The organism is Natronolimnobius baerhuensis, assembly GCF_002177135.1.
Taxonomy (GTDB): Archaea; Halobacteriota; Halobacteria; order Halobacteriales; family Natrialbaceae; genus Natronolimnobius; species Natronolimnobius baerhuensis.
The window spans coordinates 1-57671 of the sequence record NZ_MWPH01000004.1; the positions used below are offsets into that span (position 1 = coordinate 1).

Annotated in this window: 38 protein-coding genes and 1 rRNA gene (1 of these 39 running past the window's edge); 26 read left to right on the top strand and 13 right to left on the bottom strand. The window is 59.2% G+C overall.

All coding sequences use genetic code 11. The features are described from left to right. Positions 1 to 113: ribosomal RNA gene (gene rrf, locus B2G88_RS16365) — 5S ribosomal RNA — on the top strand; the annotation flags it as partial. A gap of 234 nt (positions 114 to 347) precedes the next feature. Here rrf and B2G88_RS16370 read toward each other — a convergent pair. Beyond that, the gene (locus tag B2G88_RS16370; RefSeq protein ID WP_087715398.1) at positions 348 to 1691 is read right to left on the bottom strand and encodes an RNase J family beta-CASP ribonuclease; all 1344 of its coding nucleotides are present in this window, start codon (positions 1689 to 1691) and stop codon (positions 348 to 350) included. A gap of 1272 nt (positions 1692 to 2963) precedes the next feature. On the opposite strand from B2G88_RS16370, the gene B2G88_RS16375 reads away from it, so the two are divergent. Continuing rightward, on the top strand, positions 2964 to 4457 hold the full coding sequence (locus B2G88_RS16375) for an alpha-N-arabinofuranosidase (RefSeq protein WP_054861913.1): 1494 nt from the start codon (positions 2964 to 2966) through the stop codon (positions 4455 to 4457). A gap of 467 nt (positions 4458 to 4924) precedes the next feature. On the opposite strand, the gene B2G88_RS16385 is transcribed toward B2G88_RS16375, so the two are convergent. After that, positions 4925 to 7099: a PAS domain S-box protein gene (locus tag B2G88_RS16385; protein ID WP_087715400.1), complete on the bottom strand. Its 2175-nt coding sequence runs from the start codon at positions 7097 to 7099 to the stop codon at positions 4925 to 4927. A 645-nt stretch (positions 7100 to 7744) separates the two neighbouring features. Between B2G88_RS16385 and B2G88_RS16390 the strand changes: the two genes are divergently transcribed. Further along, entirely contained in the window at positions 7745 to 8917 is a 1173-nt protein-coding gene (locus B2G88_RS16390; protein WP_087715562.1) for an MFS transporter, read from the top strand. Between the two features lie 51 nt (positions 8918 to 8968). Here B2G88_RS16390 and rbsD read toward each other — a convergent pair whose 3' ends face one another. Further along, entirely contained in the window at positions 8969 to 9457 is a 489-nt protein-coding gene (gene rbsD / locus B2G88_RS16395) for a D-ribose pyranase (RefSeq protein ID WP_054861910.1), read from the bottom strand. A gap of 128 nt (positions 9458 to 9585) precedes the next feature. On the opposite strand from rbsD, the gene deoC reads away from it, so the two are divergent. From deoC to B2G88_RS16425, 6 genes are all read left to right on the top strand, one after another. Next, positions 9586 to 10266, top strand: coding sequence for a deoxyribose-phosphate aldolase (gene deoC, locus B2G88_RS16400; protein WP_054861909.1), 681 nt, complete (start codon positions 9586 to 9588; stop codon positions 10264 to 10266). Continuing rightward, on the top strand, positions 10253 to 11191 hold the full coding sequence (locus tag B2G88_RS16405; protein WP_087715402.1) for a ribokinase: 939 nt from the start codon (positions 10253 to 10255) through the stop codon (positions 11189 to 11191). Before deoC ends, B2G88_RS16405 begins: the two co-directional genes overlap by 14 nt. A gap of 193 nt (positions 11192 to 11384) precedes the next feature. After that, complete coding sequence (locus B2G88_RS16410; protein ID WP_217895829.1) at positions 11385 to 12569, top strand: substrate-binding domain-containing protein; 1185 nt, start codon at positions 11385 to 11387, stop codon at positions 12567 to 12569. A 35-nt stretch (positions 12570 to 12604) separates the two neighbouring features. Then, positions 12605 to 13411, top strand: coding sequence for an ATP-binding cassette domain-containing protein (locus B2G88_RS16415; RefSeq protein WP_087715405.1), 807 nt, complete (start codon positions 12605 to 12607; stop codon positions 13409 to 13411). Further along, positions 13408 to 14442 carry an ABC transporter permease gene (locus tag B2G88_RS16420; protein WP_054861905.1) on the top strand — a complete coding sequence of 345 codons (1035 nt, stop codon included), beginning with the start codon at positions 13408 to 13410 and terminating at the stop codon, positions 14440 to 14442. The genes B2G88_RS16415 and B2G88_RS16420 overlap by 4 nt, the downstream gene beginning before the upstream one ends. Before the next feature lie 36 nt (positions 14443 to 14478). Next, positions 14479 to 15279 (top strand): hypothetical protein, encoded by an 801-nt coding sequence (locus B2G88_RS16425; protein ID WP_054861904.1) that lies wholly within the window; start codon positions 14479 to 14481, stop codon positions 15277 to 15279. Positions 15280 to 15292: 13 nt separating this feature from the next. On the opposite strand, the gene B2G88_RS16430 is transcribed toward B2G88_RS16425, so the two are convergent. Further along, positions 15293 to 16498 (bottom strand): CaiB/BaiF CoA transferase family protein, encoded by a 1206-nt coding sequence (locus tag B2G88_RS16430; protein ID WP_176393273.1) that lies wholly within the window; start codon positions 16496 to 16498, stop codon positions 15293 to 15295. Positions 16499 to 16643: 145 nt separating this feature from the next. Here B2G88_RS16430 and B2G88_RS16435 point away from each other — a divergent pair, with 145 nt between their 5' ends. The 4 genes from B2G88_RS16435 to B2G88_RS16450 all read left to right on the top strand — a co-directional run bounded on the left by B2G88_RS16435 (position 16644) and on the right by B2G88_RS16450 (position 20967). Further along, positions 16644 to 17411 carry an IclR family transcriptional regulator gene (locus tag B2G88_RS16435; protein ID WP_054861901.1) on the top strand — a complete coding sequence of 256 codons (768 nt, stop codon included), beginning with the start codon at positions 16644 to 16646 and terminating at the stop codon, positions 17409 to 17411. A 188-nt stretch (positions 17412 to 17599) separates the two neighbouring features. Beyond that, entirely contained in the window at positions 17600 to 18667 is a 1068-nt protein-coding gene (locus B2G88_RS16440) for a DUF4432 family protein (protein ID WP_087715410.1), read from the top strand. Positions 18668 to 18739: 72 nt separating this feature from the next. Then, positions 18740 to 19858: a Gfo/Idh/MocA family protein gene (locus B2G88_RS16445; protein ID WP_087715411.1), complete on the top strand. Its 1119-nt coding sequence runs from the start codon at positions 18740 to 18742 to the stop codon at positions 19856 to 19858. Beyond that, positions 19855 to 20967 (top strand): Gfo/Idh/MocA family protein, encoded by a 1113-nt coding sequence (locus B2G88_RS16450; protein ID WP_087715413.1) that lies wholly within the window; start codon positions 19855 to 19857, stop codon positions 20965 to 20967. Before B2G88_RS16445 ends, B2G88_RS16450 begins: the two co-directional genes overlap by 4 nt. 4 nt (positions 20968 to 20971) lie before the next feature. Here the strand turns inward: B2G88_RS16450 and B2G88_RS16455 are convergent, their stop codons facing one another. Next, positions 20972 to 22642 (bottom strand): acyl-CoA synthetase, encoded by a 1671-nt coding sequence (locus B2G88_RS16455; RefSeq protein ID WP_087715415.1) that lies wholly within the window; start codon positions 22640 to 22642, stop codon positions 20972 to 20974. A 111-nt stretch (positions 22643 to 22753) separates the two neighbouring features. Between B2G88_RS16455 and B2G88_RS16460 the strand changes: the two genes are divergently transcribed. After that, positions 22754 to 23515 carry an enoyl-CoA hydratase/isomerase family protein gene (locus B2G88_RS16460; RefSeq protein WP_087715417.1) on the top strand — a complete coding sequence of 254 codons (762 nt, stop codon included), beginning with the start codon at positions 22754 to 22756 and terminating at the stop codon, positions 23513 to 23515. 41 nt (positions 23516 to 23556) lie between these two features. On the opposite strand, the gene B2G88_RS16465 is transcribed toward B2G88_RS16460, so the two are convergent. Further along, positions 23557 to 24546, bottom strand: a complete 990-nt coding sequence (locus tag B2G88_RS16465) for an MBL fold metallo-hydrolase (protein ID WP_087715419.1) — start codon at positions 24544 to 24546, stop codon at positions 23557 to 23559. A 163-nt stretch (positions 24547 to 24709) separates the two neighbouring features. Between B2G88_RS16465 and B2G88_RS16470 the strand changes: the two genes are divergently transcribed. Together B2G88_RS16470 and B2G88_RS16475 are read left to right on the top strand one after the other, a co-directional pair. After that, complete coding sequence (locus B2G88_RS16470; protein WP_054861890.1) at positions 24710 to 25504, top strand: SDR family NAD(P)-dependent oxidoreductase; 795 nt, start codon at positions 24710 to 24712, stop codon at positions 25502 to 25504. Between the two features lie 5 nt (positions 25505 to 25509). Further along, the gene (locus B2G88_RS16475) at positions 25510 to 26670 is read left to right on the top strand and encodes a glycoside hydrolase family 88 protein (protein WP_054861889.1); all 1161 of its coding nucleotides are present in this window, start codon (positions 25510 to 25512) and stop codon (positions 26668 to 26670) included. A gap of 416 nt (positions 26671 to 27086) precedes the next feature. On the opposite strand, the gene B2G88_RS16480 is transcribed toward B2G88_RS16475, so the two are convergent. Beyond that, positions 27087 to 29159, bottom strand: a complete 2073-nt coding sequence (locus B2G88_RS16480) for a histidine kinase N-terminal 7TM domain-containing protein (protein ID WP_176393274.1) — start codon at positions 29157 to 29159, stop codon at positions 27087 to 27089. A 266-nt stretch (positions 29160 to 29425) separates the two neighbouring features. Between B2G88_RS16480 and B2G88_RS16485 the strand changes: the two genes are divergently transcribed. From B2G88_RS16485 to B2G88_RS16495, 3 genes are all read left to right on the top strand, one after another. Next, positions 29426 to 30544, top strand: coding sequence for a hybrid sensor histidine kinase/response regulator (locus B2G88_RS16485; RefSeq protein WP_087715423.1), 1119 nt, complete (start codon positions 29426 to 29428; stop codon positions 30542 to 30544). Positions 30545 to 30811: 267 nt separating this feature from the next. Further along, complete coding sequence (locus B2G88_RS16490) at positions 30812 to 31639, top strand: winged helix-turn-helix transcriptional regulator (protein WP_087715424.1); 828 nt, start codon at positions 30812 to 30814, stop codon at positions 31637 to 31639. An 80-nt stretch (positions 31640 to 31719) separates the two neighbouring features. Continuing rightward, entirely contained in the window at positions 31720 to 42183 is a 10464-nt protein-coding gene (locus B2G88_RS16495) for a right-handed parallel beta-helix repeat-containing protein (RefSeq protein WP_176393275.1), read from the top strand. 130 nt (positions 42184 to 42313) lie between these two features. Here the strand turns inward: B2G88_RS16495 and B2G88_RS16500 are convergent, their stop codons facing one another. Both B2G88_RS16500 and B2G88_RS16505 read right to left on the bottom strand, forming a co-directional pair. After that, the gene (locus B2G88_RS16500) at positions 42314 to 44617 is read right to left on the bottom strand and encodes a methyl-accepting chemotaxis protein (protein ID WP_087715428.1); all 2304 of its coding nucleotides are present in this window, start codon (positions 44615 to 44617) and stop codon (positions 42314 to 42316) included. A 95-nt stretch (positions 44618 to 44712) separates the two neighbouring features. Continuing rightward, positions 44713 to 46044, bottom strand: coding sequence for an ABC transporter substrate-binding protein (locus tag B2G88_RS16505; protein WP_087715429.1), 1332 nt, complete (start codon positions 46042 to 46044; stop codon positions 44713 to 44715). Positions 46045 to 46563: 519 nt separating this feature from the next. On the opposite strand from B2G88_RS16505, the gene B2G88_RS16510 reads away from it, so the two are divergent. The 6 genes from B2G88_RS16510 to B2G88_RS16540 all read left to right on the top strand — a co-directional run bounded on the left by B2G88_RS16510 (position 46564) and on the right by B2G88_RS16540 (position 52934). Then, complete coding sequence (locus B2G88_RS16510) at positions 46564 to 46929, top strand: hypothetical protein (RefSeq protein WP_054861879.1); 366 nt, start codon at positions 46564 to 46566, stop codon at positions 46927 to 46929. A 741-nt stretch (positions 46930 to 47670) separates the two neighbouring features. Continuing rightward, the gene (locus B2G88_RS16520) at positions 47671 to 48981 is read left to right on the top strand and encodes an ABC transporter substrate-binding protein (RefSeq protein WP_054861877.1); all 1311 of its coding nucleotides are present in this window, start codon (positions 47671 to 47673) and stop codon (positions 48979 to 48981) included. Between the two features lie 26 nt (positions 48982 to 49007). Beyond that, entirely contained in the window at positions 49008 to 50000 is a 993-nt protein-coding gene (locus B2G88_RS16525) for a carbohydrate ABC transporter permease (protein ID WP_054861920.1), read from the top strand. A gap of 83 nt (positions 50001 to 50083) precedes the next feature. Further along, positions 50084 to 50986, top strand: coding sequence for a carbohydrate ABC transporter permease (locus B2G88_RS16530; protein ID WP_087715433.1), 903 nt, complete (start codon positions 50084 to 50086; stop codon positions 50984 to 50986). 51 nt (positions 50987 to 51037) lie between these two features. After that, entirely contained in the window at positions 51038 to 52201 is a 1164-nt protein-coding gene (locus tag B2G88_RS16535) for an ABC transporter ATP-binding protein (protein WP_054861876.1), read from the top strand. Positions 52202 to 52295: 94 nt separating this feature from the next. Beyond that, positions 52296 to 52934: a DUF4013 domain-containing protein gene (locus B2G88_RS16540; RefSeq protein ID WP_054861875.1), complete on the top strand. Its 639-nt coding sequence runs from the start codon at positions 52296 to 52298 to the stop codon at positions 52932 to 52934. A 24-nt stretch (positions 52935 to 52958) separates the two neighbouring features. Here B2G88_RS16540 and B2G88_RS16545 read toward each other — a convergent pair whose 3' ends face one another. After that, on the bottom strand, positions 52959 to 53396 hold the full coding sequence (locus B2G88_RS16545; protein WP_245835421.1) for a hypothetical protein: 438 nt from the start codon (positions 53394 to 53396) through the stop codon (positions 52959 to 52961). 641 nt (positions 53397 to 54037) lie between these two features. After that, complete coding sequence (locus tag B2G88_RS16550; RefSeq protein ID WP_087715436.1) at positions 54038 to 55396, bottom strand: amidohydrolase family protein; 1359 nt, start codon at positions 55394 to 55396, stop codon at positions 54038 to 54040. A 104-nt stretch (positions 55397 to 55500) separates the two neighbouring features. Here B2G88_RS16550 and B2G88_RS16555 point away from each other — a divergent pair, with 104 nt between their 5' ends. Next, complete coding sequence (locus B2G88_RS16555) at positions 55501 to 56121, top strand: TetR/AcrR family transcriptional regulator (protein ID WP_087715438.1); 621 nt, start codon at positions 55501 to 55503, stop codon at positions 56119 to 56121. A gap of 54 nt (positions 56122 to 56175) precedes the next feature. On the opposite strand, the gene B2G88_RS16560 is transcribed toward B2G88_RS16555, so the two are convergent. Further along, complete coding sequence (locus B2G88_RS16560) at positions 56176 to 56568, bottom strand: DoxX family membrane protein (protein ID WP_054861874.1); 393 nt, start codon at positions 56566 to 56568, stop codon at positions 56176 to 56178. Positions 56569 to 56726: 158 nt separating this feature from the next. Further along, positions 56727 to 57671: the 3' portion of a WD40/YVTN/BNR-like repeat-containing protein gene (locus tag B2G88_RS16565; protein WP_087715439.1), read on the bottom strand. Its footprint extends 99 nt past the window's final position; the window shows 945 of its 1044 coding nt (coding positions 100-1044); its start codon lies beyond the right edge, outside the window; the stop codon is at positions 56727 to 56729.

Genomic DNA, 57671 nt, shown 5'->3' on the forward strand with positions numbered 1-57671 from the left:
CAGAGCGGCGAGGTGCCTCCCGTACCCATCCCGAACACGGAAGATAAGCTCGCCTGCGTATCGGTTAGTACTGGAGTGGGCGACCCTCTGGGAACGCGGATTCGCCGCCCCATTCATACTTTCATATCGCTTCACAGAGCGACGGCAGTGCTCTGTGGAGCTTTTTGTATGCCTTTTGGGCAGTCGTTTTTGGAACGTCGATACCGCGAGATCCCGTTAATTGAGAGAAAAGCGTTGTTCACAGAACTCCGATGAGTTTGGCGAACAGTACTGTTCTCCCAGTTCCTACTGAGTAAAAAACCCGATAGCGTCAATCGGTTTTGGCCTGCAGTTCAGGGTCTGACTGGCTAGACCAGTTGGATAATATTTCCGTTCGTCGTCGTATGGAGGTCTTCTCCAAGTGTGTATCCCTTGTCCGATGCGAGATCGACATAGCCGGAGAACCCGCTGAGGTCCTGATGCGCAGGAATGATGTTCTGTGGCTGGAGTGCCTCGAGCATCGTGTAATGGCCTTCCTGACAAAGGTGGCCGGAGACGTGGATATCGGAGTAGACGCGTGCGCCTTGCATGCCGAGGAGTTTCTCGGCTTGATATCGTTGCCCTTCGTTGGTCGGTTCTGGGATTACGCGTGCGGAGAAGACTACCTTATCGCCCTCATCCAGTTCGTAGGGCGTTTCGCCACGGGCCATCCGGGTCAACATTGCGCGTGGTTCGCCCTGGTGACCGGTGACGACTGGCAAGTAGTTCTCTTTCCCATCGTTCATGATCTGCTCGAGTTTCTGTTCGATGGCGTGTCGATAGCCGACCATCTCGACATCCGATGGGAAATCGACGCCGATTCGTTTCGCCGTCCCGGAGTACGTCTCCATCGACCGCCCGAGCAAGAGCGGTTCACGGCCAATATCTCGCGCAAATTCGATGAGTGATTTTACCCTGGCGATATGGCTCGAGAACGTTGTGGCGACGATGCCGCCATCGTAATCTTCCATACTGTAGAGCGTGTCCCGAAGGTGCTCTCGAGCGACGCTTTCAGAGGGCGTGCGCCCTTTCTTGTTCGCGTTGGTACAGTCTTCGATGTAACAGAGAACACCGTTGTCTTCGCGGCCGAGTTCACGAAATCGCTCCATGTCGATTGGATCGCCGATGACGGGCGTGTGGTCCATCCGCTTGTCCAACCCGTAGACGATTGCGCCCTCGGGCGTGTGGAGTACTGGATTGATCGCCTGGATGATCGAGTGGGTGACGTTGACGAACTCGAGTTCACAGCCCTCGTCACCGATTGTCATCGTTTCGCCGGCTTCCATCTCGATGAGGTCGCTATCGGTGTCGAATTTCTGCTCTTCCTCGAGTTCGCCTTTGACGAGTTCGAGCGTGAACGGAGTTGCGACGATTGGTGCGTCGTACCGATGTGCGAGTTTACTGATTGCGCCGATGTGATCGAGGTGGCCGTGTGTCGGAACGATTGCTTGGACGTCACCCTCGAGGTCGTTCATGATCCGATCATCAGGGATTGCACCCATGTCGATCAGATCGAGGCTGTGCATTCCTTCGGTTCGAAGGTTATCGTGAATAAGGACTTTTGACAGATTAAGCCCCATGTCAAAGATCACGATATCAGAACCTGCACGGACAGCAGTCATTTGCCGGCCGACTTCTTCATACCCGCCGATTGTTGCAATTTCAATTTCCATTGATAGATCCGATCAGAGCTGTCCAGACGACGCAGCCGGTACGGCCACGAAATAGTGGAACGGGAACGTTCGTGAGATGTACACGCCGGGTATGCCCGTCGATGGGACTCACTCTAAAACGTCCGTCCCAACTGCATCGAGGACGGCGCTTCTTTCGGTTATCTGAACAACGGTCCTCCGCACCTAAGTATCCTCAGGTTATAGGCAGGAGAGACAACACCCGCCAGAACTGCGACCCTCGAGCAAACGAAGTTGTGATCCGCTCGAGGCTGACCAGTCAGCCCCTCCTTCTACACCGATGGACTCGAATGGTAGTGCTGCCGAGTCGCCACCGTTGTCAGAGGCACACACCCCGACTCGGCAACCGTTCACTATCGTAGCTATTGAAACTCACTGCACACCTGATCGCAGGATAGCGTTGCGATCTGTGTGTAACTCGTTTCAAAAGCTATGCTCTGCACCCAGATGTTTGCGGACCCATTGTGTGTGTGGTCCGTAAGCATGTGGGTGCGTTCGTCATAGGATCATCGACGAGTTGCTTTTTCGTTATAGTATGATAGTATGGAAAACGGAAATGGGAGGCCTTGTACTAGGTAGCTTATCTATTGTTGCTGGAGGATAACTGCCATGAGTATTCTATCCGGCTATAGCCCGTATTTGGACAAGTTCAGTTACCGACGTTGCGTTGGTTCATCAACCAAGAGAGACAATATAGTAGCCACTGCAAGGCAATGCATACCAGACCGAAGGATACCATGAGATCAGTGTATAACTCGTCTCAAGAGCTACTATCGCTCTCCGTGGACAATAGAGGACTCCGATCTCCTGTACGCCACGAACAACTCGATCTCTTGCAGCCATCGAACGGTTGACGACCCACATTGCTCCCGGACAGTGGTCATGCTCGTCGCTACAGTATCAGTTCTCATAGTAGGGGAATATATATTTTCAATAATACTAATATATAGGACATGTCCGTAGAACTGATGGGGCTGCCGAAACGGATTTCGAGTCGGCTACCCCACACATGCTGTACCACGCTGGACGCCACAGACTGCGCCCCGACAATGAAGTCCACCACGTTTTGCATTGTCTTTCATACTGCCGGACAAAACGAGTGGCAGCTGTTCAACCGAGCGGGGGTCGAAAATCGTCACTGACTGTTATGCAGTCGTATCACCATAGTCATGACTGGAATTAATCACACACCGCTCCGTTTCCGCCCCAGCAATCGCTTCTTTTATCATCTATGTGTGGGAATAGGAGCCATACATGGCTGATGCAACGGTAACCGTACACAGTGAAGCAGTTGTTGGGCACATTAATCCAGAGTTCCACGGACACTTTTCGGAACACCTTGGGCGATGTGTTTACGAGGGACTCTGGCACAGCGACAGCGCTGATGAGGATGGCTACCGTGAGGACGTCCTCGAGTTGATCAAGGATCTCGACATTCCTGTGCTTCGGTGGCCCGGCGGCTGTTTCGCGGATGACTATCACTGGGAAGACGGTGTCGGCCCGCAAGAAGACCGGCCACGGCGACGAAACCTCTTCTGGGCACAGGGTCCGGAGGAAGTTCCCGAAGAGTCCAACGCCTTTGGTACCGACGAGTTCCTGCAGTTCTGTGAAGCTGTTGGCACGGAGCCCTATCTGGCTGCTAACGTTGGCTCTGGCGATCCACAGGAGGCTGCTGACTGGGTCGAATACTGTAACTACGATGGCGACACGGAACTTGCAGACCGTCGACGAGAGAACGGTCACGACGACCCCTACGAGGTGAAATACTGGGGGCTTGGAAACGAAAACTGGGGCTGTGGTGGCCGGATGAGTCCTGAACAGTACGCCCGTGAATACCGGCGCTTTGCCACCTACGTCGGTACCCAGTCGGGACTGATGTTCGAGCACGACCTCGAGCTCATTGCCTGTGGCTTCGAACACCACGAATGGAATCGCCGCTTCCTCGAGGAGATTGCAGATAGTTCGTGGGGACCAGAGTTCCCGCTTGACCATCTTACCCTGCATCACTACTACGGCCAGACAATGACCGTCTCCGAGTCAGACGAGGACGACTACGATACGTTCCTCGCTGACGCACTCGAGACTGACGGTCATATCGAAGCGATTGCCGGCGCGATTGACGCTATCGCGACGACCCGTGACATCGGTGTCATCGTCGACGAGTGGGGTGCCTGGCATCCCGAAGCAGTCTCGGAAAACGGCCTCGAGCAGCCAGGGACGGTTCTCGATGCACTCTCTGCAGCGGCTGTCCTTGACATTTTCAATGACCACAGTGACGTGGTGACGATGTCGAACATCGCGCAGACGATCAACGTCCTCCAGTGTCTCGTCGAGACCGACGAAGACGAGGCGTGGGCGCGCCCAACCTACCACGTCTTCGACTCCTACGCGCCGCACAAAGGCAACGATGCGATTCAGACGTCGGTTAGCACGCCGACCCGCGACGTCGAGGATGATCGCGAACTCCCACTCGTGCAGGGATCGGCCTCAACTGATGGCGACGAGACGTTCATTTCACTGACGAACCTCGATTGCCGTGAGGAGCAGACAGTTGCAGTGACTGTCGAAGGCACAACGCCAGACGCGGTTGAAGCGACCCTGCTGTTTGGTGACCACGAACCGAGCGCAACGGTTACCCCGGACAACGCTGCCGAGTTCGAACCGGAAGCAACCGACGTGGATGTCGATGGGAACACGATTAGCGTCGACCTGCCGCCGGCGACGGTCGCGACGCTTACGCTCTCGTAGCGACGGCAGCGCTCGATTCGAACGCGAGTATAGTACAATTTATTGTCTTTTTCTATCAAATATATCTATTTTATAAAAAGTGTGGCACCTCCAGCATACGTCTCTATTGTGACGCTATTCACCTCACAATCAATTTCTGTGAATGAACAGTCGACTTATGCCGGTCGTCAACCCCTTATATACTACCACAATGTCCCGTCGTATCCTCACTCGAGTCATGAATCAGTTCACTGCCTCGAGAACGGTCGATGAAACGCACCAAGAGCCGGCAGAGTCACAACCAGTAACTGAACTGTACACCTGTACAACCTGTGATGAAACCTATATTAAATCCGACATGGAACAGTGCCCACAGTGCGACGAGGCGGTTGAGAAGACGCCAACGTTCGCTGAGTTGGGGCTTGGACCTGACTCCAGAACGTGATTGATACTGGGAATTTGTACTCGAGAGCGACAACGTCGCGTTCTTAGCATCGGTTTTCTGACTCTGTCTCAGTCGAAATCTCGAACCGAGCGCCACCTGTCGACCCGTCGGTGATCGTTAGTTCCCAGTCGTGTGAGTTGATGACCTCGGCCACGATATGGAGTCCGTAGCCGGTTCCATCGGCTGCCGTCGTATAGCCCGCATCGAAAATGTTGTCTCGAGTCGTCTCGGGAATCCCCGGGCCGTCGTCTTCGACGTAGAACCCCGTCTGCGTGTCGCCGACAGTGATTGTGACGTCCTCACCAACGTGTTCAACCGCGTTTCGGAACAGATTTTCGAAGACCTGCTGGAGTTGTTTCCGGTCGGCCTGAATCGTCTTCCCTGTCTCGGTAGTGAGCGTGGCTGTCTCCGTTGCGTTTGTCGTCCAACAGTCTTCGATGACCGACTCGAGGCTCACGGATTCGATTTCCATTGCTCGATCACCGACCTGAGCGAGTGCAAGTACGTCTTCGATGAGGGCGTCCATTCGCGTGAGTGCGTAGTCGATATCCTCTACATGCTCACTCTCACACTCGTCTTTGAGGAGTTCGAGACGACCCTGTGCGAGTTGGAGTGGATTTTGAAGGTCGTGGCTGACGATGCTCGTAAAGCGGTCCAGCCGTTCATTTCGCTCGAGGAGTTCCTGCCGTTGGGCTTTCTGTTCGGTGATATCGCGATCTATTGCGACGAATCGGTCGTTTCCCTCCAGATCGAGTCGGATAAGATGGATTTCGACGGGCATCGTCGTTCCGTCTGCACGCTCGAGTTCGCCTTCGAAGCGTCGTGGCGAATTCGTCGGGAGGGAGTTCCAGAACGGTTGCCCTCGCTCTGGACTGGCAGTTGGGTCCAACTCCCAGACTGCTTTGCCAATCAGTTCCTCCGCTGTGTAGCCGAGTTCGTTGCACAGTCGCTGGTTGACGTCACGGATGATACCCGCAGCGTCGTGGATCGCAATCATGTCTGGCGAGTGCTCGAGGAGAGCCTCGAGGCGTGCTGTTTGTGCGCGTAATTTTGATTCGTGGGTTTTCTCCCTCGTCACGTCGTTCTGGAAGCCGACGAAGTATTCGATCTCGCCATCGTCATCGAACAACGGAGCGATTCGGACACGATTCCAGAATTCGGTGCCGTCTTTTCGGTAGTTCCGAAGGTCAACAGTAACCGGTTTCTCGGCGTCGATTGCATCTCGGAGTCGACGTCGCGGCTTGTCGGCTGTTCGCTCTCCCTGCAGAAATCGGCAGTTTCGACCGAGGACCTCGTCTTCGTCGTAGCCGGTGAGAGTGGTGAACTCGTTGTTGACGTAAATGAGTGGATTGTCTTCGGCCGTGGGGTCGGTAAGTGAGATACCAATCGGGGCTTTGTCCATTGCACGTGTCTTCACTGTCAGTTCTGTTTCGACGGCTTCGTCCGGCGTTGGATCCGAGAGCGTGCAAATGAGCGACCCATCATCTGTGTACGACAGGGTGTGCTCAACAGTGATTCCGTCTCCATCGCGTCGCCGTAGTCTCGTCTGGCCCTGCCAACGCCCTTCTCGTGCTGCAGGGAGTACCTCGTTGTAAATCTCGTCGGTGTTATCATCGTAATAGAGTATCTCCCAGTGTTCACCGACGAGGTCCTCGCGTTCATATCCAAGCAGGTCTGCATACGTCGAGTTCAGATACTCAATTTGGCCGTCTTCGCTCAAAATTGCGATGCCGTCATGAGCTGTCTCAATTGCCTCAAGTCCACGATTGAGGTGGCGATCAGCCCAGTAGTGTTCGACCGCGTTCTGGATCCGATTGGCAAGAACGGTGTACTGTTCAGACCCACCGCCTTTCTGGAGATACTCCGTGACGCCGGCAGTGATCGCTTCACTTGCAATCTCTTCCGAGCCTTTTCCCGTAAAGAGAATAAACGGCAGTTTCGGATTCTCCTCACGAACATGATGGAGTACCTCGAGTCCGTTCAGTACCGGCATATCGTAGTCACAGACAACGCAATCAAACTCGAGGGCTCCCGAATGAAGTGTTGTGAGCGCCTCCTGTGGGTCCGTTTCAGTGTGGACGGTAAATGCCTCACGTTCGCGCTCGAGGAACGTTGCGACGAGATCCGCAAAGCTTTGATCGTCTTCGATGTGCAGGATGTGGATATCTGCGACGTCAGGGCCGAGAACTGAGGGGGTGGGTGAGAAGTTCGCACACATAGGAACGTGACTGATAGTGTGAATACTTGCAACAGCAATATAAATGCCTTGCCTCACACAGGTTGACTCCGGTTAGAAAACAATCACAAGCGGTAGCTGGCAATTTCATCGGAGTTACAGTGTGGACACGACTCAGTCTCGGCCTCAAGGGTTGTCCCACAGCGTCGAACTCACACAGGCTCGTGGCCTCTCGTGCTCCCGTCAACCGCTGTTTCAGTCGGTGAAACAGATTGGTGTTCAACTCGTGAGCGTCTCGACCGGTCGATATAGTAACAACTGCAACGAGTTACACACTGTTCGAACAACTGTCGTGCGATTAGGTGTGCACAGACTTTCAGTGGCTAGTATAGTAGTGACGATTTCGATGTCAGACTTATTTGAATAGAATAAAACCAATCTGATATAAGTTTATATTGGAGGGGTTTTGTGCTCGAGAGAGTTGACAGAATTCTCCAATCAAAACTCGGAGGAAAGTGAGTTTAAGTAGTGTTTGTATATCTCCATCTCAGAGTAAAACATAAAATATTCGTTATTTTTCTAATTATGCTATATTTCTTAGCAATACCTGCTGTATCGACTGGGGAAGCATAATCGATACGTATTCGTGTCGCCGTCGCGGTGTACGTAGCGGATAGCGATCAGTCGATGGAATGGCGATATCGTGAGACTGTGCTGGCGCTGTGTACGCTTGCGTTTTTCGTGACGATGGTCGGTCGGCTGGCGATCAGCCCCGTCCTTCCCGATATCGTCTCCACGTTTTCGACGACAAACGCGGTCGTCGGCCTCTCGTTGACGGGAATGTGGCTTGCCTACGGACTAGCCCAATATCCGAGTGGGTTGCTGGCTGACCGATACGGCGAGCGACTGATCATCCTCATCGCCGTCGGTGGAACAGCGGGTGCGGCCTTGCTAGTCGCACTGGCACCCGCGTTGTGGCTGTTTTTCGGCGCGACGGTCCTTCTTGGCGGCGTTGCTGGGTTACACTACAGTGTGGCAACTGCCTTCCTCGCTCGCACCTACGAATCGGTCGGCACTGCAATCGGTGTTCACAATGCCGGCGGGACCGTCGCTGGCCTGGTCGCTCCGATTGCCGTCGCGTGGCTCGCCGTCCAATTTGGCTGGCGCGTGGCGGTGGGAACCGTCGCCATTGTTGGTATTCCCGTCGCCGTTGTCTTCGCCTTGAAGATTCGCTCACCCGAGCCGCGGTATCCCGAGACGCCACTTCGAAAGCGAGTTGACCCAGAGACTGCCAGCGCAGTCCTCACGCGGCCAGCGGTTGCGTTCACCCTCCTCATCTCCATCGTCGGTGAGTTCGCCTGGCAGGGGACAGCATCGTTCCTCCCGACGTTTCTCATCGAGCACCACAACGTCTCAACCGCGCTCGCTGGAGCGATTTTCTCGGCGTACTTCGTCGTTCAGGGCGTTGCCCAGATCGGCGTCGGTGCCGTCTCGGATCGGGTTGGACGAGACGGCACTCTCGCCGCCTGCCTGTTCGCTGGTGCCGTTGGCTACGGTATTCTCATCGCGATGTCTGGTCTCGGATGGCTGCTCGTCGGCGTCGCACTGCTGGGTGTTGCGATGAGCTTCGATGCGGCGTCGATGCCCCGCTTTTTCCGTGCGTTTTCGACGGCCGAACGAAACACCAGTTTTGGTCTCGTTCGAACGATCTACATGATCATCGCGGCGACTGGGTCAGTCGTCGTCGGTGCACTGGCCGATTTCGCCGGCTGGTCCATCTCGTTTGGTGTCCTCGGTGGACTCCTCACGCTCGTCGGCGTCGCAATCGTACTCAACTGGCTGTTCGACTGGGGGTACTGACCCGCCCAAGCCCATTCGAGAGGCCAACCGACTCGAGCAGGCACGTCCCTGTCACGGTGACTCTCCGTGCATCTCCTCGTACCGCCATTGGTATGAGTCGGGCATCACCTCTCGGTCGCCGTCGAAGAAGGGCTTGGGATCCGTCCCGCACTGGATGATGACGTTTCCCCAGGGGACGTACGCGCCGGTCCGGACGATGGCTTTCGCCTCCGAGCCGTGAGCGAGCACGTCTTCGTGTGGAATCGTCTCGAGGTCGGTCCCCGTGTCTCCATAGAGGTCCTGCAGGCGCTCGTCCATCTCGGGATTGTTCTCCGGGACGGCGTCTGCGTAGGTGACGGTTTCGGGGATCAGTTCGCCGTGGATCGCCTCGAGAACCTCGTAGAGACCTGGAACACCCCTGGTGAGCGCGAGGTCGATCCGCCAGGCGTCTTGCGGGATGGGAAAGCCCGCGTCGGTGACGATGAGGGTATCCGTATGCCCCATACTTGCGAGTGCGTGATTCAACTCCGCGTTGAGGATGCCGTGTTCGTCTCGTTTCATGTTGGCTCTTCTCACGATATATTGTGCCACAGTCTCCTTGAAGCTATTCCCAGGCAGGGCTGCTGTCGCCGGTGTGGGTTGCTATCCCATAACGTTTTCTCGCTTCACCGAATTGGAGTAGGTGTTCTATGCCAAGAGAGCCAAGCGACGTGGCCGGAACGATTCAACACACCAACGTCAACCCGTCCGCCACTGAGGACGATATCCGAACGCTCTGTGAGGAGTGTCTCGAGTACGGGTTCGACGGCGCAATGGTGCAGGCGTGTTGGGTGCCGTTCGTGCGCGAGCAACTCGCCGGGAGTGACGTCACCGTCTGTTCGGCAGTCGGGTTTCCGATGGGCGGCGACAGGCCGCTGTCGAAGGCGATGGCAATTCGCGACGTCGTCGCTGCCGGGGCCGAGGAAGTCGATGTCATGCCGAACATCGGCTTCGTCAAGTCCGGGCGCTTCGATGAGGTCGGCCGCGAAATGGAACTCATCGTCGAGGCCAGCGGCGATGCAACGTGCAAAGCCATGCTCGAGCTCGGCGCGCTGACCGACGATGAAGCCGAACAGATCGCTGACCTCGCAATCGACGCTGGCTTCGACTACATCAAGAACTCGAGTGGCTGGGGAGATGGCGGGAAGGCAACCGTCGAACGAATCGAGTTTCTCAGCGAGCGCGTCGACGACGACACCCGCGTCAAAGCGAGCGGCGGCATCAAATCGCTCGAGGATGCAACCGAACTGCTCGATGCTGGGGCGGCGCTTCTGGGGGCCTCGAGCGGCGTCGAAATCGTAAGCGGAGGGGTTGGTGATGGGGAGTACTGAGTCGGCCCCGGAGACGCCGTCCATCGCGGTTGTCGGGAGCTACAACGTGGGCCTGACGATGCGTGTCCCGCAGTTTCCCGTCCCCGGCGAGACGGTTATCGGCGAGGGATTTGCCGAGGGGCCGGGCGGGAAAGGGTCGAATCAGGCAATCGCTGCGAGTCGGCTCGGCGCGGATACCACGTTCGTCGGACGTGTCGGAACCGACCGCTACGGCGACGATGCGTTCGATCTCTGGGAGCGAGAAGGAATCGACACCGCGCAGGTCGGCCGTGATCCGAACGCGCACACGGGAGCCGGCTTCGTGCTCGTCGACGCCGACGGGGAAAACGAGATTACGGTCGCACCCGGCGCGAACGCCGAACTGTCTGCCAAACACGTCGATGATGCCGCCGATGCTATCGCCGCCAGTGACGTCTTGCTCGTCCAGTTAGAGATCGAGACCGATCCCATCGAGCGCGCACTCGAGGTCGCCGTGACTAACGATGTCGAAATCGTGCTGAATCCGGCACCCGTCCGTGACATCGACCAGGCACTCCTCGACCGGGCGGAGTACGTCACACCGAACCAGAACGAGGCGCGGTCGCTTGCGGGGATCGATCCGGACGACAAGCATACGGACCGCGAGGTTGCCAAGCGGCTTGCCGACATGGTCGATGGGACGGTCGTGATGACTGTCGGGAGCGACGGCGCACTGGTCGTCGACGAGACGGTCCAGACCGTCGAGGCACCGTCGGTCGAGCCAGTCGACACCACCGGTGCGGGTGATGCGTTCAACGGCGGGTTCGCCGTCGGACGTGCGGAAGGGATGACCCAGAACGAGGCGGCTCGCTTCGCGTGCGTGACGGGCGCGCTGACCGTGACCGCGTCAGAGGTCGTGCCCGGATTACCTGTACGGTCAGCTGTCGATGACCGACACTCCAGTTGACGTTCCTCGTGCGCTTTCAGCTAGGTATCACACACAAACTTACCTAAAGACTCGTGGTATCAACACTACTTGTCGTAAAATAAACGGCAAACAGTCGAATTTCCTTCGTTGTCTATAGGTAACGTCTATAGGTTATCGGCAGTCAACTGTGATAATAACAATATTTATTATGATAGTCCCGGTTGTCTGTGCTATGCCACCGGATGACAAGAGCCGGGTCAATATACGGCTCGGGAAGGGAGTGTCTCGGCGAGATATCATGCGTCAGGTCGGTGCAGCGAGCGCAGTCGGGGCAGCTGCTGGGCTCGCGGGCTGTACAGACCTCGTCTTTCAGGAGGACAGCGACGACGATGACTCGCCGGCGGGCAGCGGTGGTGGGAACGGCAACGGCGACGTCCCAGACTACCAGCTCGTCGAACTGATTCCGCCACCGACAGAGCTCGACTACGAGAGCGAGTGGGAGGAGATGGACGTCAGCATGGTCACCCACGATGCTGCCACGTCGTTCTTCGATCCTGCAATCGCCGGTTTGCACGACGCCGCCCAGCAACTCGGCTGGAGTGCAAACTTCACCGGCCCAACTGGCGGCGAAGACGTCGAAGAACAGGTTCAGATCCTCGAGTCGACAGTCGACGCGGGGCCGGACGTGATCATCACGACGGTGATCGACGAGAACGCCTACGACGCGGTGATTCAGGAAGCCCTCGACAACGACATCGTCGTGATGTTGTACAACACCAACGCCTGGACGGTCGACGACATGCAAGATCGGTTCGACCGAACGCTGCCCTACACGGGACAGGACAACTACGCTGCGGGCTACGTCGTTGGCCTCGAGGCGGCTGACCGACTCGAGAGTGACGACGGGCAAGTGACAATCGCAACCTGTTGTCCCGGCCACTCTGCGCTGGGTGATCGAGCCGATGGTATCGAAGCCGCCCTCGAGAACGAGACGGATGTCAGCACCGAGGTGCTCGACATCACGGACGACTCCAACGAGGGTATCACCCGACTTGAGGATCACATCACCGCTGAAGAAGACGTTATAGCGATCCTCGGCACCGACGCCTACACGTGGTTTATCGCAGAGGCGCTTGAGGCCCAGGGTGTCGAAGACGAAATTATGGGCGGCGGATTCGACCTCGAGGAACCGACGATGGAGGCCATCGAAAACGGAATCATGGAGTTTACCATCGGACAGGACCCGTACTCGCAGGGGTACGTCCCGACGATGCTCGCGTGGCTCTACATGGAGCGGGGCATTCCGCCCAAAGACTACCGAACCGGTGCGGAAGTTATCGACCAGGAGAACATCGACTTCGCCTTAGAGCGCGATGACTGGTCGACGCTGATGAGCTGGCAGGACGACAACTACTAGCGCGTCCGCCAGATTTTATCTCAGACACCTATAACATGAGTTCCAATTCACCCGTTATTCGGACGAAAGGGCTGACGAAAGAGTTCGGCACGATCACTGCCGTCAACAACGTCGATTTCAGCGCCGAGGAGGGCGAGATCATGGCAATCGTTGGCGACAACGGTGCTGGCAAATCGACGCTGATCAAGATGCTTTGTGGCGTCCTCGAGCCGACCGCGGGCGAGATCTTCGTCAGAGGCGAGAGCGTCTCCTTCGACGATTATAATGATGCACGACAGATGGGCATCGGCACGGTCTATCAGGACCTCGCATTAACACATAGCCAAACCGTTGCCTCGAACGTCTTCCTCGGAAACGAACCGACCAGGGACGGCATCGCCGGTCGGTTCGGGTTGGTTGACAAAGAGCGAATGAACAGAGAGGCCGCGGAGGCACTCGAGAAGGTGAAAATTCCAGTTGATCCGAACTCACAGGTGAGAAACCTCTCGGGCGGCCAACAGCAGGCAGTCGCAATCGCTCGCGCGCTCCAGTTCAATCCGGATATCCTGATCATGGACGAGCCGACGAGTGCACTCTCGATTGAGGGTGTCAGAAACGTCCTCAACGTCGTCAACACGCTTCGACAGGAGGGTATCTCGATCATCCTCATCAGTCACAACATCGAGGAAGTACTGGGGATCGCCGACCGGATCTCGGTGCTCCATCAGGGCGAACTCATGGGCGTGCTCGATGCGAAAACGTCCGACCGTGAGGACATCGTCCTCAAGATGATGGGCGGCAAAGAATCGAGCCAGGCAGCCCCACTCGAGGACATCAGAGACGATGGGAGGTCAACAGCATGAGCGAAGAGACCAGCAAGTCGGGCGGCGGTGGTGGCGGGTCACCCGCAACCGCACGCGGCCCGTCGTCGATTCTTGGACGGATCACCGCTCGCCGTGAAGCCGGTGTGTTGTTCGGCTTTATCGTTCTCTATGGCATTATCGCAGTGAGTCGGCCGGATATCTTCTTTAGCTGGGGAGATATTTCGGGTGTCACGTTCCGATTGTTCCGAACGGCATCGATCTACATCATCATCGGCATCGGGATGAGCTTCCTCATCATCAGCGGCGAATTCGACCTCTCGGTGGGGTCGATGTTCGCCGTTGGCGGCCTCTCGTTTGCCATGCTGATCCAGGACTTCCAGCTGACCGTCTTCGCGGCGATGGTCGTCGTCCTGTTGATCGCCGCCGGCGTCGGCGTGACCAACGGCGTGATCGTCACAAAGATCGGCGTGCCATCGCTGATCGCAACCATCGGGATGCTCAGCGTCCTCAGAGGGATTGCACTCTCGATCACCGACGGCTCCTGGGGTGTGCCGCGAGATAACGCCGCGATTAGCCTCCTCGGCGGCACGACCGATATCTTCGGCGTGAGCGTCGCCCATCAGGTGTTCTGGGCGATTTTGCTGGTAATCGCCTTCGGGTTCGTCCTTCATCAGACCCGCTTTGGCTACCACATCTACGCCGTCGGGGACGACCAGGACGCCGCCGAAAAGACGGGGATCAACGCCGACCGAGTGAAGATCCTGAACTTCGTCATCGTCGCCATGCTGGCGGCGTTCGCGGGGATGATCAGCATCTCCTACTACGGGTCGATGTTCGCCTCGAGTGGGGCGACCTACGAACTGCTGATCATCGCTGCGGTGGTCATCGGCGGGACGAACCTCTTCGGTGGCGAAGGGACGCTCTCGGGGATGGTCCTCGGGGCGCTCGTCATCGCCATCATCCCGCAGGTGCTCGTCTTGAACGGGATGAGCGTCGACATCCAGGAACTGCTGACCGGCGTCATCATCATCGTCGCCGTCGTCCTGGATATCATCTTCCGCGGGCGCTAACGCCCTCGGTCACTCGGTTTATCCACGCTGCAATTCATGGCTGCATTCAAACTCAGGCAACCGGCCTACACCGGCAAGAATCGCTGTGGAGCCTGCACCGCCGTCAACCTCGCGATCAGCGTGCTCGTTGGCGGTGTGCTCGCAACGATCTGGCCGATTGCGGGGCTCGCGTTCGTCGCGCTCGCACTCGTCATCATCTATTTGCGGGGCTACCTCGTCCCTGGGACACCGACGCTCACACAGCGGTACGTTCCGCAATCCGTCTTGAGCTGGTTCGGGAAACAGCCCGCCGTGGCGACCGAGGACGACTCGACGCTCGAGCCGAATCCAGACGGTAGCACGAGTGTCGACTCGGTTCTCGAGTCGGTCGTCGTCGACTGCGAAGAGATCGACGATCTCTGTCTCGAGGAGTCGTTCCGAGCCGACTGGCGCGAGGAGATGGCCCGACTGCGCCGAACTGACGGCGGGACGGCACGCCTCGCGAACGAACTCGAGGTCGATCCGGACCGCCTCGAGACCGAGACGACCGAGAATCGATTCGCGGTCTCAGTCGATGGCACACAAGTCGCCCGTTGGAACTCGCGGCCGGCGTATCTGGCTGATATCGCCGCAATCGGCGTGCTCGGCGAGCGCGTTGCCGGTTGGGAGACGCTCGAGGAGGCCGACCGCAGCCGCACGCTTGCAACGCTTCGGTCGTTTCTCGAGCGCTGTCCCACCTGTGACCAGCCGCTGAACGCGGCCGACGAAAGCGAGCGATTCTGCTGTGGCGGCGAGCAAACGCTCACGCTCCAGTGTGAGACGTGTGAAGTTGCCGTCTTCCGGACGACGCACGCCTGAGACGGGACGGTAATCACTCCGCTGTGTCGTCCGCGTCGACGGCGATCACGTCGTTTTCGACAAGTTCGTCGACTTTTTCGTCCGTGTAGCCGCGCTCGAGTAAGACCGCACGCGTATCCTGGCCGAGCGCTGGCGGGGAGTGACGGACTTCACCGCCGCTTTTCGAGAGCGTTGCGGGGAAGCCGGTCGTCTTGAACGACTCGCCGTCGGGGCGCTCGAGGTCGAGTATCATCCCGTTGTGCTGGATCTGCGGGTCCGATTCGACCTCAGTTAGCTCGCGTGCGACGCTCGCCTGCACGTCGGCATCGACGAGGTTGTCGACGATTTCGTCGGCAGGGTGGTCGGTCGTATAGGTCTCGATTAGATCATGGATCTCGTCTCGGTTCTCGAACAGTTCCTGCTGGTCCTCGTACTCCTCGAGTGCGGGCAGGTCGAACGTCTCGGCGAGTCGATCCATGGGGGACATGCCAATCGCGACGTATCCGTCGCTGGCCTCGTAGATGCCGTAGGGCGGGTACAGGTAGGCGTGGCCATGTGTTTTGTCGCCGCGCGGGAGGTCCTCCTCGAGGTTCATCGCGAAGGTGAGTTCGTTACACTGGAGGTCGACGGCGGCGTTGAGCAGACTCGTCTCGACGCGCTGGCCCTCGCCGGTTCGTTCACGGTGATAGAGCGCCTCGGCAGTATGGAGCGCGGCCAGCGTGGCCGTGTGCTCATCGACGACGACAGTGCCGGCAGGCGTCGGCGGGTCGTCGCTGCGACCGGTGTAGGAGGTGAGCCCGGTCATCGCCTGATAGATGAGGTCCTGCCCCGGCCGGTTTGCGTACGGTCCCGTCGAGCCGTAGCCAGAGATTTCCACGTAGATGATGTCGGGGTTCAACTCGGTAACCGCCTCGTAGTTGAGCGAGAGTCGCTCCATCACGCCGGGGCGGAAGTTGTGGATCAGAACGTCTGCGTCCTCGATGATGTCCGTCGCAATCCCGTGGCCCGCGTCCGTTTTCAGATTGACAGCAACGCTTCGCTTATTCCGGTTCATCGTCAGGTAGCCCACGCCAGTTCCCTCGAGTGTCTGGCCGCGGTAGCTCATCGTCCGCTGTACCTCGCCGGCGGGATGCTCGAGTTTGATTACGTCTGCGCCCATATCTCCGAGCTTCTGGGCAGCCCATCCACCGGCCATTAGCTGCGTGAAATCGGCGACTGTAATATCCGCTAACGATTGCATACTGGTACTCATTCACATGCAGAGTGCTAAAGCATTGGGGTCTGCCCGAATCTGCCGTCTCGAGGCTTCAATTATCGACAAACGTGAATGCTCCGCGTTTGGGTATTCCAAACGATTATATGGGGAGTTACTGTCTAGCACAGATATGAGCGACGAACCAAAGAACCCGGTCAAGTCGATCCAGCGGGCGGTATCACTCCTGCACATCCTCAAAGAGACAGGGGGAGCGCGGATCGTCGACCTCGAGGAGCGCGTCGACCTCTCGAAGGCGACGATTCACAGCTATCTCGCGACGCTCGAGGAGGCGGGGTTCGTCCGGAAAGACGGCGTTACGTACCGGCTCGGGTTCGCACCGCTGACGTTTGGTGGGTACGTCCGTGATCACGATCCGCTGTACGTTGCGGGCCGTGATGGTGCAGACGAGATGGCCGAGCGAACGGGCGAACTGGTCGCGCTGATGACCGAGTGGAACGGCCGGTCGACGTATCTCTATCAGACATCAGGCGATCAGGCACTCGCGATGGATTCCCATCTTGGGGTTCAGTTGCCGATGCACTGTACCGCGTCTGGAAAAGCGATTCTCGCCGAATTACCTCGCGACCGCGTCGAGTCGATCATCGACCAGCACGGGTTGCCAGCCTGGACCGGCGCAACGATCACCGACCGGGAGCACCTCTTCGAGGAACTCGAGGACATTCGGTCACGCGGGGTCGCGTTCGACGACGAAGAGCGAATTACCGGGCTTCGCGGGGTCGGCGTGCCGGTCACCATTGACGACTCATTGCTCGGTGCCATTGCACTCGCTGGCCCTGTTAACCGACTCCAGGGGACACGCTACTGGGAAGATCTGCCGGAACAACTGACCAAGATCGAACGAATGATCGAGGTGAAAGCAATGTATCCGCCGGGATAGATCCATATTTGGCTATACCGAACGACTCCGTTTCCGTTTGCGATCTCTGCGACAACCTCGTACAGAATTACATCAGTACACATGTAATTGATCCCATCAGCGATGAGTGTAATCATCTGTTGTTCGGCTATTCCAAACGTCGTGTCATGGGTGTGTCCTTTTTATCCATGGGGCGCGAGTAGACGCGCATGTCTGCTCGCCGGACTGCACCGCGAATCGATGATGCATACACCTATCACGGCATCGACGCCGTTCTCCTCGAGAATTCTCAGCTTCGCATACTTGTCGTGCCCGGCAAAGGTGGAGATATTCTCGAATTCCGTGACAAACAGACCGACGTCGACGTTCTCTGGCACGCCGACCACGAGTGGACGCCACCCGATGCCGGGACGATTCCGGAGCCTGAATCTGCGTCTTGGCTCGATCACTACCCCGGTGGCTGGCAACTCAATCTTCCAATCGCTGGCACCGTCGCGGATGACGACCTTCCCTACGGACTTCACGGCGAAAGCGCGTTGATTCCGTGGTCGTACACGACTAACACCACCGACGATGCCGTGACCCTCGAGTTACAGACCGACCTGCTGCGCTACCCGTTCTCGCTCGAGCGCACGCTGACGCTCTCTCGCGGCGAGGCTGCACTCGAGATTACCGAGCGCGTGACCAACGAGGGTGGCGTCGACCTCGAGTACATCTGGCAACAGCATATTGCGCTCGGGCAGCCATTAATTGGGCCGGGAGCGCGACTCGATGTGCCGACTACTATGGGTCAGGTCGCGGAGTACCGGCCGGGCCACGAGAACGCGCGCCTGAAGTCCGGAGCAACCTTCGAGTGGCCCGAGGCACCCGGTACCGACGGCACGATGATTGACCTCCGCCAGTTCCCGCCGCTCGATTCAACGATTCACGACGTGGCGTACGCGACCGACCTCGAGGCGGGCTGGTTCGCCGTGACGAATCCCGACCTCGATGTTGGCTTTTGTTTCACGTTCCCCACCGATCCGTTCGAGTGTCTCTGGTACTGGCAACCGTTCGGCGGCCACGCCGAGGCCCCCTACTGGAATCGCAACTACAACGTCGGCCTCGAGCCAACGACTGCCTACCCAGCGGGCGACGTACCCGCCGCCCAGCGAGACAATGGGACGATGAAAACCCTCCGGGCGGGAGAGACGCTCGAGGCGTCGTTCGTCGCTCGAACCTATCATGGCGTGGAATCGGTGAGTGCAGTCGACCCCGATGGAACGGTCCACGAATGACTGTGAGACTGTGGCATAGATTGATTACGTTCGTCGGCGTAGCCTCCCTACCAGAGTTTCTGGTGTGTTATCATGACATGGACTGTCGCCGGCATCAACTTCGCTCACTTCCACATGGGCGATAACCTACGACTCGTCGAAGACCACCCCGACGCCGAACTCGTTGCCATCTGTGACGAAGACCCCGAAGAGTCGACGCTCGGACTCGAGGACACCGCACAGGAGTTCGACATCCCCGACGACCGCGTGTATCGAGATCATCAGGCGTGTCTCGAGGAGACCGATCCCGATATCGTCATCCTCTGTCCCGTTCCCTCGGAGCACGCTGACTGGGTCGAGAAAGTCGCCCCCTACGGCGTGAACGTCGTTCTCGAAAAGCCGTTCGCAACCTCGGTCGAAGACGCCGACCGCATCCTCGAGGCGATGGCCGAGGGCGGCGGCAAACTCGCGGTCAACTGGCCGCTTGCGTGGTACGAATCCCACCGGACGGCAAAGCGCGTCCTCGACGAGGGAGCCATCGGCGACGTTCGCGAGGTCCACTACTACGACGGCAACAAGGGCAGCGGCCGCTTCACGCAGGTGGAGTACACCGACTCGGGTGAACTGCACTTCGCGGGTGACGATCTCGAGGATACCGACGAGGCCGCCGCGACCTGGTGGCATCAGGCCGACCGCGGCGGCGGCTCGCTCAACGACTACCTCGGCTACGGCGTCACTCTCGGCACCTGGTTCCGCGACGGCGAACTTCCGCTCGAGGTGACGACCGAGACGCATACGCCCGAGTGGTCGCCGGTCGACACTCACAGCATCACAATCGCGAGCTACGAACACGGCCTCTCGAAGTACGAGACGCGCTGGGGGACGTTTACAGATCCGTGGGTCCACCAGCCCCAGCCGAAGTGTGGGTTCGTCCTCGTCGGCACTGAGGGAACGATTGCGAGCTACGACTACGAGGAGACCATCCGCGTCCAAGACGACGACCATCCCGATGGCTACGACATCGAGGTCGACCCGCTCGAGGCACCCCTCGAGAACGTCATCCAGTACCTAATTGACCGCCTCGAGAACGATGAACCGGTCGAGTTCCCGCCGTTGAACCCCGAACACTGTCGAGAAGCCCAGCGAATCATCGACACCGCCCACCTGAGCGCCGAGCGCGGCGAGCGAGTAGAACTCGTGGGGGACCAATGAGCGACGACGAGGACACCTACGGCATCGCCGAGATCGCCGATCTCGAGGAGATTGCCCCGCCCGACCTGCCGTACAAACCGACGCCCATCGACGACTCGCCGCCAATCGCGCTCATCGGCACCGGCGGCATCGCCGAACAGCACCTCACGGCGTACCGCGATGCGGGCTACGACGTTCGCGTGCTGTGCAACCGAACCCGCGAGCGCGCCGAGGAGTACCGCGAGGCGTTCTACCCCGACGCCGACGTCACCACCGACTATCACGAGGTACTCGAGCGCGACGATATCGCCGTCGTCGACGTTCTTCCGCACCCGGCCGACCGCGCACCAATTCTCGAGGACGCACTCGAGGCGGGCAAGCACGTCCTCAGTCAGAAGCCGTTCGTCGTCGACCTTGAGTTCGGCGAGCGACTCGTCGAACTGGCCGACGAGCGCGGCGTCAGACTTGCGGTGAACCAGAACGGCCGGTGGGCACCCCACTGGAGTTACATCCGCCACACAATCGCCGAAGGGCTGATCGGCGACCCACACGGCATCCACTGTAGCGTCGACTGGGATCACAACTGGATCGCCGACACCGAGATCAACGAGATCGACCACGCCGTGCTCTACGATTTCGCAGTCCACTGGTTCGACATCGTCACCTGCTTCATGGGTGAGGCCGAGCCGACGCGAGTCTACGCATCCTACGAACCCTCGCCAACCCAGCAGGCCGACCCGCCGCTGCTTGGGCAGGCGGTCATCGAGTACGAGAACGCACAGGCGACGCTGTCGTTCGACGCCGACACGCCCGTTGGCCCGGAAGACCGAACCACCGTCGTCGGCACGCGCGGCACGATCAGAAGCGAAGGACCGGATCTCGAGCAGCAATCAGTTCGGCTCTACACCGAGGAGGGCTACGCGGAGCCCGATCTCGAGGGAACGTGGTTCCCCGATGGCTTCCACGGTGCGATGGCCGAGTTGCTGTCCGCCATCGAGGAGGACCGCGAGCCGTCGAACAGCGCTCGAAACAACCTCCGGACGCTCGAACTCTGCTACGCGGCGGTCGCGAGCGCCGAGGACCACGAGCCGGTAGTTCCGGGGTCGGTGCGACAACTGCGGGGAACCTGACTGCTCACGAGGGAAACAGCGTTGCCCGGTCGAGTTTCCCCGTCCGCGTTCGCGGCGGGTCCTCGAGCACCTCGATCTCGTGAGGCGTCTTGTGCGGCCCGAGGCGGTCCCGGACGTGCTGGCGAAGGTCATCCTCGAGCGTCGTCTCCTCGTTCGCCTCAGCCGGCGTCTCCACGTCCGTCTCGAGCAGGACGTACGCGACGATCCGTTGGCCGCGCTCCTCGTCCGACACCCCGCCGACGGCGGCGTTTGCGACTGTCGGGGCGCGACAAAGTGCGGCTTCGACCGCCGTTGGACTGACCCGGTACCCCGAGGAGATGATCAGGTTGTCGGCCCGACCCGCGAAGGTCACGTAGCCGTCTTCGTCCAGCCGTGCCAGATCGCCGGTGAGATACCAGCCGCCGTCATAGCACTCCTCGGTCGCCTCCTTATCACCGAGATAGCCTGCAAAGAGGACGGGATCAGAGCGCTCGAGTGCGATCTGGCCGACCGATCCCGGTTCGACCGGCTCGAGGTCCTCGTCGAGAATCGCACACTCGTGGCCCGGATAGATCCGGCCCATCGAGTCCGGTTTCGACTCGTAGAGCACCTGACAGTCTCCGATCATCGCGTTCGCTTCCGTCTGGCCGTAGGCCTCGTTGACCACGATAGCCAGTTCGCGTTCGGCCCACTCCTTGACGGGTTCGGGCAGCTTCTCGCCGCCGCACATCACGACCTCGAGTGCGTCGAGATCGCCCGCACTCGGCTCCGTTTCCTCCCGGATCTGCCACATCGCCGTCGAGGGCATGAACGACCGACTCACGTCGAATCGCTCGAGCAATGCGAGGGCGTCGGCGGGGTCGAACCCGCTCCGGCGCACGCTCGAGACGACGGTCCCGCCGCAGGCGAGCGTCGGGAAAACGGCGTCGAACAGCGACCCCGCCCAGGCCCACTCGGCGGGCGTCCAGACGCGTTCTCGGTGCTCGTCGCCGAAGCAGTGAAACCAGCACTGATAGCCCGGCAGCGTCCCGATGAGGTACTGGTGGCGCTGGACCACTCCCTTGGGCGTTCCCGACGTTCCGGACGTGTAGACGATGATCGCCGGCTCGTCCGGCTTCGTCGCGACGATCTCGCTCGAGCGATCACTCGAGACGCGGTGGGCGAACGCGCCGAGGTGTCGGTTGGGGCCGTCGTAGGCTTCGGCCTCGAGGTCGACGACGAGTTCGGTCGGCAGGTCGGCAGCCGCCACTGGCTCTTCGATCTGGTCGTAGACCGTCGCATCGGCGAGCAGCGCGCTGGCGTTGCTATGCTCGAGGCTGTGTGCGAGCGATTCCTGACCCAGCAACACCGAGAGCGGCACCGCGAGACAGCCGATTCGATAGGTCGCCAGATGGGCGACGAGCAGTTCGGGCGACTGGGGAAAACAGAGCGCGATCCGATCACCGGGCTCGAGGCCGGCCTCGCGGAGCTGTGCGCCGAGTGCGCTCGCGGCGTCGTCCAGTTCGGCGTAGGTGAAGCGGTGCGCTCGGCCGTGATCGTCTCGATGCACCAGGGCGGTCAGGTTCCGCGCCTCGCCGGTTTTGTGCGCGCTCTCGGCCAGGTTGTAGGTTTCAGGAAGGTCCCACTCGAAGTCGGCGTGCACGTCCGCGCCGGTGTCGAGTGACTCCGCGCTCGGAAACGAATACCCCACAGGCATGCCAGCAGCGTACGACGTAGTGCGGTATGTAGCTTGCGTCCGGTCGGCCCAGACCTGTCCTGGGTGCGTCAGCGCCGATGGCTCTATGTACCATACTGACAATGCACACGTATGGAGGCAGACCACCTGTTACTCGAGCGAGCGCCACCGATCCAGCGAATCACCTTGAACCGGCCTGACCGGTTGAACGCCCTCGCAACGCAGACCTGGGCAGAACTCCGTGATGCGTTGCGCGAAGCCGACGAGGACGACGAGATACGGGTGATCGTCCTCGGCGGGGAAGGCCGGGCGTTCTGCTCGGGCGACGATATCGCCGACTTCGAGTTCGAGACGACGGCGGACGCTCGCGCCTACGCCAGACACATCATGTCCTGCGGGCTGACCATCGAACGGATCGAGACGCCAGTGATCTCGAGCGTCCACGGGCTTGCCCACGGCGGCGGCTGTGAGATCGCCGCCCTCGCCGACGTGACGATTGCGAGCGAGGAGGCGACGTTCCGGCTTCCCGAAGCGCTCGTCGGTGCCGTCCCCGGCATCGGCCTCGTTCGCTTTCCCGAACTCATCGGTCTCAAACGGACGCGCGAACTCATGCTGACTGGCCGCGAATTCGACGCGACAGAGGCCCACGACATCGGGCTCGTCAACGAGGTTGCCCCCGCCGACGAACTCGAGGATGTCGTCGACTCGCGGGCCGAAGACGTCGCTCGAACCGCACCCGTCTCGGCCCAACTGATCAAGCGCATCCTCAACTCGAGACTCGAGGACGAAGCCGAAGCCGTCAACGCCCTCACGCTGATCTTCACGATGGACGACGCGGTCGAGGGGATGGAGGCCTTCTTCGACGGCCGGGAGCCAGAGTGGTCAGGGAACTGAGACGGACTGCTGAGAACTGACGGACAACAGTTCGTGTACCGCTATGGCCGGGTCCAGGCGACTCGGCCGTCGCGCTCGACGGTCTCGAGGTCGCCCCGCTCAACCAGCTCGCCGTAGTGGGCGGTGAGCGGAAACGCCAGATCCGCATCGAGGCCGAAGCTTCCGCGCCGGTCGACGACGGCCTCGATTGCCTCCTCGAGCGTGACGGGCCCGAGATCCTCGACGATCTCGAGGGCAAGCGTTTCGATTTCGGCGACGAAGTCCAGCGATTCGGCGACGAAGTCGTCAATCTCGTCGCCGGTGAGCACGTCGTAGTGGGTAAATGAGAGCTGGTCGGGCTCGAGGGAAGCGACGAGTTGGATCGTGTTTTCGTACTCGGGATAGAGGTAGTACGGCGGGGGCTGAAGGTACTCGCCCTCGGCGTCGTAGAGGCCGCGCCCAAAGAAGGCGTCGCCGCCGATCACCAGGTCGTACTCGGGGTCATAGAGTGCGAGATGGCCCTTCGTGTGTCCCGGTGTGTGAAGCACGCGAAGCTGTCTATCCTGAACGCGAATCGATTCACCGCCGCGCAGGCGAAGGTCCACCGGCTCGTCCGGCCCCATCATCCCGGTGAGCCAGTCGTAGACCTTCTGCTCGTAGGTCAGGTCGTGCTCGTCCGCGAACTGGCTGTAGCGCTCCTCGAGAATGCGGTCGACGCTTTCCATCAGCGGGGCGTCGGCGACGTGTCCTGCAATCGTTACGCCTGGACTGTGCTCGCGGAGTTCGTGGTTCCCGCCGAAGTGGTCGGCGTCGGAGTGGGTGACGACAGCAAGGGAGACATCTGCGAGTGACCAGCCCAGATCGACGAGAAACGGTTCGTAGACGGTCGTCGGCGCGTCCACGTAGCCGGGATCGACGAGAATCGGCCCCGTCGCCCCCTCGAGGACGTGATAGCCGTGGATCTTTCCGTCGGTGATCGTTTCGACCCGGTGGATGCCGGGTGTGAGTTGCGTCGCCTCGATGGTGGTGTCGGGATCGGCGTCTGGTGCCATGCAAATCTCCTCGTCGCGGCTTCGACACGAATCGTGATAAATGTATGTTCACACGGCACTCGAATCTGTTGCTCTCGCGTCTGTGCCCTCTCGAGCCGTCCGCGAGCGCTGCGTCTGGCTCGCGACGAACAGTTAAGTCCCACTGTGACGAAGACTCACGGGGATGTCGATTATTGATAGCACACAACACGATGGCCGGACGGTGATCGTCACCGGCGGCTCGAGCGGAATCGGCCGCGGAATCGCCCTGGCGTTCGCGGAGGCCGGCTCGAACGTCGTCATCGCCGACGTGACACGCGAGCCGCGACAGGGCGAGCGCTACGAAACCGACGTGACCAGACCCACCGACGAAGTCGCACGCGAGGAGTTCGGTGTCGATGCGACGTATCTCGAGACGGACGTCAGCGATCCCCACGCAGTCGAGGCGATGATCGAGATGACACTCGAGGAGTACGGCCGGATCGACGTGCTGGTGAACAACGCCGGGATATTCATCGAGGGCGGCTCACAGGACCTAACCGTCGAGGAGTGGGACGAGGTTATCGGCGTTAACCTCGACGGGGCGTTTTTCTGCGCGAAGTACGCGATTCCATCGCTTGTAGAGACTACGGGGACGATCCTCAACATCGGCTCGGTGAACTCCGGTGAAGGTGGCGGCGGCCCACCCTATGCCAGTTCGAAAGCCGCACTCGTCAATCTCACGCGCGATCTCGCGGTCGAACTCGGTGAGGACGCGGTAACCGTCAACGCGATCTGTCCCGGCTTCATCGAGACGGCGATTCAGGACTACCAGACCGACGAGAGCATCGCCGAACAGCTCGGACAGACGCTCCTGCCTCGAGCGGGCACGCCCGAAGACATCGGAAACCTGGCCGTCTTTCTGGCGAGCGACGAAGCGTCGTTCATCCACGGCGAGGAAATCTACATCGACGGCGGCTGGACCGCCCACAGCCTCTGACCACCATGACAGACACTGCCTTCGACACAGACGCTGCACTGGCCGATCTCATCGACCGCATCGGGACGAGCCTCGAGCAGACTGGCTCGGAATTTCCGTACGTCGCTGATCCAGCGACCGGAACCTGGGAGACAACCGACGACGGCAACTGGTGTGGCGGCCACTGGGTCCACGCCCTCTGGCTCGCCTTCGAACACACCGGCGAGAAGCGATTCGCCGAGGCGGCGCGTGAACACACCGAAATCCTCGTGGACTCCATGGTTCGCCCATCCATGTTCTGCGGGATGAACTTCCATTACGCCGGGTTCAGGGCCTACGATATCACGGGCGAGGAGCGCTACCGGGACCTGGGTATCGAGGGGGCCGACGAGATGGTCTCGTACTACCACCACGGCGCGCGACAGATCGCCCTGGGCACCCTCGAGATCGAGGGCCCCTCGAGCGAGTTTCGCGGTCCCGAATCCGACGAGGGGCCATCCGGTGACTCACTCGGTGCTGTAGACGCGATCTACACCTCGCTGCCCGTTCTCTGGCGTGCCTACCACGAGACTGGCGACCCGGTCTACCGTGACACTGCGATCTCACATGCCGACCGCCACCTCGACTGGTACATCCGCGAGGACGGCAGCACCTGGCACCACGCAGAATTCGACCTCGAGACCGGCGAGTTGCGCCGGCAGTACAACGAACTCGCCTACTCCGACGAGACGTGCTGGGCACGCGGACAGGGCTGGTGTATCGCCGGCCTGGCCCGCGCCTACGAGGAAACCGGTGCCGAGCGCTATCTCGACGCCCTCGAGCGAACGACCGCGTACTATCGCAACCACGTTCCCGACGATCTGGTGCCGTACTGGGATTTCGAACACCCCGACCGGCCGAGCGTTCCTCGAGATACGAGCAGCGCGGTGCTCACCGCCTACGGGCTGACCCGACTCTCAGAGACGCCGGAGACGACGCAGTTGCGCTCGTTCGGCGAGGACGTCCTCGAGTCGCTGTGTCGGAACTATCTCACGCCAGTCGACAGCGATGACGAGCGCCATCCTGGTGTTGTGCTCGAGGGCTGTTTTAACGGCCCGTCGGGCTATGCAGACCGGCACGAACTTATCTGGTCGATGTACTATTTGACGTTCGTCCTTTACACGATGAGCGTAGAGACGGGTGAGTAGTCAGGGAGTGTCTCACTGGTGAGAGCATCCGCTCGAGTAGCCTGAATCGGAGCCATTCGCACCCCGTGTAATGCTGAATGGACATATAAGCATATTTTAATCACCATGTTATTAGCAGCACACTATTGCAATGTAGTACAATATTCTTCCGTAATACATCTACGTGTAGTTTTGCGCACCAGATGTGGGAGTATGCTTTCGTTCTACGAAGGCGATACTGTTGGGTATTATCGGAGATATTTCGGATATATCTCGACTTGTGACTACACTATCATTCCCGATGGTATTTCGCCACTCTACATTACTGCCATACATCAATTCTCTGTCTATTCGTGATTGTTCCTCGCTTTCATGAGCGCGTTCGATTTTTCATCTGTATCATCGATACCTCCTCGAGACACGGTTCAGATCCCGGGTCAACGGTCTGCCTTGGTCATAATCTCGAATCGGGCACCGCCAGCAGCGCTGTCACACACCGTAATCTCCCAGTTGTGTGCGTCGATCACATCGCGGACGATAGCGAGGCCAAAACCCATTCCGTTCTGGCTCGTCGTCTGGCCGCGTTCGAAGACAAATTCCCGCTGGGCTGGCGGAATGCCAACTCCGTCGTCTTCGACGACAAACCCACGGTCGGGGTTGCCCTCGAGATGTGTGATTCGGATGGTTACTGGCGACGCATCGTGCTGTGTCACTGTTTGGTCGGTCCCGTTGGCAGCGGTCTCCTGTCCGGACGCAGTATGCGCTCCGCCGTGTTCGACAGTATTGCGAAAGAGGTTCTCGAAGACGTGAAGCAGTTGCGTCCGATCTCCGACGACTGTCCACTCCGGTTCGAGTTCGCACTCGAGTGTAACTTCATCCGTCTGGGTGATGCTCCAAGCATCGGTGATCACCGACTCGAGGTCGACCGGTTCGGGGTCTGTCAGCGTTGTTCCGGCCTGAGCCATCGTCAGCAGATTCGTGATCATCTGTTCCATCCGGTCGTGAGCGTTGGTAATCGCCTGGAAATCGTCTGGATCCGCGGACGATTCAGCGAACTCAGTGTACTGTCGTGCAATGCGCAGTGGCGTTCGGAGGTCGTGACTGATCACGCCCGCGAACTCCTCGAGTCGACGGTTCGTTCGCTCGAGTTCGCGCTCGCGGTTGTTTCGCTCGGTAACGTCTCGAGAGTTGATCACGACGCCGCCGACAATATCGTTGTCGCGCAAGTCAACGGCCACTCCCTCAAGGACGAGACAGGAGCCGTCACGATGGCGGACGCGATACTCAAATCGCCGCTCGGTTTGTGGCCCATCACACAGTGCGTCGAACTCTGTGATTGCTTTGGCCCGGTCCTCGTCGTGGATTATCCGGAACAACGACTCGCCGATGCGGACGTCGGATCGATAGCCGAGAATGGTCTCGATAGAGGGGCTGGTGTATGTGATGATACCGTTTTCGTCGACAACAGTCACAATATCGGAGACGTTCTCGATAAGCGCCTGGAAGCGTTTTTCGGCGCGGCGCTGCTCGGTTACGTCTCGAAGCATCAAAACAGCACCACTGCTCTGGCCATCCTCAACCACCGACACGCTCGCATCGACAATGGTGCCGTGTTTCTCGAACGTCGTTTCCTGTACCGCTCCCTCGAGCAGTGGCAGACACTCCGGGAGGACGGACGTGATCGGGTGTCCGATCACCTGCTCGTCGGGAAGGAGTGACTCACTAGCCGGGTTCCGGTCAACGATCCGTCGTTCGTCGTCAACCACGACGTAGCCGTCACGCATCTCGTCGACGACAGTATCACGAGCGATGGGGAGGAGGTCGAGCCACCGGTACTGGTAGAGCGCAACGGCGATGAGGATGCCAGTGGCGCCGAACCCCCACACTGAGTAGTTGATCTCTGTGATGCCGCTGAACGCGAGGACGTTCGCCGTGCCGGGGATCAACGGTGCCAGGACGACCAGTCGCGCCTGTTTCTGGTAGACACCGCTCCCGCGGGCCTCGAGATATTCGATGAAAAACAGGAAGATGCCGCCGGCAGAGAGCGACCAGTTCCAGAACACGTAGAGCCAGTAGCCGGCGTTTTGGTATTCGACGACCGGCAATAGCACCTGTGTATACTGTATTGGCTGGTGCATCCAGTTGTGAAGTGGATCAGTCAGGATGACGATAAGCCATGCGCAGGTCCCGAGGTAAATGACGCCGAGTCGACCCGGACGGAGCCAGTTGGTCCGTCCCGTGTACGCGAGCGCAAAATGAAAGAGCCCCGTCGCCATGATGACCGCCCCGGCGTTGATCACGACCGACAGCGCCAATCCGATTGCCGGGTTTGTGACGAGAAGCAACACTCCCTGCGGAAACGTCCAGAGGGTTATCCCGCCGAGAAAGCCACTCAATGGGACGACGTCGGCTTTTGCCCGCGTCCGGAGGACGAGAACGGCGAGTGAGAAATTCAAGAGTCCGATGAGTACGAGGCTGACCGCGTGTATCATCGTGAACTCGTGGGGCACATCTCCTCGAATGCAGGGCAGCGTCAAATACATTCCGTGTAGCTGGACCGTCACTTTCGCACAACGGAATTCCCACGAAAAACGCAGCCACAACGGCCGTTCCCGTCACCCTCGAGGACGGCCTGTGGATCACCAACTGGCAGGCCCACATCCACCCTCCACCCTCATTTTGCGTCGCGACGTCACTTCCGATGAACTAATGTAAGTGTTGACCAGAGATAGTATACTGCGACGCTGGCTCCACACACGTACACAGGTGACTCCGAATGTCCATCACCGATCCCACCGACGCCGTCGAGTTGCTCCTCGTTGAGGACAATCACGACGACGCTCAGTTCATCGAACGGCTGATCGACGAACGCCACGCTGCCCTCGAGCGGGAGGGAACTGACGCACCGCTCGAAATTGCTGCCATCGACCACGTCGACTGCCTCGAGGCGGCGCTCGAACGGATACGGACGGACTCGCCGGACGTCGTCCTCCTCGATCTATTGCTTCCTGACAGTCGGGGCCTCGAGACGATTGAACGCGTGGTCGAATACGCGCCGGATTTGCCAATCGTCGTCGTCACCGGCCAGAACGAAACCGAAATCGGCGTCGAGGCGATCCAGTGTGGAGCACAGGAGTACCTCTCGAAAGGGACCGTCACTGGAGAGACGATTTTGCGAACGCTTCGATACGCTATCGAACGCTCGCGACACCAGCGCGAACTCGTCGACCGGAACCATCGACTCGCCCTCCTCAATCGGATCGTCAGACAGGATATTCGAAACGATGTCAGCATGATCGTCGGTCTGGGCGACCAACTTCGACACGGTATCGACCCGAACGATGAACGGACACTCGAGTTGCTGTTGGATTCGGCCGGTCACGCCGTTGACCTCACGGATACGGCTGCGGCCGTGATCGACGTGATTGCCGCTGACGGTGTCGAAGACGAGCCGTGTGAGTTATACGCGATTCTCGAGGCCGAGATAACGCAGATCCGGCGCGACCACGATGTCGAGGTCACACTCGAGCGAGAGGACTCCGCCGACGGGCCGGTGATCGTCCACGCGTCACCGATGCTCGGATCCGTATTCGACCATCTTCTCGTCAATGCTGTTGTCCACTCAGATCAGTCACCGCCGCAGGTGACGGTGACGCTCGAGACCACTGAGACGGACGTCACCGTTACAATCGCCGATGACGGAATCGGTATTCCGGATTCACAGAAACAGGCGCTTGCCGATCCGAACACTCGGTTCTCTGCCCGATCAGGGATGGGTGTCGGGCTGTATCTGGTGACGACGCTCCTCGAGTCCTTTGGGGGCCACCTCGAAATTACCGATAACGATCCGCGCGGAACGCAAGTCGCTGTGACTCTCGAGCGTGAGCCACTGTAGTCTCCCCGGCATAGTACCTCTTCAACCCCGGGCACGGTGGCCCGGGGAATCCGCCTTGATACCTGTTTGAAACGCTTTACACACTGATCGCAACGTCATCTTGCGATCAGGTGTGCAGTGACTTTCAATAGCTACTATAGTGTCCAGCGTCGACGATTCGCTCGCTCCACACTCGCGACGTGTCCTCGAGGGGCCGCGAGAGCGTGCAGTCGTAGCGGATGAGGTCCAGTGGTGTAAGAATATAGTGATGGACTGTCCAAGTGGTGTATGGACAGACCCGATGTGCATATCCCACCTGCTGATCGGCTCGCACTCGATGCTCTCTCGTTGCTCTCGAATAAGTGGGACCCTGTGGTGATAGCCGTCCTGCTGGAGTCGGGTCCGCTTCGATTCAACGAACTCGAGACTGCCATCCCCGAAATCTCGCCGAATATGCTCACGAAGACACTCGAGTCGTTATCGGACCACGAACTCGTCGACCGGCGTGTGGTCACTGACTCACCACTTACAGTCTCGTATGAACTCACAGACGCCGGCCATGACTTGCAACCAGTGTTCGATTCGCTCACGGCGTGGGGGACTGAACACATCGATGCCGTCCGACCAACGGTGGTGCTCGGCGACCGTGATCGCCGACTCCTCGAATTGTATGGCGAGTGGTTGGACGACCAATTTGCGGTCATCACTGCCAGCGGCCACACGCAACTCCAACAACACCTCACGGAGGCACCTGATGTCGTGCTGTTCGATCTCGAGTTGTGGGATGACGAACCGGAAACGTTCAGCCGGCGCTGCCCTGGCACGACCCGCCGTATCGGTCTCAGTAGTGCCCGACCCGATCCGTCGCTCTGTGCGTGGCCATGCGATGCCTTCCTGCGGAAACCACTTCGCAGAGACGACCTGATCGCTGCTGTCGACCGCCAAGTCGAACGACTCGGCCAACCAGACAAGCCACGCGAGCGCGAGGCCCTCGAGTCGACGCTTTCCCTCCTCGAATCGACGTACTCGAAGCCGGTCCTCGAGCGGGACGATCAGGTCACACAACTCTACGAGCGATTATCATCACTCGAGGCAGACCCACTTAGGGAAACCTAAGTGACCGACTCCCTCCCCCCTAAGCTGGATATTATTACGGATTGAATGTACTTTCCCTCATGGTAAACGTGGGACGCAAGATGGTCCGGTGGGAATCGGCCGTCTATCTCTGGGTTGGAGTTATCGCTGTCTGTGGATTGTGCATCGGTGTGGGTGCAGTCGGGATCGTCACAGCAGACGGTGAGAGCAATTTTTCGTCGGACGGTGTCACACCGACACAGTTCGATAGTACCGAAAGCGACGTGCTCTGGGAGACTGATGCAGACCTCTCAACGGGGGCAGCCCCAACGGTTGTCGACGGCATACTCGTGACGACAACCGGCAGTTCTGGCGGAGACGGGACCGTCACCGCGTACGACGTGGGAACGGGTGAGACACGCTGGACGACCGAGATCCCGGTCGACGGATCACCAACCGTCGTCGACGGGACGGTGTATGTCACCGGTGCGGATGGCGTATGGGCGCTCGATCTCGAACTCGGAACGCTCGAGTGGGAGGTCGAGTTCGAGGAGGGAACGAGCAGTACGCGAGCGCTCGGCGTCGACGGCGAGTACGTCTACGTGGGCGAGTCGCTCGATGCGAGCACGGATCAGTTGCTTGCACTCAACGCCGAGGACGGAAGCGAGCAGTGGTCAACGGAGATGGAGGCCATCTACAGCGGCCCGACCGTTGTCGACGGAACGGTCTACATTGGCACGGCCGATGGGCTGGTTGCAGTCGATGCGTCTGACGGTGAGGAGCAGTGGACATGGGACGACTACGGCGTCCTCGAGGACCGCTCGGCTATCTCGGAGCCGACCGTCGCGGACGGGAACCTCTACGTCAGTCTCCGGGAAGGCGTTCAGTCAGGTGATGTCTACGATGACGATTACGACCGCTCTACCGTAGCGCTCGATCTTGAGACTGGTGAAGAAGAATGGATGTACGAGTTCGGGGACCCATCTGTCGGGGAGGCTATGCAGACGCCCACGACACCGACCGTCTCGGGGGAAGGCGGTGAGACCACGGTTTTCGTTGCCTATGATGGATTATACGCGCTAGATGCGGCCGACGGCTCCGAACGCTGGATCGACGAGACAACGGTATGGGACGCACCAACGGTCGCCGACGGAACGCTGTTCGTTCCGCAGTCGACCGATTCGGAGGCGCTACGAGCGCTCGAGGTGACCGATGGCGAAGAACTGTGGTCGGTCGAGACCGGTGGTTCCAGTGACGTCATTGTCGTCGACGGTATCGCCTACGTCGCGGTCCAGACAGGAGACACGCGACTGCTGGCCATCGATGCCGGTGTCTCGGGCTCCAGTAGCGACGCCCGCGTGATGCTCGGCGTGCAGAACAACCACCACACGTGGACGGGTGCACCAGAACCCGCAGATCCGCGTGTCGTCAACGTCGCGTTCGACGACGGTGTCTTTGTGAATGACGAGATTTCGATCACGGTGACGGCACGAAACGACTGGGATCCGACGGGCACTGCGAGTTTTGACGTCGGGATCGGCGATGAGGCCGAGCCCGCGAGCCTCGAGGTGCCAGCGTACGGGACGAACACCGTCGACTCGTCGATACCCGCACCCGCGGAGGCGGGGACGTACGACCTCGAGGTCGATGACGAGGTCGTCGGGACAGTTACCGTCGTCGACGATGACGAACCGATTGTTCGCTCAGTCCTGCCGTTCGACGAAACGTGGCTCGAGGGCGACTCGATTCAGATCGCCTACGAGGCGACGAACCTCGGAAGTACGTACGTCGATGAGGACGCGACGCTCGACCTCGAGGGGCCGGCGTTTGACGGTCGCGAAGATGTCGCGTACGTGGACGCCGAAGGGCCTGAGCCGGATATGGAAGGACGAACGTACTTCCTCGACACCGAGGGAATTACCGACCCTGGAACGTACACGGCGTTCCTCGAGGGCGAGGAGGTCGGGACGATCGAGGTGGTTTCGGATCCGGTCTACCTGGCCGACACCAACCGACTGCACGATTCGATCATCAGCGGTGTCCAAGCGCCCGTCGATCCGAGCGCTGCGGGCGAGGCGAACGTCGACGTACGCTACGAGAACCTCATCGAGACCCAGGAGAGCGTCGAGAGCAAACTCGTCGCCTACGACGAGGAGGGACTCGAAGTCGCGACCGACACCAGGCACCTCGACGTCGACGGCGAGAGCGCCAAGAGTGCACGATTGCGCGTTCCACTCGCCGAGGCGGGTACGTACGATCTCGAGGTCGACGGCCAGCCGGTCGGTGAAGTTGAGGTGCTCGTCGACGGCGTGCAGGATGGCGACAGCATTCAGGACGCAATTGACGCAGCCCAGCCAGGTGAGACGATCCTCGTCGGCGATGGGACCTACGAAGAGTCACTGACGATAGACAAGGAATTGACGCTGCGTTCGGTGTCCGACGGTGGAGCCGTCCTCGATGGCGGGGGTGACCTCGAGCGTGCGATCACGGTGGACGCAGCGGACGTGACCGTCGACGGGTTCCGGATCGAGGGGTATGGCGGGGACGCGGCAGTCTTCGTCAGCGGCAATCAGTTCACACTTCAAAATACTGCTATCGTCGACAACGACGGTGCCGCACTTTCAATCAACCAGAACAGTGATGAATTCAGCATCGATACCAACGAGATTCGCAGAAACGGTGCTGGTGTCGTCGACGATGATGATTGGTCCCCCTCTGATGACGGTACGATCACGAACAACACGATCGAAGACACCCAGGGTCTCGGGATCGATCTTACAGGGGACAAGCATGATATCGCGAAGAACAACGTGAGCGGCGACGGCGACGCCATTTCTGCAACCGGATCGGGACTCGAAATCCGTCAGAATAACGTAATGGCGACAGACGGCCTCGCCATCCAGGTCCGAGGCGATTCGGTCGTGGCGGACAATACGATCGAGGACGCCGAATGGGGGATCCACCGGGACGGGACGATCTCCATGGGCGGAGCGACCATCGAAGGGAACACCTTCACCGACGTCTCCGAGGCAATCCCGCACGCCGGTGACGATACGATCGTCCATAACAACGAGTTTTCGGGGACCGAAACCGACCTCGTGCTCGACGATGCGATCAACGTGACGGTCACTGACAACCAGTTCGCCACGGGCGTTCGGCTCGACGGCGTTCCCGAAGATCTCGACGAGGAGCCACACGCGATGTCCGGAAACACCGTTGGGGGCGACCCGCTCGTGTACGTCCTTGGCGAAGACAGTCCCGAGATCGATCCGGATGCTGGACAAGTCATCCTCGTCGACGTGGCGAACGTCGAGATCGACGGTCACTCGTTCTCGGACGTGACGGCGGGAGTCCAGATGACACACTCCGATAGCGTCGATATCACCGGCGGCGAGTTCACCGATATCGGCGATGGCGGTGCGATCAGCGTCTGGCACTCCTCGTCGGTGACCGTCGACGAGATCGACGTGACGGACGCAGAACGCGGGGTGTACGTCCACGAAAGCGACGCCGTGACGGTCTCGAACGTGGACTTCACAGCTGTCGGCCAAACCGCAATGTACGCAGACGGCGTCGAGGAGCTTTCGATCGTCGGGAACGACGTCCAGGACGCTAACCGCGGTCTCCACGTCCTCACCGCCGACGATTTGACAGTTACGGATAACGTCGTCGAGGACTCGAGTACTGGGGTTCAGTTTGGTCGGCTCTCAGCCGGCGGTCGATCCACCAGCGAGAACGTCACGTTCACGAACAACACGGTAACCGGAAGTAGTGGCGACGGCGTGAAACAAGATCTCGGGTCGCTCACCGGCGTTGTGACGATTAGCGATTCCACCGTTCGTGATAACGGCGGGGTCGGGATGGACCTCGACGTCGACGGCGTGAGCGCAACGGTCGAGAACAACACCGTCAGGGACAACCACGGTGACGGAGGATTCGACCTCAGCGTCGACGGAGAGACGGTAACGGTCACGAACAACACCATCAGGAACAACGACGGTGACGCCGGATTCGCCATCGACGTCGGGGGCGAGACGGCGACGATCTCGAACAACGTTGTCACCGATAACGGCGCCGATGTCGGATTCGATATTCACGTCGAGACGACCGATGGCACGATCGCGTCGAACACCGTCCGGTACAACGCCGACGGGCTCGTCGTGACCGGTGAGACCGCTTTCGGCGTGAACGTCACGATCACCGAGAACCGCATCGAAGAGAACACGGGGACGGGACTCTCCGTCAGCGATCACTTCGAGACCGTTCTCGTCACCGAAAACTCCATCGCCGGAAACGGCGACGGACTGCTCTACGACCGCGGGGACGACGTGATTCTCGACGCGACGAACAACTGGTGGGGCGCAACTGACGGTCCAGGCGGCGACGCAACCGACCCCGAAACTGACGACGTTGCCGACGGAAGCGGCGACTCGATCACGACCAGCGATCGGCACTGGTTAGACGACGAGTCCGTTCTATTCTCACCGTGGCTCGAGTCCCCACTCATCGAAACTGGGACGATCACTGGCACTGTCATCGATGCCGATTCCGATGAGCCGCTCGAGGGGGCGACTGTTGCGGTGACTGATGACGCTGGAGTTACGGAGGCAGTCACAACCGACGAAGACGGCAAATACGAACACGTTGTTTCTGCTGGGACGTACGACTTGACGGTGAGTGCCGACGGCTACGTCGAGGCCGAAGCGACTGATCTCGAGGTGATAGAAGACAGTGAACTGATACACAGTGTCGAACTCGAGCCGGTCGAATTCGAACCCGAAACAGGAACTGTCGCCGGCCAGGTGACCGATGCAGAGACCGACGATTCTGTCATGAGTGCCCACGTCACTGCCACTGACGGTAGCAATGACGAACTCACGCGCTCTGACGTAGACGGAACTTACGAACTCGAACTCCAGCCGGGAACGTACACGCTCGAGGTGTTCACCGAAGACGTCCCGCCGTTGACCGGAACTGCCGAGGAGGTCGTGGTGACTGACGGTGAAACCACGACGGTCGATATCGTCGTCTCTCCGGAGCCACTCGAGCCGCCGTCGACCAACGTTTCCTTGGAGATCCTCTCTGACGAGAGTACGACAAGCGTCACCGAGGGTTCGGAGCTGACCGTCGTCGCGTCGGTAGAGAACACTGGTACCGAACCAGCCGAGCGCATGACCGATCTGGCCGTCGTTCAGGCGAACGGTCTCCCTGAGGGCGGTGACGGAACGGTCGATTCAGAGATGGCTGCGGATGTGGACCGCGTGGAACCACTGTACGAGTCTGATCTCCGTGAAATCACGCTCGAGCCCGGCGAGACCACCACCGAGACGTTCACGTTCGAGTCAGACCTCGAGTTCGACGGCACCGAGGCAATCGTCATCGCTGCCGAACCAGACGCGGACGAAGTGACCGAGTTCGACACTATTGACCTCTCTGTGTCGCCGGATACTGATGTACCACAACTCGAGGTCACGGACGCAAGCGTCACGCCGACCGAACTCGAAACCGGCGAGGAAGCGACTATTACCGCGATGGTCGAGAACGTCGGCGAGGGCGACGGCGAACTGGTCGTTCCGCTCGAGATCGACGGCGACGTCGTCGATACCGTGACCCGTGACATCGAAGCCGACGAGACAGCCACGGTCGAGTTTACGCACACGTTTGAGACGAGCGGAGCGTTCGATGTCTCCGTCGGCGATAAACCGGCGGGCACAGTTACGGTGCTCGAGAGCGCGGACATCACGATCTTCGGAGCGAGCGTGGATCCGACGGAACTGCTGGTCGACGACCCGGCCGAGATCACCGCCAATCTGTACAACAGCGGTGATGTCGAAGGCGACATACCGGTCGAATTGCATATCGAGAGCGAACAACTCGAGGAGGAATATACCACGACCGAGACGATCACCGCCGAGCCGGGTATCACTCGTGATGCCGTCGAGTTCGAGTGGGAGCCGACTGCCCCACCGTTCGATGAGGTCGACAGCGACACCATCACGATCAGGCTCAACGACATGGTCGTCGAGACGCTGCCGCTCGAGAACCAGTACACAGACCTTCAGGTCATCGCCGCGTCTACATCGGAAACCGAAGTCGTGCAGGGCGAGGAGTTCCATGTAATCGGGAGCCTCTATCAGGCTGGGACGATAGACGGACCAGAGACGATTTCGTTGAACGCGACGGCTCGAGACGGCGACACGGAGGCTGAACTCAACGTCACTGACGATGTTTCACTCCAACCGGGATATTACCACCTCGGGGCGGTCAATCTCTCGGCGTCGTTCGACGAGGAGCTCGAGGCGGGCACGTACGACCTCACGCTTGGTGATCGAGATGCCGGCGAACTCGAGGTTGTCGATGCCTACTCGGATATCCAAGTGATCGCTGCGTCTGCCTCGGAAACCGAAGTCGTCCAGGGCGAGGAGTTCCACGCCGTGGGCAGTATCTACCAGAACGGGACAACTGACGGTCCTCAGGATATCTCGTTGAACGCAACGCATCAGGACGATAGCACCGAGACGGTGACGCTCAACACGTCCGAAGACGTTTCCCTCGAGCCAGGATACTACCATCTCGGGGCGATCAACCTCTCGGCATCGTTCGACAATGATCTCGAGGCCGGCACGTACGACCTCACGCTCGGCGAGCGAGATGCCGGCGAACTCGAGGTAATCGAAGCCACCACAGATATCCAGGTGATCGCTGCCTCCACCTCGGCGACCGAAGTCGTGCAGGGCACGGAGTTCCACACCGTGGGCAGTATCTACCAGAGCGGGACGACTGACGGTCCCCAGGATATCTCGTTGAACGCGACGCATCGAGGGAGCACCGAGACGGTGACGCTCAACACGTCCGAAGATATCTCGGTCGAGCCGGGATTCTACCATCTCGGGGCGATCAACCTCTCGGCGTCGTTCGACGAGGAACTTGAGTCTGGCACCTACGACCTCACGCTGGGTGAGAACGATTTCGGTGAGATTGAAGTCATCGAGGCATACTCGGATATCCAGGTGATCGCCGCGTCTGCCTCGGAAAACGAAGTTGTACAGGGTGAGGAGTTCCACGCCGTGGGCAGCCTCTACCAGAACGGGACTGTCGATGGTCCACAAGACATCTCGTTGAACGCAACACACCAGGAGAACGCCCAGACGGTGACGCTCAACACGTCCGAAGACGTTTCCCTCGAGCCAGGATACTACCACCTTGGGGCGGTCAACCTTTCGGCATCGTTCGACGAGGGCCTCGAGGCCGGCACGTACGACCTCACGCTCGGCGAGCGAAATGCCGGCGAACTCGAGGTGGTCGAAGCCTACTCAGATATTCAGGTTATCGCTGCTTCTCCCTCGGAAATGAACGTCACGAAAGGAGAGTCGTTCTACGTGATTGGAAGCCTCTACCAGGACGGGACTGCTTCTGAGCCGGAAGATATCCCGTTGAATATCTCGCCGACCGATGGCGACGAGATCCATTCGCTCAACGTTTCGGAAGGCGTCGAAATCGAGCCAGGATACTACCACCTTGGGGCGGTCAACCTCTCGGCGACGATTGGCGACGACTTCGAGGCCGGCACGTACGATCTCACGCTCGGCGACCGCGACGCCGGGACGATTGGCGTCGAAGAATCGCCGTCCGACATTCGGGTAATTGCGGGCTCGGTCTCAGAGATCGAAGTCCTCCAAGATGAGGAGTTCTACGTTGTCGGGAGTATCTATCAGAACGCGACGGCAAACGGCGGCGAGTCGTTCTCCGAGACGATTCCGCTGACGGCGACACCAGAACACGAGAGCGGCGATCCAATCGACCTCGACTCGCAAACTGTCGAACTCGAGCCTGGGGTCTACCATCTCGGCGCGCTCAATGTGTCCGGTACAATTTCCGACCCAGGAACGTACTCGCTCACACTGGGTGAGCATGATGTCGGTGAGATTGAGGTCATCGAGACGTACTCCGATCTGCAGGTGATTGCGGCGTCTGCCTCCGAAGACGAGATCGTGCAAGGTGAGGAGTTCCACGCCGTGGGCAGCATCTACCAGAACGGGACTGTTGGCGAACCCGAGAACGTCTCGTTGAACGCGACGCATCGAGGGAGCGCCGAGACGGTGACGCTCAACACGTCCGACGACATCTCGCTCGAGCCAGGATACTATCACCTCGGGGCGGTGAACCTCTCAGCGACCATCGATGAGGACCTTGAGGCCGGCACCTACGACCTCACGCTCGGCGAGCGAGATGCCGGCGAACTCGAGGTTGTCGACGCCTACTCGGATATTCAGGTGATCGCCGCGTCTGCATCGGAAACCGAAGTCGTGCAAGGCGAGGAGTTCCACGTGATCGGGAGCCTCTACCAGAGCGGGACGATTGGCGGGTCGGAGACGTTTTCGTTGAACGCGACAGCTCGAGACGGCGACACGGAGGTTGAACTCAATGGTACGGACGAGGTTTCGCTCGAGCCAGGATTCTATCACCTCGGGGCGGTGAACCTCTCGGCGACTATCAACGAGGACCTCGAGGCCGGCACGTACGACCTCACGCTCGGCGAGCGAAATGCCGGCGAACTCGAGGTTGTCGATGCCTATTCAGATATCCAGGTGATCGCTGCCTCCACCTCGGCGACCGAAGTCGTGCAGGGAGAGGAGTTCTACGTGGTGGGCAGCCTCTATCAGGACGGGACTGTTGACGAACCCGGGGACGTCTCGTTGACGGCGTCGCACCAGGACAGTACGGAGACGGTGACGCTCAACACGTCCGAAGAACTCTCAGTGCAGCCGGGATTCTACCACCTTGGGGCGGTCAACCTCTCGGCGACCCTTGAGGACGGACAGACTGGTTCGTACGACCTCTTCCTCGGAGAGCGGCCCGCCGGGACAGTCACCGTTAGCGAACCGACCGTCGACATCACCGGGATCGACGTCCGTGGACATGCCGGCGGCATCGATCCCGATGAAGAGCACGCAAGCGACGAGGCCACCGTCGACGTGACGGTCGAGTCCGACCTCGCGGTACAGAACGTGAGCGTCTTCGTCGACTCGCTCGAGACGAACTACCTCGTCGAAGTCGAGGCGGACCACGTCGCTGGCGAGGACTGGTCGGCCTCGATTCCGCTTGAGGACCTTCCCGATGATGGCGCGTATGTACTCTCCGTACTCGCCGTCGACGAAAGCGACACGGCTGACTCACTCGTCGCGGACCGAACGCTTGTGATTGATCGAGAAGCGCCTTCACTGGCGGTCACACTCGAGGACATCTCCGGCGATGACGCAACGGTCGTCGTCGAGAGCACCGAACCGCTCGCCGACGTTCCGGACGTCTCCGCGACGTTTACCGACGACGACGGCGCGTCCGAATCCGCACCCGTGACGATGGACGATGCCGGAGCAGGTGCGACGACGTACACTGGAACACTCGAGTTCGACAACTCCGGAAATTACAGCGTTACGGCTACCGGAACCGATCTGGCTGGAAACGCTGGTGAGGACTCCACCTCGGCGGTCATCTACACCGGGTTTTCACTCGCGGATGAGACGATCACAATCGACGACACTGGAACGACGATTGACTTCCACGTTGACGATCCGGAACTGACGTCTGACGATCTCTTCCTCGCGTTCTCCGAAGGCACCGTCAACGCAAATTTGGCGGACGATGAACTCGGTGTTGGCTTCCTGTCTGCCGAACTCGACGACCTCGTCGATTCGTGGTTCGAGGACGGCACCATCGACCACGCGACGATCTCGATGCCACTCGAGGAGAGCGACCTCGCCGATGGCCACACTGCAGCCGATGTCGGACTCTACCACTACGACGAGCAAACCACTACCTGGGACCCAGTCGAGTCGACGGTCACGAACCCAGACAGCAATCCAACGCTCGTCGCCGACGTCGACGGCTTCTCGACGTACGGGGCACTCGTCATCGACGACGAGCCGCCCGAAATCACGGCCGAGACACCCGCCGATGGGGACGTGCTCGATGACGGTACCGACACTGTCACCGTTCGCCTCGAGTACGACGACGCGCTCTCCGGCATCGACGTGGGCTCGGTTCGACTCGAGATCGATGGCACTGACCGTACTGCCCACGAGAACACCTCGATCACCTCGTCGGCGATTGAACACACGCTTTCCGTCGAGGATGATACTGAGTACGATGTGTGGCTCTCAGTATCCGACAACGCAGGGAACGACGCAACACACGAGTTGTCGTTCGAGGTTGATTCGCCATCGGCTGGATCGTCAATCGGCGGCGGAAGCGGATCGTCGTCATCGGATGACGATACGCCCGCCGATGAGGAGGATGCGTCCACTGACGACGAAGAGACGGACGAGGCGGACGATGACGCGTCTGGAACTGACGGTGACAAACCGTCGACTGGCGATGATTCGGCGTCCGTATCGGACGACGACGCGCCGCTTTCCGACGACGATGTGTCTTCGTCTGACGATAGTGACACACCAGCGCCTGCTGACGAGACGTCTGGGACGGATGCTGGCTCTGATCGTGTACCTGGCTTCGGACTCGTCATCACCGTTCTCACGGTGCTTCTGGCTGTCACACTGTTGCTTCGTCGCCCTCAGAACGACCGATAGAGACGGGGCAGGCACTGTCGTTTCAGGTCCTGTCGTTCTTCTTTTATTTAGTGTCACCGCAGTGAACGTACGGAACGTCACACCGAGCAGCGATACGGACTGAGAAAATGCTGCACTCGTCTCCCGCGCTTTACAGTTGCTCGAGCGGTACATCCTCTTCGTCGGGCGTCGTGGTTTCGAACCGATCCAGCGCCGTCGAGAGTTTGTTCGCCCGCTCTGCGAGTTGCGTCATCGACCCCGTCACCTCGTTGAGCGCGCTCGTTTGCTCTTCGGTTGCGGCAGCGACGGTATCTGCACCCGTCGCCGTCTCCTGGCTGATCGTCGCAACCTCACTGACTTCGGAGACGACTTCGTGGGTCGAATCCAGTTGCTGCTCGGTCGCCGTCGAGATGTCTTCGACGCCCGATTTCGTTTCCTCAGCGTAGACCGCGATATCCTCGAGTGCGGTTGCAGCTTTCATCACTCGCCGCGCAGTCGCGTTCACTTCGTAACTCGTGCGCTCGACCGCAGTGGCCGAATCCGCTGTCTGTTCGCGAATCCGTTCGAGACAGCGTTCGACCTCTTCGGCGGCGTCTTTTGCGTTGGCCGAGAGGTCTTTGACCTGTTCGGCGACCGCCGCGAAGTCCTCGCTGTTCCCGCTCGAGGAGCGAACAGCCTCGAGATTAGTGTTGAGTGCGAGCATGTTCGTACGGTCGGCAATAACCTGGATTTGCTCGATGAGCCGGTCGATCTCTGCGACCTCGCCTTCCAGTTGCTCGATCTCGTCGACGGCGTGTTCGGACTCGCTTTCGATTGCGTCGACACCACTTATCGCCTCTTTAGCAGCCTCACGACCGTCTTCGCTGGTGGCAGCGGTCTGGGTTGCGATTTCTGTCACCTCACTCGAGGCGTCGGCGATCTCTCGCGTCGTCTGTGAGAGATCCGAGAGTTCACTCGAGACGTCCTGAAGGGAATCGTTCTGTCGTGCCGCCCCATCTGAGATCGACTGCACGGACGCGGCGACGTTTTCTGAGGCATTACGAACCGTCTCGCTCGAACTCGAGACCTGCTCGCTTGCCTCGGCGACTTCGCCTGCAAAGTAGGTCAGGCGAGCAATCGTCTCCTCGAGTTGCTCGAGCATGCCGTTGAACTCGGTCGCAACGTCTTTCATCGCCTCGGTATCGGTCATCTCGGGGTCCATCCGAACCGTGAGATCGCCGTCTGCAGCAGTCTGCATGACTGCCGCGTATCGGCTCGCTGCCTCGGTGAGGTCTTCGTTCAGTCGCTTCGTGTGCTGTCGTTCCGCTTCGGCATCTGCTCGAGCGCGGCGTGCCTCGTCGATCTGCGTTCGCAACGAGCGGCGCATGTTGTCGAATGCGAGGTACAGTTGGCCGATTTCGTCGACACGATCCGTCTCGAGGTCGACGTCGAGATTGCCGCGTTCCATTTCGGCGGCCTGTTCTCGCAATCTGTTGATCGACCGCGCCGTATTTCGCCCGACAACGGCCCCCAGTGCCGTTACCAGTACCATGAGCCCAGCAGTTGCGGCAAAACCGAGCCACTGCACCGTCGTGACGAACCCGTAGGCGTCCGCCGTTGGCTCATGGATGAGTACGGTCCAGTCTGTTCCTGTGACCGGTGCTGAGCCGACGACGTACTCTTCCTGTGGGAAGCCGTAGGCGGTGAGCAACGCTGGCATCGTGTCCGCTGACACCGTCCGAGACGTAGCTACCTGACTGTCCAGAACGGCATCGTCAGCCCCGTCGTAGGACTGGACGAACTGCTCGTTGTCCTCACCGTAGCCGTCGTCCCCAAACATGAGCGCGCCCTGTCCGTCGAGCACCATCGTCGTCGACCGCTCGTCACTGTACGTTCCGAACTGGGAACTGTACTGCTCCAACTCGACCGTGTAGACGACGCCAATCGCCCCGTCACCGGTCGTCTGGGCGTACGTCACTGCAGGTGTCGCGTCCCCATCATCGAGCAGGTACGGACTCGAGCGATAGACCGAAAACGGTTCGATTACCTCGAGCAGTCCGGTCGCGTCGGGAACCGAGAGTTCAGTGGCAGGTTGTCCGTCGAGTGCCCGATCCGTGCTTGCGATGATCTCTCCGTCGTCGGTGTCGACGATGTGAATCGCGTTCGCCCGTTCTGGATGTTGAGTGTACTGGCGAAGTTCCGTCGTCGAAAGACTCCGGAGGTCCGGGCTCCGCACGAGCGTCTCGACCCGTTGCTCGTTGCTTTCGGACCACGCTTGGAGGCTCCGGGCTTCCTGCTCGGCGAGCGTCGTAAACTCCTCATCTGCCTCGCTCTGGACGTGGGCACGAATTTCCTCGGTTGCAACGAAGCCGATCATGCCGACGGACGCACCGATCAGCAACAGTACGATCCCGAATTTGAGCGCGTAACTCCGGCGGATTCTCGAGGGGACGTTCGAACGGAGCCTACGCAACATTGTGTCGAATACTACTGGTCTCAGTCTTTGTGTCAGTGCTGGCCGCGTTCGCTCTCAACCGGGGCTGCGATGCTGTTACTCGAGTTGTTGTCTTCTCACTCATCGTCAAGTGTGTCCAGAATCCGGTCGGTCGTCTCGTCGACGTCCCACGACTCGAGGAACACTGCAAACACCTCCTCGAGTTCGTTCTTTGCCGAGGGCTCGATCCCTGAGCCGTGTGCAATCGTTGGCGGCTGAGCAGACGACGCCTCGAACTCTTGCATCTGATCCTCGAGAAACGGTGGAAAGGCGTCGGTTGAGACGTCGGTACGTGGCGGGATTGACCCCTTCGGTGGATTAAACCGTTCCTGTGCGTCTGCGGTGCCACAGTAGCTGAGAAACGCCGCTGTCATCTCCGGCGTCGGGTTTGGTTCCGGCATAACGAACGAATCTAGCACCATCGTATAGACGTCGTCCGTCCCCGGAAACGCGACGTGACCCCAGTCACTGCCATACTCGAGGCCGATTGCTCGGTAGTGGCCAGCAGCCCAATCGCCCTGGTGCGTAAACGCCGCATCGCCGTCGATGACCTGCCCGTTCGCTTCTTCCCAGGTTATTGAACTCGTATCCGGACTGAAGGACCCACTGTAGCGCTCGAGCAGCGAAAGTGACTCGGAAATATCTGCCTCGAGTGACTCGACGTCGCCCTCGAGCAGGGAGTGAAACGCGTCGGGACCAGCAATGCCGATAAAGAGCGTCTCCCATAACTGGACTGTCGGCCACGCTTCCTGTGTCTGGTGGGCAAATGGGATGTAGCCGGCGTCTGCAACGGTTTCGAACGCCTCGAGCAGGTCCACTGGATCGTCAATTCCGTGGGGGTCGACGCCGCTGTCCTCGACGACCTCGATATTGTAAAAGAGGTTGTTCAACCGGTGGATGTTGATCGGCACTGCGACGTAAGTTCCGCCGTCGCGGGCAAGTGCCGTGACGCTCTCGATATACGCCGATTCCATCTCGGTGTCCCAGATCTCCTCGAGATCGCCAAAGACCTCGGAGTCGAGAAACGGACGCAATGACTCGCCGGGCCAGATCTGGAACGTACTCGGTGGGTCATCATCTACCAGCCGCGACTGCACCGCCGCGTTCAGCGCCGAGCCAGCACCGCCGGGCGCTGGATTCTCAGTAAGATCAGTCTCGTCGTACTCCGTCGACTCGAGGAATCCCTCGAGCAACGCCTCGAGCGCGTCTTCTTCCCCGCCGGCGGTCCACCAGTGGATGAGTTCGAACGGCTCCTCATGGGCCGGTTCGGGTGTCGGTTCTTCGTCAGTGGACGTGCCGCGGTTGTTCGTACAGCCTGCGAGTCCAACGGCTGCAAGTCCAGCCGCTGCCCCGGTCTGGAGGGCCGTCCGTCGGAAGAGCGTTGGTTTGGCTGAGTTCCCTGTTCCCATCTTCAGGTATGGATACCACGAAGGTGGTGCCCGTTGTTCAGTCTTTCTACTGCTGAGGTGATAGATGAGTGAGTAGATCGAACGGTCTGTAAAAACAAATTTAAGTTTAATTCTATTGATTATACGAGAGAATTCACATTCGAGTATCCGACAGCAGTTACTCGAGGAGTCGCTATTGAAACCAGTCTGAAATCTCCTCACAGGCCACCTCACCACCAATTGACGAGACAGCCCTGCCATAAATTGTTACCTCCATACAATATCTACCCGTCTCCCACGAGACTGTCTACGGCACTACAGTATGTCAGAGTCAGAATATTTCGATAATACTTCACAACAGGATAAAAACAATATATATGTTTATACACGGTATCGAGTACTCTTTTGAACACTCTGTCGTCACGGACAAAGACTTATAGGTGCGACAAAGAGTAATACAACTTATAATGGTATTACCACACTCGAGCAACCCGAACCGAACACCACCACAACCCGCAGCCACCACTCCCGAGGGTGCCCATGTCTGAGGAACCACCAGCCGATGACTCACCAGGTGACGGCGCCGAATACATCGACTCACTCCTCGAGAATGCAAGTGGTGACGATGCCAATGCGTTAGAGTCGTACGACCTCGAGGATCTCGGGAACGTCAAGGATGACTGGGAAGGGATGACGATGTACGTTCCGGAGGACCTGCACAACGCACTCAACCTGGCGTATCGTGAGTTGAGCCTCGAAACAGCACAAGCAACGAACTACGATCTCCAGAAACTCCAGGATTTCTACCCGCTGCTCATTGCTGTCGGACTCAACAACCTCGATCAATCCGACACCGACGATCTACTCTCGATGCTCGAGTATCTCCAATCCGAGTACGGCGAGTAGCGTCAGTCTCCCAGCTGTGCTCAAGCGCTTGGTTTGTTACTCTTTGACAGGACCGGTGGCAGCAAACAGAGATTGTGCTACTCGAGCGGTGAGCACCCCAGTACCAACGGGAACCCACTCAGATAAGCATTACGAGTATTACTTTGTTACTCCCTTCTCGAGTCCGGTTTTGAGTGGTTCACTGCCTCTCTGACCTGCTTTCGAGCGCTCACGGGTACCAAGCGTTCTCAACCGCTCGAGTTCAGATACCTCTCAACACGCTACCCAATTTCGGATAGTGAATTACGTTCATACGTCTGTAAATAAGTTATTCACAGTTCCCGATTCAGGCGACAATCGCGACAAATAGGTGCCTAACCGCGGACAACCCGGTGATAATCGCCTCGTTCGGAGTATAGTAATACTCGTAATACTGTTTTATGCAACAATTGGCATTACGAGTATTACTACTTGTAGACGTTCATAACGGACCCGGCGAGGGAGTCGACACAGTTACGTTCACGTTCGGGAACCGGATACAAACCAAACAGGGTCGATTGAAGGGGAACCTCCGCTGTCTCAATAGCGTTGCAGATCGCGTGGAAGCAATTCAGTCTCGAGGCGGACGCGTGTTCGAATAATTCAGATTTTGCTGATATCGACTTCACAGAGGGGGTAACAACACCCTTCGGCGACATGATCCATTTGAAAATACATACTCTTATATAATGGAAGTTGTATAGTAGCAAGTGTTGCGAAGCCATGACAAGAGAGAGCCCACTATCGAGACGGCAGTATATTCAGATCGCAGGTGCAACTGGTGCAGTGGCACTAGCCGGCTGTGCAGAAGATGAAGATCCTGAAGATCTCGACGACGATTCGGACGCCGGCAACGGCGGCTCCGACGACGTCGATGAAGAACTCGAGATCGTCCACTGGTGGACGGCCGGGAGCGAAGAGGAGGCCTTCAACGCGCTCGTCGAAGGCTTCGAGGAGGAATACGACGAATACGGTGTCGAGGACAACCCGGCACCCGGTGGCGCAGGAGCAGCAATCGACGCCGAGATACAGACTCGTGTGCTCGATCAGGACCCGCCAGGAACCTTCCAGATCTGGCCCGGCGAGGCACTGCGTGACTATCTCGACGCAGACACCCTCGAGCCGGTTGCGGACTACTGGGACGACGAGGACGCCTACGTCGACGGTGTCCTCGATGCTGCCGCACCTGACGGCGACCTCGTCATCGCGCCGATCAACATCCACCGCCTGAACAACGTCTTCTACAACACCGAAGTTCTGGACGACGCAGGCGTCGATCCAGACGACCTCGAGAGTCCCGAGGACCTCCTCGAGGCGTTCGAAGCGGTTGACGACGCGGGCTACGTCGGACTGGCACAGCAGACCCAGGAGCCGTGGGGCGCACTGCAGTTCTGGGAGATGGTCTTCATCGGCCAGCACGGCGTCGACGCCTACGAGCAGTTCCTCGACGGCGAGGCAGCCGAGCTCGAGGCCGAAATCGAAGAGTCCCTCGAGTTCGTCGAAGCGGTCAGCGAGTACCACAACGAAGACGCAGGGACCGTTGCGTGGGACGAAGCGAACAACGATGTCATCACTGGCGATGCCGCGTTCCACCACAACGGTGACTGGGCGGCCGGCGAGTACCAGGGTGCCGACGACTTCGAGTACGGCGACGACTGGGACTACATGGTCTTCCCAGGTACTGAGGGCATGTATGCGATGGTGATGGACGGCTTCGTCTACCCATCGAACAATCCAACGCCGGATGCGACGGAGGCGTTCATTAGTTACTGTACGACGACGGACGCCCAAGAGCGCTTTAACCCGCACAAGGGATCGATCCCGCCGCGGACTGACGTCCCGACGGACGACTTCCCACCGTTCCTGCAGGATCAGATGGATGACTTCGAATCGTCCGACCAGCAGACAGTCTCAATCTCCCACGGGAGCGGATTGAATCCGGCACAGGCCAGCGAAGTCGAGGAGGCGTTCGCGGTCTTTACGGATAACTGGGACGTCGACGAGACGACGCAGGAACTGGTCAACATCTTCTAACCCAGTACAGTTCCATGGGTTTTGATATTGATCGACTTCGTTCTCGTCTTACTCGCCGCGACTCCGATAGCGGAGCAGATGACGAGATTCGGACCGACGGCGGGAGCGAAGCACCGACCGGCGGCGGGACGTTCACACGATTGAAACACAGCGATGCGGTCCAGGCGCTCCCGTTCTGGCTCCCACCGGCGCTGTTGATGGGCCTGTTCGTCTACGGTGCAGCCAGCTGGAATCTACTTATTTCACTCACTGACTGGAGCGGCCTCCTGCAACCGGAGTATACGAATCTCAACCTCGAGATGTATACCCGGATGCTGAGTGATGCATCGTTTATTGCGGCCTTCCGAAATACGATTGTCCTGTTGGTTGCGTTTACGGTGATCTCGCTTGCGGCCGGACTCGTCCTTGCGATTCTCGTCGATCAGAACATTCGATTCGAGAACACGTTCCGGACAATCTATCTGCTGCCGATGGCCCTCTCGTTCGTCGTGACGGCGATTTTCTGGTCGTGGATGTACAATCCCTCGACCGGGACGATCAACGTCGTGTTGAGTACAATCGGGCTTGATGCCTTCACGATGGACTGGCTCGGTGACACCCGAACGAGGTTAGCAGCGATTATCTTTGCGCTTACCTGGCAGTTCAGCGGCTACGCGATGGTCGTCTATCTTGCGGGCTTGCGTGCGATTCCGGACTCGCACTACGAAGCCGCGAAAGTCGATGGTGCGAGTTCGTTCAAGATGTACTGGCGAGTGATCGTCCCACAACTCAGTGCAGCGACGACCTCCGCAGCCGTCGTTCTGATGGTGTTCGGACTGAAGGCGTTCGACTTCATCTACGTGATGTTTGGCGACAACCCCGGCCGATCCGCCGACATCCTCGCAGTGATGATGTTCCGTGTCGCCTTCTCTCGATCCCAGTGGGCATACGGCGCTGCTGTTGCGACCGTCCTCTTCCTGATGGCGCTTGCAGTGGTCGCACCGTATCTCTACATGCAGTACAAGCGAGGTGATCTGTGATGACGAACTCGACGATTCTTCCATCTGACGACTCGAGACGAATCGACCACCCACAGCCTCGAGACCTGGGAGGTGAGCAATAGATGGCGACAGCAGACGGGACGGACCAAAGCGGTCTCGCTGCCTACCGTGAAGAGGTAGACGCCCAGCGCGCTGCGCTGTATGCCGTCCTCGGCGGCTTGATCCTGTTTTACCTCTCGCCGCTGTGGGGCGGGCTGACAACAGCGTTCAAGACTCAAGCCGGGTTCGTCAATACGACGCCAATCGTGCCGCCGACGCCCGAATGGTTCACGCTCGAGGCGTGGGAACTCGCGTTCGCGACGATGCAGGGTGGTCTGATCAACAGCGTCATGTTTGTCGTTCCGGCGACGGTTCTGTCCGCTGTGTTCGGCAGTCTCGCTGCCTACGGGCTCACGAAACTCTCCTGGCGCGGCCAAGTTGGGATTCTCGTGATCTTCCTCGCGGGCGTCTTCTTGCCCTACCAGTCCGTACTGGTGCCGCTGCGCCAGTTCTGGTCGGCCGTCGATTTGGCAGGCCTGCTCGCGTTCGCGCCGTTCCTCGCAGAACGGGCTGACCTGCTTGAGTTGACGATCACGCACACGGCCTACGGGATTCCGATCTGTACGATCCTGTTCCGGTCGTACTACAAGACGATGGACGACGACATGATCGAAGCCGCGAAGATCGACGGTGCGAACGCGCTTCGGATCTACCGGCGGATCGTCTTCCCGCTGTCGCTGCCGATGTTCGCCGTGGCGCTGATCTACCAGTTTACGCAGGTCTGGAACGACCTGCTGTTCGCGCTGGTGCTCATCACGTCGCGTTCGAACTACGTGGTCACACAATCGTTGAACGAATTGCAGGGAGCGATGGCCCAGGACTACAATCTCCAGATGGCCGGTGCGTTCATCGCTGCGCTCCCAACGATCATCATCTACGTCGTCTTCGGACGACAGTTCGCGAAAGGAATTACTGGTGCATCATGATGCGAACCGAACTCACTCACGAACACGAACTCACGCAGAGGCGATACACACATGGCTGAACTCACACTCGACAACGTCACGAAGCACTTCGACGACGGCGGCGACGTCATCACCGCCGTCGACAACGTATCGGTCGACATCGAGGACGGCGAATTCCTCGTCCTGGTCGGCCCCTCCGGTTGTGGGAAATCAACCACACTGCGAATGATCGCCGGCCTCGAGACGATTTCGGACGGCCAGATCGCAATCGGGAACGATGTCGTCAACAACGTGCCCGCACAGCAACGGGACATCGCGATGGTGTTCCAGAGCTACGCGCTGTACCCGCACATGACTGTCCGGGAGAACATGCGCTTCGGGCTCGAGGAGTCGACAACCATGTCGACAGACGAGATGAACGCCCGTGTCGAAGAGGCGGCCGAAACACTCGAGATTTCCGAGTTACTCGAGCGCAAACCCGGTGAGCTTTCGGGCGGCCAGCAACAGCGCGTTGCACTCGGCCGGGCAATCGTCCGCGATCCCTCGGTGTTCCTCATGGACGAACCACTCTCGAACCTCGACGCGAAGCTTCGCTCGGGGATGCGCATGGAACTCCAGCGGCTGCAGGAGGATCTCGACGTCACGACCGTCTACGTCACTCATGACCAGACCGAAGCGATGACGATGGGCGACCGCATCGCCATCCTAGACGCCGGTGAACTCCAGCAGGTTGCGACCCCACTCGAGTGTTATCACCGCCCACGAAACCTGTTCGTCGCCGGCTTCATCGGCGAGCCATCGATGAACTTCTTCGACGTGACACTCGAGGGCAATCGCCTCGTTGGCGACAACTTCGACTTCGAGTACCCGCTCTCACAGTCGATTCAAGACGACCTCGAGGGAACTACGGAACTGGTGTTTGGAATCCGTCCCGAAGATATCGAACTCGTCGATTCGAAGACCGGAGAGCACGTGTTCCCCGGCGTCGTCGACGTCGTCGAGCCGATGGGCAACGAAAACAATCTGCTCGTTCGGTTCCCGACTGAAGACGGAGACGGTGCGACTGAGCAGACGTTCAACGCAATTGCGGATGGAATGCGCCACCTCGAGGAAGGCGGGCAGTACGATGTCGAGTTCCCCGAGTCGGCGATCCACCTGTTCGACCGGGCGACCGGCGAGGCACTCCACAACCGCACGATTGAGCAAGAAGCGGAGTTGCTCGGCACCCGTATCTGAGCTGAGACTCGTTCCCGCTTCCGCTCCGAGCGAACACTCTGCTGGCACGTCCACACCACACAAGGTTAAGACATCGGGGTCACAATGCGTGGCTATGTGGGAGGCGCTCAGGTATCCGTTTCGTGGCGACCACGCCGAGAAGGCACTCCTGTCGGCGTGGCTCTGCGTCCTCGTTCATGCACTCATTCTCCCAGTTCTCGCACTCGTCCCCCTTCTCGGCTACGCGATTCGCGTCCTTGCGACCGGAGAGGACGACACGCCACCGCCGTTTCTCGAGCGAACCGTCCTCAGACAGAGCCTTGGCGGACTGGCGTTGACCGCTGTCTACGCCGTCGTACCGCTTGTGACAACGATTGTGGTGATCTCTCTCTTCGTCGCCGACGGTGAGCCACCGGCGGAGGCCGACGCGATCTTCTTTCTCTTTGGCTCGACAGCAACGCTGATCGTCCTCGCTATTTTCGCATACGTCCTGCCGATTGGACTCGCCAACTACGGGCGCGAACGCACGCTTCGAGCCGGCGTAACGAATCTGACGAGCGTCGCGGGCAACGCCATCTACTTCGTTGGCTGGGCATCGGGTACGATGCTCTTTCTCGTCGGAGTTTCCATCTCGAGTGTGTTGATCGATGCCGGGTCCGTCTTTACTGTCCTCGGCTCGTTCGTTGGTGCCTACGCTGTCATCGTCTCGAGTCGTCGTATCGGGCGCAGTTACGCTGATTCCCAATCACAGTAGTTGGGACGCTGATTCCAGAACGAATCACGGCTCGTCGATTGGGAATGGGACGATATACTCAATGTACTCTCTGTTGGAGAGTTTCGCAACATCACAGTTGTCTATCGGCGCGTCTCTGGGGGTTGAATAGCTTTGAGAGCCTTCAGAATGGATCGCGTCAACTCCGAAGATACGCTCTAACGCTTCTCGCTCGTCGTCCTCGATATCCGCTTGATATCCGATTCCGACGTTGATTCCGTCATCTTCCGGTAGGTGAGGATCATCCCCTGTCGGATCATTGTATTGGCTGTCATCAAGTGGTGCATTGATCTTCTCATCGTTTAACTCATAGTCACATGCTGAAAAGTCGTATCCTCCGGACAGATCTGTTGATTCACTCCCTTCTTCCGTATCGGTTTCTCCACCGTTGGTGTTGGTTCCCTCATCATCTCCCCTCGTACATCCTGAGAGACCACCGACCACAGAGACGCTATAGTAACAATTGAAACTGTTTACACACCAATCGCATAGCCCTCGTGCGATTGGGTGTGCACTGACTTTCAATGGCTACTATAGCCAGAGCGAGCAATGTTCGCCGATTCATGTTAGCCAAACATCCATACTGGAACAAATGTTTTCTGCTTGTTTCTGTTCGTAGTTGAATTGAGGATTACTGGTTCGTGCTGCAGAGAATAGTCGATCTCATCAATATAGTTTCTCACTACCAGTATTGTTCGATCCATACACGATAGGTGATGGAGAGGTATTACCCATAGTTGATTTATTCCGATATATTATTTTCAATGTTCGTTACTAACTTCGTTAGAAAACCATTTTCGGATAATAATCGCTCTACATTGTCCGGTACTGTATTCTTATTGGAAATGGGGTCTCGCTTCTGGGCTCACTCGTCTATAACTGGATTTTATTGTCTGCTATCAGATATACAGACTCATTTCGTTCATAGGACATTATATTGAGTATTGTTTAATATTCCCATTAATATACACAACTATATCGATTACATTGGCAAAATATGTCTGAATGACATAGTGACGTACCCAACCCAAAATCCACGATGATAAGTGATCTCCAACGGCTCCAAGTCGCCCTCGAGCGCTCGCTTACTCGAGGTCCAGGCCAGCCTCGTCGACGAGGCGCTCGCCGGACTCGACAAATCGGTCGAACTCCTCGTGGACGAGCGGGTTCAGCAGTTCGCCGTTGCGTTTGACTGGTTCGCCGTCGACGAGCACGGTGTCGATGTGCGACGGGTCAGACTGGAAGACAACAGTCTGAATCGGCGAATGACATGGCGCAGTCATGAAGTCGTCGGTTCGGATCGTGATGATGTCTGCCCGCTTGCCGGGCGTGAGCGTCCCGATTTCGTCCTCGAGATTCAGCGCCTTTGCACCCTCGATTGTCGCCATCTCGAGGGTGTCGCGGGCTGTCGTCTGGACGCCAGTGACCTCCTCGTCGTTCTCGAGGACTGCCTGATTCTCGAACATGCGCTGGACTTGCAGGCCGATTCGCATCTGGCTGGTCATGTCGCCGCTGATGTTCGAACAGACGTCGACCCCCCAGGCCGGGCGACCGCCGGCCTCGAGCACTTTTTCGGTGACGGGGATGCCGTGGCCCATCTGCATCTCGACTTCCGGCGTGGCAGAGAAGGAGACGCCCTGTTCGACGGCGTGGTCGATATCCTCTTGCGAGAAGTGGTTTCCGTGGGCGATGTTGACGTCCGGGCCGAGCATGTCGTGGAGGCAGCCAAAGCCCTGGTAGTCGTCGCCGTAGACCGAGGAGGGCCACAGCGTCGCTCCCATATGGACGGTTGCGAGGGCTCCCATGTCTCGTGCCAGTTCGAGGTCGCTGCAGGCGGTTTCATCGACACAGAAATCAGGCCCGCGAAGCCCAAGCCCCAGCGTGAGCAGATCGTCGTTACTGATGCGCTCGTCGTACAGTTCGCGGATGTCCTGTTCGGGGAGGGTGACGTCGCTTTCGTACCACCACTTCGCCGAGTCGTCACCCGCCGGGCCGTAGGTGTACACCGCGCGCAGCCCGGTATCCTGCAGTGCGTCGACGGCCCGTTCGGCGTGCTCGAGCGTGTTGGGATACGACCAATCCAGAGCCGTGGTCGTCCCCGTATAGAGTTTCTCGAAGGCGCCGAAGAGCCCGCCGAGGTACATGTCTTCGGGCTGGTAGAGTCCGGTGATGTTGCCGAGCATGTGCTCGAAGTACTCGCCCATGAGCGACCAGTCTCCGGCGATCCCTCGGACCTGCGTCTGTGCGAGGTGGATGTGTGAGTCGACAAATCCTGGCAAGACGATCTGGCCCTCCGCATCGATTTCCTCAGCATCCGAGGCCGAGAGTCCGTGCCCGATATCGACGATTTCACCGTCTTCGATCAGAATGTCGCCGCCATCCAGTTGGCCAATATCCGGATCGAGCGAGACGACCGTTCCGTTACGTATGATTGTTCGTGTCATACACAGTCGTACAGTCTGACTACGAGGATAAAAATTTACCGTTTGGTAAACTGCTGGCTTATCTCGTGCAATCGAATTATATAGCGCTAGAACGGACTGTGGGTATGACCGACTCCGATGACCGAGCCGCCTCGCAGGACACACGCGAGGCGATCATGGAGGCCACGTTCCGTGCGTTGCGCACGCACGGCTATGCAGACCTTCGCATGCGCGACATCGGCGCAGAGATGGACCGCACCCGGCAGGTCATCCACTACCACTTCGACGGCAAGTACGACCTCATGTCCTCGTTTCTCGAGTATATCATCGAACAGTACGAAGGCAGCGTCGAACTGGACGCAGATGCGGATCCCAGGACGGAACTCGACGCCCGAATCGATCAGTGCCTGTTCGGTCCCGAGTTCACCGAGTTCACCCACTGGGACCGGATGAAGGTGTACCACGAACTCTATACGCATGCACAGAACGACGGCCAACACAGAGAGATTTTCGATGCCCACTACGACCGAATCCGCGCCAGTATCGTTGAGGTCGTCGAGGACGGCATCGAACAGGGCGTCTTCCGTGACGTTGATGCCGAACGAATGGGCCAACTCATTACGGACGTCATCCACGCTGCACGCGGCCGACGCATTTCCCTTGGCCACGAAGACGCCCCCGCCGAGGCGCGAACCGCCATCGATGAGTTCATTCTCGAGTCGCTCTATGCCGAACCCGGTGGTTAGTAGCCACTGATACGGTCTGTTGTAACGATTTGAATAGCAAGCGAGCGAAATAGCTTATTCGTCGCTGGACGCCTCGGACAGAAGGATAATCGCGCCGCCAATGAGTGCCAGATTCTTACAGAAGTTAATCTTGTTCGCGTTGCGCTCTTTGCCCTCCATATTCCAAAAGTCATGAATTTTCGGCGTCGTGCCGAGGAAAAACACGATGAGCCCGATGGCAGATGCTCGAGGATACTTCCACAATAGTATCCCGATGTTCGCGACGAGCAACAGCGCGGTGGCCGCTGGAACCATGATCTCGGGCAGGGGAACGCCCTTCGACTCGGCGACCTCAACGCGCTTGTCGTTGCTTTTGAATCCGTCGACCGCCATATACGCTAACACGCCGCTGTAGAGTGCTCGTCCGAGCAGCGACGGTGGCTCACTGGTTGGGGGCTCGGCAGTCATCGATGCTCACACGCGCTGTGGCGTTTCTGAGTGTGCTGTGGTGCCATCGTACGTCATACACTCATGCTGAGTGCATATATGTGTACCGGGGACTCGACTCCCGTCGGCACGTTTCGTCATGAAACTCACTGCAGCCTCGAGCGAACTCGCCGACCGCACTAGACAACTGCGAGCCGACTGACGTTTGCGTCGATGCGCCCGACGGTTTCGTACTCGCCGTCGCGTCGTCGCATGAGTCGGCCCGTCACGTCGTCGCGCTGGTCTGGCACGTCGAATAAGCCGGAGCCACAGAGGACGTCGCCGTCGTGGACGGCCCACGTCTCGATCACTTCGTGTGGTTCTCCGGGATAGGAGACTCGCTCGAAGTCCCGACCGAAGTTCGTGGATTCGAACAGCGCGGTCTCGTGTTCGTCGTTGACCCACGCAGGCGGTGCCTCCTCGCCACCACAGAAAAAGACCGTCCCGTCGTGGACAAACACGCGGCGGATGTACGAGAAGTCATTCCCCGTATCGATTCGGGTCCAGGAGTCACCCGCGTCGGTCGTCCGGTACAGCCCGCCCTCGCCGACGGCGTGTCCAAGGCCGAGATTCTCGAGGTTGTGATCGAGATAGCCCGTTGTGGCCAGCCAGACGTCAGCCGAGATGGGGAGGATCTGGTGAATGTCGTCGATGATCGTGTCGCGGCGGTCCAGCCACGTCTGTCCGCCGTCGTTGCTGAGGTGAATCCCACCCGCTTCGACACCCGCGATAAGCCGATCCGGGCGACCCGGCACGGCCTCGAGTGCGCGCAGTCGGGCGTAGTGGGGATCGATTGGCGATTCCCAGTGCCCTCTCGAGGGTAGTTCTCTGAATCCCTTGAGTTCGCTCCATGTCTCGCCGTCGTCGACCGAGCGGTAGATGTAGGGATCGTTCGTCCCCGCATACAGCGCGCCGTCCGCCGTCGCGAGAATCGACCAGACCTCGCTCTCGCCGGCGTGCCAGAACCGATCTCCGAGTGGCACCTCGAGGTCGTCCCAACTCTTGCCCCCGTCTCTCGAGCGGTAGGCCCCACTCGAGGAGGCGACAAACACGCCCTCGGTGTGATCGAACGTCCGCGCTGCCGT

Excerpts from the sequence above, each read along its gene's own strand:
- B2G88_RS16540 (WP_054861875.1), top strand. The coding sequence starts at position 52,296 with ATGTGGGAGGCGCTCAGGTATCCGTTTCGTGGCGACCACGCCGAGAAG.
- B2G88_RS16550 (WP_087715436.1), bottom strand. The coding sequence starts at position 55,396 with ATGACACGAACAATCATACGTAACGGAACGGTCGTCTCGCTCGATCCG.
- B2G88_RS16420 (WP_054861905.1), top strand. The coding sequence starts at position 13,408 with ATGAGCGAAGAGACCAGCAAGTCGGGCGGCGGTGGTGGCGGGTCACCC.
- B2G88_RS16375 (WP_054861913.1), top strand. The coding sequence starts at position 2,964 with ATGGCTGATGCAACGGTAACCGTACACAGTGAAGCAGTTGTTGGGCAC.
- B2G88_RS16435 (WP_054861901.1), top strand. The coding sequence starts at position 16,644 with ATGAGCGACGAACCAAAGAACCCGGTCAAGTCGATCCAGCGGGCGGTA.
- B2G88_RS16440 (WP_087715410.1), top strand. The coding sequence starts at position 17,600 with ATGTCTGCTCGCCGGACTGCACCGCGAATCGATGATGCATACACCTAT.
- B2G88_RS16430 (WP_176393273.1), bottom strand. The coding sequence starts at position 16,498 with ATGCAATCGTTAGCGGATATTACAGTCGCCGATTTCACGCAGCTAATG.
- deoC (WP_054861909.1), top strand. The coding sequence starts at position 9,586 with ATGCCAAGAGAGCCAAGCGACGTGGCCGGAACGATTCAACACACCAAC.
- B2G88_RS16390 (WP_087715562.1), top strand. The coding sequence starts at position 7,745 with ATGGAATGGCGATATCGTGAGACTGTGCTGGCGCTGTGTACGCTTGCG.
- B2G88_RS16500 (WP_087715428.1), bottom strand. The coding sequence starts at position 44,617 with ATGTTGCGTAGGCTCCGTTCGAACGTCCCCTCGAGAATCCGCCGGAGT.
- B2G88_RS16495 (WP_176393275.1), top strand. The coding sequence starts at position 31,720 with ATGGTCCGGTGGGAATCGGCCGTCTATCTCTGGGTTGGAGTTATCGCT.
- rbsD (WP_054861910.1), bottom strand. The coding sequence starts at position 9,457 with ATGAAACGAGACGAACACGGCATCCTCAACGCGGAGTTGAATCACGCA.
- B2G88_RS16560 (WP_054861874.1), bottom strand. The coding sequence starts at position 56,568 with ATGACTGCCGAGCCCCCAACCAGTGAGCCACCGTCGCTGCTCGGACGA.
- B2G88_RS16470 (WP_054861890.1), top strand. The coding sequence starts at position 24,710 with ATGTCGATTATTGATAGCACACAACACGATGGCCGGACGGTGATCGTC.
- B2G88_RS16475 (WP_054861889.1), top strand. The coding sequence starts at position 25,510 with ATGACAGACACTGCCTTCGACACAGACGCTGCACTGGCCGATCTCATC.
- B2G88_RS16490 (WP_087715424.1), top strand. The coding sequence starts at position 30,812 with ATGGACAGACCCGATGTGCATATCCCACCTGCTGATCGGCTCGCACTC.
- B2G88_RS16450 (WP_087715413.1), top strand. The coding sequence starts at position 19,855 with ATGAGCGACGACGAGGACACCTACGGCATCGCCGAGATCGCCGATCTC.
- B2G88_RS16425 (WP_054861904.1), top strand. The coding sequence starts at position 14,479 with ATGGCTGCATTCAAACTCAGGCAACCGGCCTACACCGGCAAGAATCGC.
- B2G88_RS16415 (WP_087715405.1), top strand. The coding sequence starts at position 12,605 with ATGAGTTCCAATTCACCCGTTATTCGGACGAAAGGGCTGACGAAAGAG.
- B2G88_RS16535 (WP_054861876.1), top strand. The coding sequence starts at position 51,038 with ATGGCTGAACTCACACTCGACAACGTCACGAAGCACTTCGACGACGGC.
- B2G88_RS16510 (WP_054861879.1), top strand. The coding sequence starts at position 46,564 with ATGTCTGAGGAACCACCAGCCGATGACTCACCAGGTGACGGCGCCGAA.
- B2G88_RS16530 (WP_087715433.1), top strand. The coding sequence starts at position 50,084 with ATGGCGACAGCAGACGGGACGGACCAAAGCGGTCTCGCTGCCTACCGT.
- B2G88_RS16405 (WP_087715402.1), top strand. The coding sequence starts at position 10,253 with ATGGGGAGTACTGAGTCGGCCCCGGAGACGCCGTCCATCGCGGTTGTC.
- B2G88_RS16370 (WP_087715398.1), bottom strand. The coding sequence starts at position 1,691 with ATGGAAATTGAAATTGCAACAATCGGCGGGTATGAAGAAGTCGGCCGG.
- B2G88_RS16410 (WP_217895829.1), top strand. The coding sequence starts at position 11,385 with ATGCCACCGGATGACAAGAGCCGGGTCAATATACGGCTCGGGAAGGGA.
- B2G88_RS16505 (WP_087715429.1), bottom strand. The coding sequence starts at position 46,044 with ATGGGAACAGGGAACTCAGCCAAACCAACGCTCTTCCGACGGACGGCC.
- B2G88_RS16555 (WP_087715438.1), top strand. The coding sequence starts at position 55,501 with ATGACCGACTCCGATGACCGAGCCGCCTCGCAGGACACACGCGAGGCG.
- B2G88_RS16520 (WP_054861877.1), top strand. The coding sequence starts at position 47,671 with ATGACAAGAGAGAGCCCACTATCGAGACGGCAGTATATTCAGATCGCA.
- B2G88_RS16445 (WP_087715411.1), top strand. The coding sequence starts at position 18,740 with ATGACATGGACTGTCGCCGGCATCAACTTCGCTCACTTCCACATGGGC.
- B2G88_RS16460 (WP_087715417.1), top strand. The coding sequence starts at position 22,754 with ATGGAGGCAGACCACCTGTTACTCGAGCGAGCGCCACCGATCCAGCGA.
- B2G88_RS16385 (WP_087715400.1), bottom strand. The coding sequence starts at position 7,099 with ATGTGTGCGAACTTCTCACCCACCCCCTCAGTTCTCGGCCCTGACGTC.
- B2G88_RS16455 (WP_087715415.1), bottom strand. The coding sequence starts at position 22,642 with ATGCCTGTGGGGTATTCGTTTCCGAGCGCGGAGTCACTCGACACCGGC.
- B2G88_RS16485 (WP_087715423.1), top strand. The coding sequence starts at position 29,426 with ATGTCCATCACCGATCCCACCGACGCCGTCGAGTTGCTCCTCGTTGAG.
- B2G88_RS16465 (WP_087715419.1), bottom strand. The coding sequence starts at position 24,546 with ATGGCACCAGACGCCGATCCCGACACCACCATCGAGGCGACGCAACTC.